Annotated in this window: 43 protein-coding genes, 2 tRNA genes and 2 pseudogenes (1 of these 47 running past the window's edge); 20 read left to right on the top strand and 27 right to left on the bottom strand. The window is 62.0% G+C overall.

Features of this window, described 5'->3' with window-relative positions:
• The 5 genes from rfbB to MMB49_RS00215 form a co-directional block, all read right to left on the bottom strand.
• Positions 1-196 carry the start of a dTDP-glucose 4,6-dehydratase gene (gene rfbB / locus MMB49_RS00235; protein WP_047271923.1) on the bottom strand. It extends 830 nt beyond the left edge of the window, so the window shows 196 of its 1,026 coding nt (coding positions 1-196); the start codon lies at positions 194-196; the stop codon falls past the left edge of the window.
• Positions 197-383: 187 nt separating this feature from the next.
• Entirely contained in the window at positions 384-485 is a 102-nt protein-coding gene (locus tag MMB49_RS00230; protein WP_229032584.1) for a hypothetical protein, read from the bottom strand.
• Positions 440-898 carry a sensor histidine kinase gene (locus tag MMB49_RS00225; RefSeq protein WP_229041926.1) on the bottom strand — a complete coding sequence of 153 codons (459 nt, stop codon included), beginning with the start codon at positions 896-898 and terminating at the stop codon, positions 440-442. The genes MMB49_RS00230 and MMB49_RS00225 overlap by 46 nt, the downstream gene beginning before the upstream one ends.
• A complete protein-coding gene (locus MMB49_RS00220) occupies positions 867-1,637 on the bottom strand; it encodes a LytR/AlgR family response regulator transcription factor (protein ID WP_229041929.1) in 771 nt (256 codons plus the stop codon). The genes MMB49_RS00225 and MMB49_RS00220 overlap by 32 nt, the downstream gene beginning before the upstream one ends.
• A 193-nt stretch (positions 1,638-1,830) precedes the next feature.
• Positions 1,831-2,211 (bottom strand): DUF3073 domain-containing protein, encoded by a 381-nt coding sequence (locus MMB49_RS00215; protein ID WP_265067857.1) that lies wholly within the window; start codon positions 2,209-2,211, stop codon positions 1,831-1,833.
• Between the two features lie 140 nt (positions 2,212-2,351).
• Here MMB49_RS00215 and trpS point away from each other — a divergent pair, with 140 nt between their 5' ends.
• On the top strand, positions 2,352-3,449 hold the full coding sequence (gene trpS, locus MMB49_RS00210) for a tryptophan--tRNA ligase (RefSeq protein WP_047271213.1): 1,098 nt from the start codon (positions 2,352-2,354) through the stop codon (positions 3,447-3,449).
• A gap of 475 nt (positions 3,450-3,924) precedes the next feature.
• Here trpS and MMB49_RS00205 read toward each other — a convergent pair whose 3' ends face one another.
• The gene (locus MMB49_RS00205; protein ID WP_047271211.1) at positions 3,925-4,944 is read right to left on the bottom strand and encodes a hypothetical protein; all 1,020 of its coding nucleotides are present in this window, start codon (positions 4,942-4,944) and stop codon (positions 3,925-3,927) included.
• A gap of 531 nt (positions 4,945-5,475) precedes the next feature.
• Between MMB49_RS00205 and MMB49_RS00200 the strand changes: the two are divergent.
• Positions 5,476-6,609, top strand: a pseudogene (locus MMB49_RS00200) (amidohydrolase family protein); the annotation flags it as partial.
• 72 nt (positions 6,610-6,681) lie between these two features.
• Here MMB49_RS00200 and MMB49_RS00195 read toward each other — a convergent pair.
• Entirely contained in the window at positions 6,682-8,661 is a 1,980-nt protein-coding gene (locus MMB49_RS00195) for a threonine/serine ThrE exporter family protein (protein ID WP_082247834.1), read from the bottom strand.
• Positions 8,662-9,092: 431 nt separating this feature from the next.
• On the opposite strand from MMB49_RS00195, the gene MMB49_RS00190 reads away from it, so the two are divergent.
• Together MMB49_RS00190 and MMB49_RS00185 are read left to right on the top strand one after the other, a co-directional pair.
• Positions 9,093-11,849: a phosphoenolpyruvate carboxylase gene (locus tag MMB49_RS00190; protein ID WP_014759670.1), complete on the top strand. Its 2,757-nt coding sequence runs from the start codon at positions 9,093-9,095 to the stop codon at positions 11,847-11,849.
• A 498-nt stretch (positions 11,850-12,347) separates the two neighbouring features.
• A pseudogene (locus tag MMB49_RS00185) lies at positions 12,348-13,633 on the top strand (OFA family MFS transporter).
• Between the two features lie 292 nt (positions 13,634-13,925).
• Here MMB49_RS00185 and MMB49_RS00180 read toward each other — a convergent pair.
• Positions 13,926-15,839, bottom strand: a complete 1,914-nt coding sequence (locus tag MMB49_RS00180; RefSeq protein ID WP_047271208.1) for an FAD-dependent oxidoreductase — start codon at positions 15,837-15,839, stop codon at positions 13,926-13,928.
• 341 nt (positions 15,840-16,180) lie between these two features.
• Complete coding sequence (gene ahpC / locus MMB49_RS00175) at positions 16,181-16,744, bottom strand: alkyl hydroperoxide reductase subunit C (protein ID WP_003817384.1); 564 nt, start codon at positions 16,742-16,744, stop codon at positions 16,181-16,183.
• A gap of 282 nt (positions 16,745-17,026) precedes the next feature.
• On the opposite strand from ahpC, the gene MMB49_RS00170 reads away from it, so the two are divergent.
• The 3 genes from MMB49_RS00170 (at position 17,027) to MMB49_RS00160 (ending at position 19,933) form a co-directional block, all read left to right on the top strand.
• Positions 17,027-17,710 carry a carbonic anhydrase gene (locus MMB49_RS00170; protein ID WP_047271207.1) on the top strand — a complete coding sequence of 228 codons (684 nt, stop codon included), beginning with the start codon at positions 17,027-17,029 and terminating at the stop codon, positions 17,708-17,710.
• A gap of 143 nt (positions 17,711-17,853) precedes the next feature.
• Positions 17,854-18,402: a LacI family DNA-binding transcriptional regulator gene (locus MMB49_RS00165; RefSeq protein ID WP_047271206.1), complete on the top strand. Its 549-nt coding sequence runs from the start codon at positions 17,854-17,856 to the stop codon at positions 18,400-18,402.
• Positions 18,403-18,610: 208 nt separating this feature from the next.
• The gene (locus MMB49_RS00160) at positions 18,611-19,933 is read left to right on the top strand and encodes a hemolysin family protein (protein WP_003815077.1); all 1,323 of its coding nucleotides are present in this window, start codon (positions 18,611-18,613) and stop codon (positions 19,931-19,933) included.
• A gap of 35 nt (positions 19,934-19,968) precedes the next feature.
• Here the strand turns inward: MMB49_RS00160 and MMB49_RS00155 are convergent, their stop codons facing one another.
• Complete coding sequence (locus MMB49_RS00155; RefSeq protein ID WP_047271205.1) at positions 19,969-21,042, bottom strand: drug/metabolite transporter permease; 1,074 nt, start codon at positions 21,040-21,042, stop codon at positions 19,969-19,971.
• A gap of 440 nt (positions 21,043-21,482) precedes the next feature.
• Between MMB49_RS00155 and MMB49_RS00150 the strand changes: the two genes are divergently transcribed.
• Complete coding sequence (locus tag MMB49_RS00150; protein WP_003815072.1) at positions 21,483-21,962, top strand: Dps family protein; 480 nt, start codon at positions 21,483-21,485, stop codon at positions 21,960-21,962.
• Between the two features lie 187 nt (positions 21,963-22,149).
• Here the strand turns inward: MMB49_RS00150 and MMB49_RS00145 are convergent, their stop codons facing one another.
• The 4 genes from MMB49_RS00145 to MMB49_RS00130 form a co-directional block, all read right to left on the bottom strand.
• A complete protein-coding gene (locus MMB49_RS00145) occupies positions 22,150-22,890 on the bottom strand; it encodes a SprT family zinc-dependent metalloprotease (protein ID WP_013389336.1) in 741 nt (246 codons plus the stop codon).
• Positions 22,891-23,175: 285 nt separating this feature from the next.
• A complete protein-coding gene (locus MMB49_RS00140; RefSeq protein WP_013389335.1) occupies positions 23,176-24,693 on the bottom strand; it encodes a PTS ascorbate transporter subunit IIC in 1,518 nt (505 codons plus the stop codon).
• Between the two features lie 65 nt (positions 24,694-24,758).
• On the bottom strand, positions 24,759-25,031 hold the full coding sequence (locus tag MMB49_RS00135; RefSeq protein WP_003817396.1) for a PTS sugar transporter subunit IIB: 273 nt from the start codon (positions 25,029-25,031) through the stop codon (positions 24,759-24,761).
• A gap of 123 nt (positions 25,032-25,154) precedes the next feature.
• The gene (locus MMB49_RS00130) at positions 25,155-25,604 is read right to left on the bottom strand and encodes a PTS sugar transporter subunit IIA (protein ID WP_047271203.1); all 450 of its coding nucleotides are present in this window, start codon (positions 25,602-25,604) and stop codon (positions 25,155-25,157) included.
• Between the two features lie 329 nt (positions 25,605-25,933).
• Here MMB49_RS00130 and MMB49_RS00125 point away from each other — a divergent pair, with 329 nt between their 5' ends.
• The gene (locus MMB49_RS00125; protein WP_047271202.1) at positions 25,934-26,986 is read left to right on the top strand and encodes a LacI family DNA-binding transcriptional regulator; all 1,053 of its coding nucleotides are present in this window, start codon (positions 25,934-25,936) and stop codon (positions 26,984-26,986) included.
• 471 nt (positions 26,987-27,457) lie between these two features.
• On the opposite strand, the gene MMB49_RS00120 is transcribed toward MMB49_RS00125, so the two are convergent.
• Complete coding sequence (locus tag MMB49_RS00120) at positions 27,458-29,794, bottom strand: beta-N-acetylhexosaminidase (RefSeq protein ID WP_047271200.1); 2,337 nt, start codon at positions 29,792-29,794, stop codon at positions 27,458-27,460.
• 292 nt (positions 29,795-30,086) lie between these two features.
• On the opposite strand from MMB49_RS00120, the gene MMB49_RS00115 reads away from it, so the two are divergent.
• From MMB49_RS00115 to MMB49_RS00105, 3 genes are all read left to right on the top strand, one after another.
• Positions 30,087-30,160: transfer RNA gene (locus tag MMB49_RS00115), tRNA-Ile, on the top strand.
• A 70-nt stretch (positions 30,161-30,230) separates the two neighbouring features.
• Positions 30,231-30,303 (top strand) — tRNA-Ala (locus MMB49_RS00110).
• Positions 30,304-30,615: 312 nt separating this feature from the next.
• The gene (locus MMB49_RS00105; RefSeq protein ID WP_229941025.1) at positions 30,616-34,062 is read left to right on the top strand and encodes a LamG-like jellyroll fold domain-containing protein; all 3,447 of its coding nucleotides are present in this window, start codon (positions 30,616-30,618) and stop codon (positions 34,060-34,062) included.
• 374 nt (positions 34,063-34,436) lie between these two features.
• Here the strand turns inward: MMB49_RS00105 and mscL are convergent, their stop codons facing one another.
• Positions 34,437-34,871 (bottom strand): large conductance mechanosensitive channel protein MscL, encoded by a 435-nt coding sequence (mscL, locus tag MMB49_RS00100; protein ID WP_013362847.1) that lies wholly within the window; start codon positions 34,869-34,871, stop codon positions 34,437-34,439.
• A gap of 146 nt (positions 34,872-35,017) precedes the next feature.
• Between mscL and MMB49_RS00095 the strand changes: the two genes are divergently transcribed.
• The 4 genes from MMB49_RS00095 (at position 35,018) to istB (ending at position 40,082) form a co-directional block, all read left to right on the top strand.
• Complete coding sequence (locus MMB49_RS00095; protein ID WP_047271195.1) at positions 35,018-35,725, top strand: FadR/GntR family transcriptional regulator; 708 nt, start codon at positions 35,018-35,020, stop codon at positions 35,723-35,725.
• 103 nt (positions 35,726-35,828) lie between these two features.
• Entirely contained in the window at positions 35,829-37,175 is a 1,347-nt protein-coding gene (gene gdhA, locus MMB49_RS00090) for an NADP-specific glutamate dehydrogenase (protein ID WP_003815054.1), read from the top strand.
• A gap of 631 nt (positions 37,176-37,806) precedes the next feature.
• On the top strand, positions 37,807-39,306 hold the full coding sequence (gene istA / locus MMB49_RS00085; protein ID WP_047271245.1) for an IS21 family transposase: 1,500 nt from the start codon (positions 37,807-37,809) through the stop codon (positions 39,304-39,306).
• Entirely contained in the window at positions 39,303-40,082 is a 780-nt protein-coding gene (gene istB, locus MMB49_RS00080; RefSeq protein WP_015439062.1) for an IS21-like element helper ATPase IstB, read from the top strand. Before istA ends, istB begins: the two co-directional genes overlap by 4 nt.
• A gap of 42 nt (positions 40,083-40,124) precedes the next feature.
• On the opposite strand, the gene MMB49_RS00075 is transcribed toward istB, so the two are convergent.
• A complete protein-coding gene (locus MMB49_RS00075; RefSeq protein ID WP_229941024.1) occupies positions 40,125-40,517 on the bottom strand; it encodes an LPTX anchor in 393 nt (130 codons plus the stop codon).
• A gap of 348 nt (positions 40,518-40,865) precedes the next feature.
• On the opposite strand from MMB49_RS00075, the gene MMB49_RS00070 reads away from it, so the two are divergent.
• Entirely contained in the window at positions 40,866-41,024 is a 159-nt protein-coding gene (locus MMB49_RS00070) for a substrate-binding domain-containing protein (RefSeq protein ID WP_003822210.1), read from the top strand.
• Between the two features lie 48 nt (positions 41,025-41,072).
• Here the strand turns inward: MMB49_RS00070 and MMB49_RS00065 are convergent, their stop codons facing one another.
• The gene (locus tag MMB49_RS00065; RefSeq protein ID WP_003819405.1) at positions 41,073-42,224 is read right to left on the bottom strand and encodes an alpha/beta hydrolase; all 1,152 of its coding nucleotides are present in this window, start codon (positions 42,222-42,224) and stop codon (positions 41,073-41,075) included.
• 468 nt (positions 42,225-42,692) lie between these two features.
• Here MMB49_RS00065 and MMB49_RS00060 point away from each other — a divergent pair, with 468 nt between their 5' ends.
• Both MMB49_RS00060 and MMB49_RS00055 read left to right on the top strand, forming a co-directional pair.
• The gene (locus MMB49_RS00060; RefSeq protein ID WP_047297648.1) at positions 42,693-43,721 is read left to right on the top strand and encodes a LacI family DNA-binding transcriptional regulator; all 1,029 of its coding nucleotides are present in this window, start codon (positions 42,693-42,695) and stop codon (positions 43,719-43,721) included.
• 261 nt (positions 43,722-43,982) lie between these two features.
• The gene (locus MMB49_RS00055; RefSeq protein ID WP_003815945.1) at positions 43,983-44,897 is read left to right on the top strand and encodes a family 43 glycosylhydrolase; all 915 of its coding nucleotides are present in this window, start codon (positions 43,983-43,985) and stop codon (positions 44,895-44,897) included.
• Between the two features lie 416 nt (positions 44,898-45,313).
• On the opposite strand, the gene MMB49_RS00050 is transcribed toward MMB49_RS00055, so the two are convergent.
• Both MMB49_RS00050 and MMB49_RS00045 read right to left on the bottom strand, forming a co-directional pair.
• Complete coding sequence (locus MMB49_RS00050; protein WP_013362839.1) at positions 45,314-45,724, bottom strand: hypothetical protein; 411 nt, start codon at positions 45,722-45,724, stop codon at positions 45,314-45,316.
• Positions 45,721-45,876 (bottom strand): hypothetical protein, encoded by a 156-nt coding sequence (locus tag MMB49_RS00045; RefSeq protein ID WP_155403136.1) that lies wholly within the window; start codon positions 45,874-45,876, stop codon positions 45,721-45,723. The genes MMB49_RS00050 and MMB49_RS00045 overlap by 4 nt, the downstream gene beginning before the upstream one ends.
• On the opposite strand from MMB49_RS00045, the gene MMB49_RS00040 reads away from it, so the two are divergent.
• Positions 45,875-46,129: an arabinofuranosidase gene (locus MMB49_RS00040; protein ID WP_041775303.1), complete on the top strand. Its 255-nt coding sequence runs from the start codon at positions 45,875-45,877 to the stop codon at positions 46,127-46,129. The two genes, MMB49_RS00045 and MMB49_RS00040, sit on opposite strands and share 2 nt — an antisense overlap.
• Before the next feature lie 364 nt (positions 46,130-46,493).
• Here the strand turns inward: MMB49_RS00040 and MMB49_RS00035 are convergent, their stop codons facing one another.
• The 7 genes from MMB49_RS00035 to dnaA all read right to left on the bottom strand — a co-directional run bounded on the left by MMB49_RS00035 (position 46,494) and on the right by dnaA (position 57,571).
• Positions 46,494-47,051 carry a DUF3566 domain-containing protein gene (locus MMB49_RS00035; protein ID WP_003819396.1) on the bottom strand — a complete coding sequence of 186 codons (558 nt, stop codon included), beginning with the start codon at positions 47,049-47,051 and terminating at the stop codon, positions 46,494-46,496.
• 59 nt (positions 47,052-47,110) lie between these two features.
• On the bottom strand, positions 47,111-49,843 hold the full coding sequence (gene gyrA / locus MMB49_RS00030; protein WP_047271183.1) for a DNA gyrase subunit A: 2,733 nt from the start codon (positions 49,841-49,843) through the stop codon (positions 47,111-47,113).
• Positions 49,844-49,974: 131 nt separating this feature from the next.
• Complete coding sequence (gene gyrB / locus MMB49_RS00025) at positions 49,975-52,137, bottom strand: DNA topoisomerase (ATP-hydrolyzing) subunit B (RefSeq protein WP_003815936.1); 2,163 nt, start codon at positions 52,135-52,137, stop codon at positions 49,975-49,977.
• Positions 52,138-52,287: 150 nt separating this feature from the next.
• Entirely contained in the window at positions 52,288-52,860 is a 573-nt protein-coding gene (locus tag MMB49_RS00020) for a DUF721 domain-containing protein (RefSeq protein WP_003815036.1), read from the bottom strand.
• Positions 52,857-54,170 carry a DNA replication/repair protein RecF gene (gene recF, locus MMB49_RS00015; RefSeq protein WP_047271181.1) on the bottom strand — a complete coding sequence of 438 codons (1,314 nt, stop codon included), beginning with the start codon at positions 54,168-54,170 and terminating at the stop codon, positions 52,857-52,859. Before recF ends, MMB49_RS00020 begins: the two co-directional genes overlap by 4 nt.
• 87 nt (positions 54,171-54,257) lie before the next feature.
• Positions 54,258-55,382: a DNA polymerase III subunit beta gene (dnaN, locus tag MMB49_RS00010; protein ID WP_003815931.1), complete on the bottom strand. Its 1,125-nt coding sequence runs from the start codon at positions 55,380-55,382 to the stop codon at positions 54,258-54,260.
• Positions 55,383-55,981: 599 nt separating this feature from the next.
• Positions 55,982-57,571 carry a chromosomal replication initiator protein DnaA gene (gene dnaA, locus MMB49_RS00005; RefSeq protein ID WP_047271179.1) on the bottom strand — a complete coding sequence of 530 codons (1,590 nt, stop codon included), beginning with the start codon at positions 57,569-57,571 and terminating at the stop codon, positions 55,982-55,984.
• Positions 57,572-57,671 lie beyond the last annotated feature (100 nt).

The raw sequence follows: 57,671 nt of genomic DNA, 5'->3' as shown, positions 1-57,671 counted from the left end.
CTACGACAAGATCGACCTGCGACGGCGGCAGGCCGGCGATGTTCTCCGGATTGCCGGCGTACGTCAGCTTGTCGAGCACGGTGATGTGCGCGTGTGGATGGTTCCGCGCCACGTATCGCACGAAGTTCGCGCCAATGAAGCCGCATCCGCCGGTCACTAGAATATTACGCGGCTCGAATACGCCGCTGCACGCCATGCTGTTCACCATTCCAGCATACCGTCGCATGCCAACGGCTGCGGCGTTCGGGTCCGGGCGCGGACGCTATCTTGCACGGATTCACCGGTAATGAGTCCAAGGAGAGGGCTTTGGCCCCAGCTTCCTCCCTCGCCGGCGGGCAGCACACGCATCGACAATCCGCTCTCATGAGCCCGCACCGCCGTCATCAGGACTGCGGCAGCAGAATCTCCGTGGTGGAGGCGCCGTCCTCGGAGTTGCGACTCAGGTAGCCGCCCGCAGCCTCGATGATCTGGTCGATGTGGACCAACCCGAAACCGTGCCCCTCGTCTGATTTGGTGGTGCGGAAGCGCCACCGACCTTGCGCTGCTTGCCGCCCGAGGAAGCGTTGGTGAACGAGATGTACAGCTGCGTGCCCTTCATGTCCATATACACGCGAATCATGCGATCGGCTTCAGGCAACCCGTCGTTGGCCTCGATCGCGTTGTCGAACAGGTTGCCGAGGACGCAGCACAAATCGAGTTCCGAAATGCGCAGCTTGATCGGAATATGGGTATGGGCGTCCACGCGCACGTCGATGCCATGCGCCTGTGCAAGCGACATCTTGCTGCTCAGAATCACGTCGGCCATCGCATTGCCGGACTTGATCGGGGTATCCAACGCCTTCATCGTCTGAAGGTGATTACGGTAGTCATGCCGCCACATGCGCATCTGACGGTACATGTTCTCGACCTCGCGGTAATGCGTGTCGACCAGCTCGCGCTGATATGACGCGATGGCCCTGTCGGCCTTGCCTCGCCCACGAAACCACATCGTGCCCCTCCTTTGCGTTCTGCCCCGTCCAGCCGGGGACGGCTTTCCGGCACCCTGCCGGCCGTGAGCCGGCCATGCGTAGTCTTGTCTGGTCTATGATTGTCCGATTCAACGGCTCGTACGCCCCACGAGGCAGTGGCAGCGTCGTCCCGTCGGTCAATTGCACGGACGACCTGCCCACGCAGCGGATTCGCCGCAGGTTCACGATCATCGCGCGTCCCACCTGGCAGAATCCGTCGCCGAGCTCGGCCTCGAACTCGCCCAGCGGGCGTTTCACCGTATAATCCCGGTCGGCGTGCACCGTCACATAATTACGGCGCACGTCAAGATAGCGGATGTCGGCCAGCGGAATACGCATCAGCCCTTCCGCGCATTGCAGATCAAGGCACCTGGAATCGCGGCGCATGCGCGCGACCGCCTTGTCGAGCACGTCGAACAGCTTGGCCGCATCCACCGGTTTCATCAGATAATTGAGCGCTTCAACGTCGTATCCTTCGGCGATGAAATCCGAATACCCAGTGACGAACACGATCTGCATCGTGCCGCCCGCCTTGCGCACGGCCTTCGCCAACGCCACGCCGTCCATCGAGCCCATTTCGACGTCCAGCAGCAGAATATCGACGTCACGCCGCCGCCCATAGCGCGTCAGAAACCGCTCTGCCGACGGGAATACGTCTATCTGGCTCCAGCTGCCGAGCGGCCGCCCATGATGCGGTCAGCGAGCGCACGTACTGGGCGTCAGCATCGCTGTCATCGCATATCGCAACGGAATCGTCATCATGACATACGAAATCGCGTCAATGCGACCCTACCACCGGGCCAGCAGCGACGAAATCCGAAAATCATGCCTTCTTGGGCTTGAGCGCGGCCGGCATGGGCATGGGAATCGGCTTGCGCGGCATCAGCTTGGGCTTCGGAGCCTGAGATTCAGGCGCCTTCACGGCCGGCATTTCGCCACTGGCCGCCTTCGCCGCAGCCTCGGCAGCCCACTTGGCGTACTCGTCAAGGTCATCCTCAGCGACGGATCCCTGCGTATTGTCCACGGCGGCGTTCGCATCATGAGAATACGAAGCCTCGATATCGGCAAACGGATCGGGCGACCCCTCGCCCGGCTCCTGCGTGCTCAGCTCCTTGGCGAGCTCATCGTAATCGGTATCGGTGGTCAGGTACTTGAGCTTCCGGGCTATTTTCTGCTGTTTTGCTTTCTGACGTCCGCGGCCCATGTGACCCCCTGGCATGTAAATGTAACTATCAATTCATCACATAAGAGAGTACCACTTGTTATGAGAGAAATGGTTGTCTGCTTAGACTTTTACGATAAAAGCGATATTTTCGGCGTTTTGAAGCAAGCAAAGGGCGACTTATGACGGACCAAGAACAGCAGCAACTGACCGCAGCGGGCAACGAGATGAGCGCCAGCTTCCTGGCCGCGAAGAAGCGTTCGGACGCCACGCTCGCCAAACTTGAGGCCGAGCCGGGCAAGTTCACGATGCTCACCGGCGACCGCCCGACCGGCCGCCTGCACCTCGGCCACTACTTCGGCTCCATCAAGGAGCGCGTGGCCATGCAGAACCGCGGCGTGAACACCAACATCATCATCGCCGACTACCAGGTCATCACCGACCGCGACACCACTGAGCACATCCAGGACAACGTGCTGAACCTCGTGCTCGACTACATGGCCGCCGGCATCGACCCGACCAAGACCATGATGTTCACCCACTCCGCCGTGCCGGCCGAGAACCAGCTGCTGCTGCCGTTCCTCTCCCTCGTCACCGAGGCCGAGCTGCACCGCAACCCCACCGTGAAGTCCGAGATGGAGGCCTCCGGCCACGCGCTGACCGGCCTGTTGCTCACCTACCCCGTGCATCAGGCGTGCGACATCCTCTTCTGCAAGGCCAATGTCGTGCCGATCGGCAAGGACAACTTGCCGCACGTGGAGATCACCCGCACCATCGCCCGCCGCTTCAACGAGCGCTACGCCAAGAAGAACCCGGTGTTCCCCGAGCCCGCCGCGATCCTTTCCGACGCACCGGAGATACCGGGCCTCGACGGTCGCAAGATGAGCAAGTCGTACGGCAACTCCATCATGCTGGGCACCACCGCCGCGGAGACCGCCAAGCTCATCAAGAAGAGCCCGACCGATTCCGAGCGCAAGATCACCTTCGACCCCATCGCCCGCCCTCAGGTGTCCGCGCTGCTGACCACCGCCGGACTGGTGACCGGCCGCGACCCGAAGGACATTGCCGCCGAAATCGGCGATGCGGGCGCCGGCGCGCTCAAGGCGTACGTGATTGAGTCCGTGAACGAGTTCCTCGCCCCGCATCGCGAGCGCCGCGCAGAGCTCGCCAAGGACATGGACTCCATCCGCGACATCCTGCACGATGGCAACGCCCGCGCCAACGCCATCGCCGAGGAGACCCTTGACCAGGTGCGCGAGGCCATGGGCATGAAGTACTGATTTTCCGGCAGTCGAACGCAACGATTGCATCAGGCCACCTTCGTCACTCCGCCCCGAGGCACGCGACGAAGGTGGCCTTCCCATAACGGTGTCGCCCTTCGGGACAGAAAGCCGTCTGCACGCCCCTGCCCCAACCCGTCGAACTCGCCGAGATAAGGCTATCTGCGTTTCGAGGGGTTGATTTGGACCGCGCCGAATATCTATCTACGTTTCGAGGGGTTGGTGCCAAAGTATAAACGCACCTCAAACCGCATGACCCCAATGGCATTTCACCGGCAATACTCCGGGTATCGCGTTTCGGCAACCCCCTGAAACGCAGATAGATGCCCAGAGGACACCCAATCAACCCCTTGAGACGCAGATAGCGTCACAGAAGACGCCATCCGGTCAAGGCGCAGCCAGCTACAGCCCTCCGCTTCTCTTTCCAACGCAATCACATCAGCGCAATCGTGCGATTCCGCACCCCTGCCTTCGATCACGCGATACCGTCAAGGTCATCCGCGTCAGGAAAATCGGCATTGGCGTTCGGGACTCGCGGCAGCAATGGTTCAAACCCTATCCGCTCGTACAGTGGCTTGCGTCTCATCGCTCTGGCATCGCACACCTGTTGGATGGTCTTCCGCGCAGTGACGGGCACGGGAATTCCAGTGACCTCCTGGATCTTATCCGCGATCCGTCTGGCTAAAGCTTCCTCACTCCATTCATCACCGAGGTCAAGCTTGGTGACTTGGATATACCGCCACTTCTCGTCTTCGATTGCCTGCCGCCGGCGTGCATCTTCCAGCCATTGACCGGCGTGATGCCCTCCGTCGAACTCAATGCAGATCTTGTATTCCGGGTAAGCGAGGTCAAGATATACGGCCCGGTTCAGACGCTTCACTCCAATCTTGTAATTGACGCAGGGCGCGTCTATCCCGTATTTGAGGGGAACGAGTCGGGTGCGCGTTTCCATCGACGAATCCGTCCCCTCCTGAATCACACGCAACGCACGCCGGCAATTGGCATATCCGCGAAACATATTCGGCCGGCGGCCCGTCTCTTCAAAGACCGCTTCCGTGAATTCCCGCGCCGAATCCAGATACGCCGTCAGCTCCTCAATGGTCGTCCTGCGCAGACGCCCATCCCGGCGCATCATTGACTCCGCCAGTACGATCAGCTCTTCGAGATTCAGCCATCCGGCGAACATCGCCCATGTGCAGGCCGGAGACACGCACAAGCATTGCTCGACCATGACGACATCAACAGGGAAGGACCATGTCACTTCGTTTATGCCGACAAGATTGCGCCTTTCATTGGCACTCGGGACGACAACTGTAATACCGTTCAACATGGCGCGTCCTTTTGGCAGGCGCGGTATTTCAATCGCCTGAAGCTCCAGGGCCGTGGTCAAGGCGTATGGCGGCTGCCACCTGCTGCGCTGCCGGAATTCAGCGCACTGCTTCATACGCTGGTGCTTCAACTCCGTCAATTGCATCAGTGCGATTGATCCGCCCATGGTCGGCCGCTCCTTTGTGACTCGAATATTGCCGTGGAGCCGAGTGTAGGGAACCGGGCAGTTCCCCGTCTACCGCGCCTCAAAAAATGTGGACAAATGTGGATGAATGTGCGCAACGCGGTGGATAACTCACCTCGGCTCGGCGGAGACCGCGCATGAGGAAATCGCCGGCCGCCTTCTTTCGCACGACTGTACACACCGGCGGATTCTGTTCACAGAAGACTTGCATGTACACTGGGAAGACGATTTAAACGTGACGCCGAAGGTGACGCCACACAATTAGGGGGGTACGGTGAAGGGGATTGGTGTAACTGGCCAAGCAACCGAGGCGCGAACGGATATGTACGATGTTTCTGCCACATGCGCCCATGACCTTCTGATCTGATGCAGGATGGCAGGTACAGGCAATTATGACGATAATCACCAACGCGCGGTTCCCGGGCAGCGCCCGCCGCGTAGACATCGCGATCAAGGGCGGCGCGATTGCGGCAATCACGCCCGCCGGCTCCCGGATCTCGGCGACGGCAACCGGCGGCGCGGCGACTGGGCCTGACCGTGGGGGAGTCCGGTCTTGTGGGCGAGCTCGAATGGTTCGACGCCTACTGCAAGCTCGACAATGCGCCCGGAGCGGCGGAGGAGACGCTCGAACTGATTCGCAAGGCCGAGGCGGATGCCGCCCGCAAAGGCGTGGTCGGCATCCGCGACTATGAGATGGCGGAAAACGTCGACACGTGGACCCGCCGGTTCTCCGCGGCGTCTCCCCGCCCGCGCGACGCTAACGATTCCGCTTGGACAGGCATCGATTGGGATGGCTCATTCACCCACGGCATCCGAGGATTGCGCGTGGAGGCGGGCGTGTATCCCGAACGGCTGGAGGATGCGATTGAAGCCGGCTGGAAGACGGGCGTCGAGCTGCCCGGCAGCGATGGACTGGGCCACGTCGGCGCGATGAAGATGATCTCGGACGGCTCGCTGAACACCCGTTCGGCGTTCTGCTCGATGCCGTATTCCGATATATTCCCCGACTTTTACGGCACGCTCAGTTACGCACCCGACCAGATCGAGACGTATTTCCACGTGGCGACATGCCATGGGTTCGCCATCGCGTGCCATGCCATCGGCGATGAGGCGAACACCATCGTGCTCAACGCGGCGGCAAGCACACACGCCCACGGTTCCATCGAGCACGCCCAGATGCTGAAGCCGGCGGATATTCCCCGATTCGCGAAGCTCGGGCTGACCGCCAGCATCCAGCCACAGCACGCCATGGACGATCGCGATGTCATCACGCGGTTCTGGGCGAATCCGGGTGGAATCCCTTACGCATTCAAGGCACTGCACGATGCCGGCGTCAGGCTGCGCATGGGGTCGGATGCGCCGGTTGCGCCGCTCGACCCGTGGATGGCGATATCGGCCGCTGTGTTCGGCACGGAAAGCTCAGACCGCGAACCGTTCCAGCCGGAGCAATGCCTGGATGCGCGCACCGCGCTGGCGGCTTCCACAGCCGTCGGCCGCGACCGCCCTGAGCCCGGAGATCCAGCCGACCTGGTGCTCTTGGACCGCGACCCGTATGCTGTCTCCACGCCGGAGGAGATGCGGGCGATGCCGGTGGCGGCGACCATGCTCGCAGGCCGTTGGACGTACTCCTCTTTGCACGGCGAATGATTCCCGACAAGGAACGCATGAGGATTCCTCACACGAATCCCATCGGGAACCGTCCGCCGCGCAGGCAAGGCGTCAGACGTCATACCGCCATGACTTATCGGTGATCACGCGGGCCATCGCCAAACCTATCGGCAGGCAGATAATCACCATGAACGCTCGGAACGCCCAGTCCAGCGCGTGCAGCGTATCGAACTGTCCGAGGTAGAACATCGCCCGGTACATATACAGACCGGGCACCATGATGACGATGGACGGCACAGTCAGGCATATGCGCGGATAGCCCAGATGCGGCGGCAGCAGGCCGTTGTGCACGGCGGTGCGCCATCCGGCAGCGAGCAGACCGGCCAGCAGCGCGCCGATGAACGCCCCGGCCTCGGCCGGCACCCCGAAATCGACCAGCGTCAGTCGCAGCGTGTCGGTGATCATGCCGATGGTGGCGGCGACCAGGCACATGCGCTGCGGCGAATTGAACATGATCGAGAAGCCCCACACGCCGAGGAAGGCGGTGACGGCCCGCAGCCCCGTGTTCACCCACGGATTGAGCCCCAGCGGCTCGAACCCGGTCGGGTTCAGATGCACGATCATGGCCACTCCCCAGCCTGCCAGCGTGGCCATCAGGATGATGCACAGCACGTATGCCACTCGTTGGATGCCGGACGGGAAGTCGATCTTCGCCATATCGAGGCCGCCCGTTATCAGCGGGAAGCCAGGGATGACGAACAGCATCGCGCCGATGTACGCGGTGTCATGCGTCAGCGCGATCGGGTCGAGCAGGCCGATCAGGCGCAGAGTGCCCGTGCAGGCGAGCGCAGCCAGGGCCACGCACACGAACGTCACGAAGAACTGGTTGAGATGGCGGGCGAACAGTTTGCGGCGCAGCCAGTGGCCCAGTCCGGCGCCGACGAACGCGCCGATCATGTCGTAGGGGCCGCCGCCGAGCAGGAACACGAAGGATGCGCAGGCGACTGCGGAGGCGAAGCCGGCGAACGCCGGGGAATAGAGCGGCTTACGGCTCTCGATCAGGTCGAGCCGCTCATGCGCCTGCCGCACGGTGATGGGCTTGCGCCCTTCGCCCGCGGAACGGCCCACGTGGTCGAAATGCTCGGCGTACTCGCCGGTCAGCGGCTTGTGGGCGCGGGTTTTCCGGCGTTTCGCGCCCAGCAGCGCCTCCGCCGACATCGATGTCCCGAATTCGTTCAGGTTCTGGTCTTCCGCACTGCTGGCGCTTGCGCCCGCGCCCGCGCCTGTGCCACCCGCCGCGGCGGCCGCGTCGAGATCCGGCGTCTCCACGAAATCATGCTTTCCGGAGCGCTGCTGCATCAACCGGTCATGCAGCAGCTTGGCCTCGCGATCCTCTTCCAGGGCGGCCTCGGATTCGGAGCGCAGCTCGTCGTCCGTCGAACCTTCCGCGGTGATGTCGGCCGCGGCCGCGCGGACCATGGAGACGGGCACGGTGACCTCGGCCGCCTCCAGGGCGTCGAGCACCGGGTCGTCGGAGGCCTCGCCGCTGAGCTCCTTCTGTGCCTTCTTCTCGGCGCGCAGTTTCTTGGCCAGCTGCGCGGAGACCTCGGACATGTCGCTTTGCTCAAGGTTCTGCACCACACCTTCGGACACGTCGCCCGCGCGATGGTACATGGAATCGAGTCCGAGGTTCACGCTGAACCAGTCGGTGTAATGCTCCAGCAGCCAGATGCGCTCGGTGTTGACGCCGGTGGTGGGCAGGTCGATGACCTCGGTGATGCGGTTGGCGTCATCGGTGCAGGTGGCCTCGATGTCCGTCAGGTTCACGTCGGCGCGCACGTGCACGCCCAGGGGGTACGCGATGCGGTGCATCATCTCGCGCACGCGGAAGCTTCCGGTTCCAGCACCCAGGTCCAGTGCGCCGACACGCACGACGACGCTGGTCTTGGCGGCGAGGCCGGCCTCGGAGATCGGCTTGTCCCAGTCGCGTCGAATGTCTTCCATGTCAAGGGGAACGGAGTGGGTGTGGAAATGACTCACCGCCGTCGCCGCGTCCTGATGGGGCGCGTCGCCGTTCTTGTGCTGTTGCATGTTCTTCTCTATCCGTATCATGCCGTTGTTTTTGCCGCCCTATGGGTGTGCTCGGGCGTGTTTTCAAGATGGTTACAGTAGTCATTCTTACTCCGCGCCGTGAACTCATGGGGTATGACCGAAACCGGCGTTCGCATGATGGACTACCTTCGACAAGATTATGGACGATACGTCGACGAGGATATTCAGGACGACATTCTCGGGCCACCCAACAGCGTGAAGATATGGTGAAGATTACATATTTACCAGTAATCCTTCAGAGAAAAATTGGACTTCGTAATACAACTTGCGATTTCAGGGCAATAGAATGGGCACACAGCTTTTGGCGCAACCGGCTGTGGGCTCGCAACTGACGGCCAACACAACCGCGGAGGAGCCGCGGAGGACCGACTGACCGAGCAACCGGACCCAAAAGACAAAGGAGGTTATGAATGACCGATACTGATCAACAGATCACGCCCGCCGACGCGACCATCGTGTCGACCGGCACCGGGACCAAGGGCCCCGAAGAGCGGGAGCTGCCTGAGTCGCTCAGCAACGACATGAGCCTGTGCCTGCGCATTCTGCGCGACGTACTGGGCGAATATGACCCGCAGCTGCTGGCGACGTTCGACACCGTGCGCAACTACGCGGTGAAGGCAAGCGCCGAGCATTTCGCCGGAGCGACGGCGGATCCGCACCCCGATGAGGATGGTCTGGCAAAGGCCGTCGCCACCATCGATGCGATGAATCTGCACGACGCCCAGCTGCTCGCCCGCGCATTCGCCACATATTTCCACCTCGCCAACCTGAGTGAGGAGAACTACCGCGTTTCCGTGCTGCACCAGCGCGAGAACCAGGTGGAAGACGACGAAGCCGTTGACCCGGTGAACGAACTGACCACCGCCTACCATCAGCTGCTGACCGAAATGGGGCCGGCCAAAGCCAAGGCGTTGCTGGAGAAGCTCGAATTCCACCCGGTGTTCACGGCGCATCCGACCGAAGCGCGCCGCAAGGCAGTCGAAGGCAAGATCCGCCGCATCGCGGAGCTGCTGGAAGAGAACAAGCGCCTCGGCGGCTCCGACAAGAAGGAGAACGTCCGCCGCCTCTACAACGAGATCGACGCGCTGTTCCGCACGTCCCCGATCGCGCTGAAGAAGCCGACGCCGGTCGAGGAGGCCGATACCATCCTCGACATCTTCGACAACACGCTGTTCACCACGATTCCCAAGGTCTACCACCGTTTCAACGACTGGCTGCTGGGCGACAAGGCCGGTCTCGAACAGCCGCAGTGCCCGGCGTTCTTCCATCCGGGAAGCTGGATCGGCTCCGACCGCGACGGCAACCCGAACGTCACCGCCAAGGTCAGCCGTCAGGTCGCCCGCAAGTTCAGCGACCATGTGATCGGCGCCCTTGAGGAGGCCACCCGCACGGTCGGCCGCAACCTGACCATGGAGTCCGAGACGACCCCGGCCAGCGCCGAGCTGAAGAGTCTGTGGAGCCACCAGAAGGAGATGAGCGAGCGCCTGACCGACAAGGCCGCACTGATCTCCACCAAGGAGCTGCACCGCGCCGTCATGCTGGTGATGGCCGATCGCCTGCGCTACACCATCGAGCGCGACGCCGACCTCATGTACCACAGCTGCGACGATTTCATCGCCGACCTGCAGGTCGTGCAGCGTTCCCTGGCCGAAGCCGGCGCCAAGCGTTCGGCGTATGGCCCGCTGCAGGATCTGATCTGGCAGGCGCAGACCTTCGGCTTCCACATGGTCGAGATGGAGTTCCGTCAGCACTCCGTGGTGCACGCCCGCGCGCTGGAGGACATCCGCGAGCACGGCCTGCACGGCGAGCGTGGCGAACTGCAGCCGATGACGCACGAGGTGCTCGACACCTTCCGCGCCCTCGGTGCCATCCAGAAGCGCAACGGCATCAAGGCCGCCCGCCGCTACATCATCTCGTTCACGAAGAGCGCCCAGAACGTGCGCGACGTGTACGAGCTGAACCGTCTGGCGTTTTCGCACCCGGAGGATGTGCCGGTCATCGACGTCATCCCGCTGTTCGAGCAGCTTGAGGACTTGCAGAACTGCGTGAACGTGCTGGAAGAGATCGTCAAGATTCCCGAGGTGCAGGCTCGTCTGAAGGCCACCGGCAACAAGATGGAGGTCATGCTCGGCTACTCGGATTCGTCCAAGGACGCCGGCCCGACCACCGCTACGCTGGCGCTGCATTCCGCCGAATCGCGCATCGTCGCTTGGGCCGCGAAGCATGACATCGACCTGACGCTGTTCCACGGCCGTGGTGGCGCCGTCGGTCGAGGCGGTGGCCCCGCCAACCGCGCGGTACTCGCCCAGCCGAAGGGCTCCGTCAACTGCCGCTTCAAACTCACCGAGCAGGGCGAGGTCATTTTCGCCCGCTACGGCAACCCGGTGCTGGCCATCCGCCATCTGGAATCCGTCGCCGCCGCGACGCTGCTGCAGTCCGCTCCGAGCGTCGAGAAGACGAACACGGAGATGACCGAGAAGTACGCCCAGATGACCGAGGTTCTGGACAACGCCTCGCATGAGCGCTTCCTCGACCTGCTGAACACGCCGGACTTCGCCCCGTGGTTCTCGATCGTCACGCCGCTTACCGAGGTCGGCCTGCTGCCAATCGGCTCCCGCCCGGCCAAGCGTGGTTTGGGCGCGAAGTCGCTCGACGACCTGCGCACGATTCCGTGGGTGTTCTCCTGGGCTCAGGCGCGCATCAACCTCGCCGCATGGTATGGCCTTGGTTCGGCCTGCGAGAAGTTCGGCGACCTTGACACGCTGCGCGAGGCGTACGAGGAGTGGCCGCTGTTCTCCACGTTCATCGACAACATCGAGATGTCGCTGGCCAAGACCGATGAGCGCATCGCCAAGATGTACTTGGCGCTCGGCGATGACGAGAACCTGTCGAAGAAGGTGCTCGACGAGATGAAGCTCACCACCAAGTGGGTGCTCAAGATCGTCAACGACGAATGGCCGCTGCAGCACCGTCACGTGCTCGGTCAGGCCATCCGCATCCGCTCCCCTTACGTGGACGCGCTGTCCGTCACTCAGGTGCTTGCGTTGCGTTCGCTGCGCAAGAAGGTGGACAAGGAAGAGCTCAGCAAGAGCCAGCAGGCGGGATTCATCTATCTGATCCTGTGCACCGTCTCCGGTGTCGCCGCCGGCCTGCAGAACACGGGCTGACGTTTTGGCCGGTGTTGGGCCGCATGCGCGGCCAACACCGCTTGGAAAGCCCGGTGGGCTTTCCAAGACCAAAACGTAGCGGTGGGCTTTGCGCAATAGCTTTGCGCGCGCAAAGTTCACCGCAGCACGGAGCCTCCGCGACGAGCGGAGGCTCCGTTTTATATCAGCACATATCGTGAAAGCCCTGCCCTACACGGGTGGGGCTTTCACGTCCCCCCCCCTATCAATCACATTGATACGATTTCATAATCATTTCCGATGTGAATAAGTTCACGGATCAAGACCGCAATCATCGGCAATCCCACCAGCGAAGTGGCGTTATAGTAGCGCTGTCGGCGTCGACAAGAGCTGGAACGCTGATAGAATGCACACCAATGATGTTCAGTGATTGTTCGCATGTTCACGAACAGTCCTGCATGATGTGCCTTGAGTGAGCGATGCGGTTCTTGTTCAGGCCGGCAGGTCATCGTACAGCCAGTTACGAAAGGATCCTACCGAATGGCAAGGTTTACCGAGAATCGTTGGACCAGCGCAATCATCCCCGCATTGCTGATTCATATCCCAATCGGTACCGTCTACTGCTGGAGCGTGTTCAAGCAGCTCATCGCCGACAGGCTCAACGCCAGCCCGGCCTCCGTGGAATGGGGCTTCTCGCTCGCCATCTTCTTCCTCGGCATGTCAGCCGCATTCGCCGGCCCCATGGTGGAGAAGAACATCAAGAAATCCGCACTCGTCTCCATGGTCTGCTTCGTGGTCGGCTTCGCCGGCACGGGCGTGAGCATCGCTCTGAACTTCCTGCCGGGTGTGTTCATCTGCTACGGCGCGATCATGGGCATCGGCCTGGGCGTCGGCTACCTGACCCCGGTCAAGAACCTGATGCTCTGGTTCTCCGATAACAAGGGCCTCGCCACCGGCATCGCCGTCGCCGGCTTCGGCCTGGCCAAGGCCATCGCCAGCCCGTTGTGGAGTACCTGATCGGCACGGTGGGGCTGGTCAACATGTTCTTCATCCTCGCCGTGATTTATGCGGTGATGATGTTCTTCGGTTTCCTGCTCATCAAGCGTCCGGCCGACTGGGTCTACGATCCCGTGACCTCGCATGTAAGCCGCGCGGAGATTCTCAGGAAGCCCGTGTTTTGGGGCATCTGGATCGCCTTCTACATCAATATCACCTGCGGCCTGGCGCTTATCAGCCAGGAGAAGGACATCCTGCACGATGTGCTCAAGGCCTTCCCGCAGTATGCCGGCCTGAGCCCCGCCAAGTTCGCCGCCGCCATCGCCGGCATCATCGGTCTGGTGCTCGCCGTGGATTCCGTGTTCAACACGGCCGGCCGCGTGGGCTTCTCCACGCTCTCCGACCACCTGAAGCGCCGCGAGACCGTTTATCAGGTGATCTTCATCATGTCGATCGCGGTATGCCTGCTGCAGATCTTCACCAACAGCATCAACAATGCGCTGTTGTGGGCCGTGCTGGCCATGCTGTTCCTCATCAACGCTGGCTACGGCGGCGGTTTCTCGACGCTGCCGGTGCTGCTCGACCAGCACTTCGGCACCAAGACCGTCTCCACCACGCACGGTCTCGCGCTGAGCGCCTGGGCGTTCGCCGGCCTGTCCGGCAACCAGCTGGCCTCGTTCGTGGTCACGCACACGCCCGATCAGGCCCATCGCTACGCCGCGCTGATTCCGGTGCTCACCGGCCTGTTCGCCCTGGCTCTGATCAGCATCAGCCTGGTCAAGTATCTCGGCGGCAGGAACGGCGAGGGCAAGAGATCCATCGGGGCCTGAACCGTAACGCAAGGCGGAGGGCTTCAGATACTGAAAGTAAATCACTTCCTGAATCGCCCCGGACAGTATTCGTCCAAGAACGAGGCAACTGCCCACATCCGCGACAATATCTCATAGTTGACTGATCCGGGGGGCCTGCGCCTAGCGGGCCCCCTTATTGATGCCGTGTGGCGCGTCGAAAGCACCATGTCCGCCGGCCACGGTCAACGGAGTTCTAACATGTTAACGGAGTATTCTAACATGTAAGAATTATTGAAAGGGAATGAAAGGACAGCGCCGGGCACAGCGCCCACTATGCGCCGAGCAATGTCAACATCTGCGGGACACTCTTCTTGCCGAATTCGACCTTCTGCTCGCCGCCGGGCTGGTTGATGACGATGCAGGGGACGCTCATCGCGCCATACTGGTCCTTGAGCTCGGGGAAGTGCGCGACGTCGTAGGCTTCGGCACGCACGTTCGGGTTCAGCGCCGCGATGCGCTGCGCGGCCAGTACGGTTTCCGGACACATCGTGCAGGTGAGCGAGACGAGGATCATCACGTCGATCGGCGTGTCAATGGCCTCGGCGCGAGCCTTGAGGTCATCGTCCAGAGGCTGGCCCGGACCCGCGGCGTTGTACAGGCCGAGCACGAACGAATTGAACTCGTGACCGGACGGTACACCGTGGAAGGCCAAGCCGGTGAACAGCAACGTACCGGCGTCGGAATTCTCGGCCGGCACGCACATGCGCACGACAGGCCGCGCAGACGGCAGCACCCCTGCTACGTCGAACTGCGCGCGACCGGAATCATCCAACGAACCATATACCGGCAGTTCGGCGCCATCCGGCAAGGTGACGGCCAACGGCTCGCCGACCGTCAACGACGTTGGCGCGCTGGAACCGTCCTCAGCGGTGATCACGCCCGCCGCATCGACCGCGACCGAATTCAGTTTGCCGTTCGACAGCGCCACCATCTCGCCGATGAATCCCTGCAACTCCGTCGACAATGGCGTATCGTCCAGTTCGAGGACGAGCGTGACCGGGCGGGTCATACGGCCAAAGACCACGCCGAGCTGCTGCTTGATGGCGGCGGAGAAGAGCTCGCCGGGCTTTTTGGCGGCGGCCGTCGCGGCGGCGGTATCGGCGCTGAGCTTGGCAGGAGCCGGGGCGGGCGTGGTGCCGGCAGCGGCAGCACTGTTGACGGCAGCCGCGGTCTGCGCTTCGGCCTGCTCATATGCGGATGCGGTCGGACGAGGCGGCACAAGACCGGTTTTCTCGCTCATCTGCTTGGCGTACCGCTCCAGTTCCACTGCGGCGATGGCACCGTCGGCGGTGGCGGTGACGACCTGACGCAGGTTCTTGACGCGCAGGTCACCGGCCGCGTACACGCCCGGCACCGAGGTCTCGAGGTATCCGCGCGTGACCACGTAGCCGTGGTCGTCCAGTTCGACGACACCGCGCACGAGCTCGGTGGCCGGCACGTATCCGGCGAACACGAAGACACCAAACGTGCCGTCGTCGGATGGCTTCCACGATTCCGTCTCACCAGTTCGGCGGTCGAGGATCGTCGCCTCGCGCAGCCCGCCCTGGCCGGCGGTGACGCCTTTGAGCTCGACGTTGTAGCGCACGTCGATTTTCGGGTTGTTCTTGGCTTCGGCAGCCACCGCCGCGTCGCAGGTGAAGTCCGGTTCGCGGACGAGCACCGTGACTTTGGAGGCGTATTTGGTCAGGAACACGGATTCCTCTGCCGCGGCGAAACCGCCGCCGACGACCAGCACCTCCCTGCCGGTGAAGAATTCGCCGTCGCATGTGGCGCAGTAGGCCACGCCGCGGCCAGCGTACTCGCCCTCGCCGGCGAAACCAAGCTTGCGCGGGCTTGCACCGGTGGCAATCAGGATGCCGAACGTCTTCAGGTCGCCACGTGACGTGTGCACGGTCTTGATGTCACCGTTCACGTCAAGGCCGGTAGCTTCGGCTGAGAGGAATTCCGCGCCGAAATCCTTGGCCTGGTTGCGCATGGTCTGCGTGAGCGCACGACCGGACGTACGGCCGACGCCGGGATAGTTGACGACTTCGTCGGTGATGGTGATCTGCCCGCCGAAATCATCCTTTTCGAGAATCAGCACGCGATAGCGGGCGCGAGCGAGGTACAGGCCGGCGGTGAGTCCCGCAGGGCCGCCACCGATGACAACAACGTCATACAGATCGCTTCGGTTGATCTGGGTCATGATATGGAACTCCTTACATATGCATATGCCCCTGCCGGCGGGGGCTCCCGCGAAGCGGGTGGGGTAGTTCGCCTATCACCGCGACCACCCCCAGTCGGCTGTCGCCGCCAGCCCCCACCAGCGGGGGCGGAGAGGCCACTCGCCTTACATCGCTACCCGCCAGCGGGGGCGAGAGAGTTGGCGATCCCCAGCCAACTCTGACCGCTACCGACAGCCCTCCAGCCCCTGCAATCAGGGACGGCCTCCAGCCGCAGCCTGTTGTGCTTGCCTGTCGGCTCGCCTTCGCCTACAAACAGCTCTGCTGTTTGCTTGACAACTCAGCCCGTCAGTGAGGCGGGAAATCAGAGGAGACCGACGAGGTCGAGGCTCGGCTCGATGGTCTCCTCGCCGGGGGTCCACTTGGCCGGGCACACCTGGTCGCCGTGCTCGTAGACGAACTGCGAGGCCTGCACGCGGCGCAGCAGCTCGTCGGCATTACGGCCGACGTTGGAGGAGATGACCTCGTAGGCCACGACCTTGCCCTCCGGGTTCACGATGAAGTCACCGCGCTCGGCCACGCCGTCGGCCTCGTTGTAGGTGTCGAGGTCCTTCGCGAGCAGTGCGGTGGGGTCGGCAAGCATCGGGTACTGGATCTTCGCGATCTTTTCGTTGGCGTCGTGCCAAGCCTTGTGCACGAAGTGGGTGTCGCAGGAGACCGAGTAGATCTCGCAGCCGATCTTCTTGAAGTCCTCGTACTTGGCAGCGAGATCCTCCAGCTCGGTCGGGCACACGAACGTGAAGTCCGCCGGGTAGAAGAAGAACACCGACCAGTGACCGAGCACGTCCGCCTTGGTCACCTCATGGAATTCGTTGTTCTGAAAAGCCTGCACCGTAAAATCGGTGAGTTCATGCTGAAGCAGTGTCATCATCGTTCCTTTCCACGCAATCCGGTCATTGCGTCTCCCCATCGTAACGTCAAGCGGCTTTCGCCGATACGGACGCACGAGGGTTTCTTCATGACAATCATCACAGTTTGCGCTCACAAACCGGTAAAAACAGCCGCGCCCGATCCGCGGTTTCGCTATGAGCAGAGGTGATGAACGTTCCTTGGATATTTCATACTTATCAAACAGGTTTCCGCTATGCTCACACATACAGGCACATACACGCCGACCCGACGCGAACCTGGGACTCGGAACGGAGATGTCATGGCAGAGGAAGACCCGGATCAGGAATCCACCGCGAACTCGACGCTTAGCCGCATGCTGGCGGGAAACCGGCGATTCGCCGAAGGGCACAGCGAGCACCCGTGGCAGGACATGCAGACCCGCGAATCACTGATCGACCGGCAGAACCCCGACGCGGCGGTATTGTCATGCTCCGATTCGCGCGTTCCGCCGGAAATCATCTTCGACGCGGGGCTCGGGGACCTGTTCACGATCCGCACGGCCGGGCAGATCATCGACGACGCGGTATTGGCATCGCTGGAATATGCCGTGGATCATCTGCACGTCAGCCTGCTCATGGTCATGGGTCATGAGAGCTGCGGGGCGGTGGCGCTGGGCGCCGAACAACTTGACGCGCTGATCGTCGACAGCACGAGCGACCCAGAGAGCTCTTTGGAGTCCACTGATGCGATGGCCGAATTGGATGAGCGCATCGCCAGCTCGGATTCGATTGTGCTGCGCTCGGTCGGCATGTCGGTGTGGCAGGCGCGGGAGGCCGAGTTGGATACGAGCGAGGACTTCGAACGCGTACATGTGGCGCGTACCATCGAAGAGCTGGTCACGCGCAGCGAAATCATTCAGGACGCGCTGGCGCATGATCGACTGATGATCGTAGGCGCCCGCTACCAGCTGTCCACCGGCAAGGTCGAGGTACTGAGCTTCTGACGGGAGCGTGACTTATCGCCGCATTTCGCGTCACTGTGTGCGGGTAGCGTCACGCTGTGCGGCCCCGCACACAGTGACGCATCAGTAAAACCCTTATTTTCCAATGGTTATACAATATGCGTCACGCTGCAAGGGCGCACACAGTGACGCACCCCGCACAGCGTGACGCATTCGAGACGCCGCATCCGCAACGGCAACGCGCCACCCGTTTCGACGTGGCGCGTCCCGCAGGCGTCTCCACCGCCGTCGTCAGCTACGTGCTCAACGGCAGTCCCAAGATAATCTCACCGGACACCGCGCAGCGGGTGTTCGACGCGGCGCAGCGGCTCGACTACCACCCCAACTCCGTCGCCCGAGCCCTCAAGACTGGCACCACGCACACACTCGGCGTCATCGTGCCCGACTTCTCGAACCCATACTTCGCCGAATTCACCGACCAGCTCGAAGCCGCTGCATCCAAACGCGAACGGGCGCTGATCATCAACCTGTCGCGAGGCGACCCGCAAGGCGAGCGCCGCCGCATCAACGAACTCGTCGAGCGCAACGTCGACGCGATGTTCGTCTCCTCCGCGCAGACCGATGCCGAGCTCGCCCGCTGCGCGGTCAACGCGGCGCTCGACCCCGCGCACACGCCCGACGTGCAGCTCCTCGCCGCCGAACTCGTCACTAGGCAGTCCTGCGGATGCAAGTGACCGGCCGGCAAGTCGCAGCGAACGGTTCTCAATAAGAAAGGTGCGAGGATTTCTCACATTTGCGCACAAGCGCACAAAACCATAAAGGGCGGCATCTCGGGACTTTGTCGATTTTGATGTTCGTTTCGGGCGTGGGCAGGCTCACACCTTTCTTACTGAGAATGATTCGCTGCGACAATTGACGTGCCACCCCCCTACAGTAGAGTCCATGTCACTTGGTTTAAACATCCTTCTGATCTTCATATTCCTAGTGCTCGGATCCATCTTCTCCGGCACCGAATTGGCCTTGGTCTCCCTGCGCGGATCCCAGATCGATCAAATGGAACAGGAGGACGCCCGTGGCGCACGTGTGGCGGCAATCGCACGCGACCCCAACAAGTTCCTGTCCACCGTGCAGATCGGCGTGACGCTCTCCGGCTTCCTGTCCGCATCGTTCGGCGAATCGTCGATTTCGCCGTTCATCGTGCCCGTCGTGAAAAGCTGGGGCGTGCCGGCGAACATCGCCGCACCGCTGACCACCATCGTGCTGACGCTGATCATCTCGTACTGCTCGATAGTCATCTCCGAAATGGTGCCGAAGCGCATCGCCATGCAGCGCACCGAACAGATCGCCCGCGCCGTAGTGCCCGCGATCGACGTGTTCGCCAAGGTCTGCAAGCCGATCATCTGGCTCATCGGCAAGAACACGAACGGTATCGTGCGCCTGCTCGGCTTCGACCCGAACGAGACCGAAAGCGAGGTCTCCGACGAGGAGCTGCGCGTGCTCGTCAACACGAACACGTCGCTGAGCAAAGACGAGCGCACGATCCTCGACGACGTGTTCGACGCGTCCGAGACCATCGTCGCCGAGGTCATGCGTCCGCGCGCCGATGTCGTGTTCCTCGACGGTTCGCAGAGCATCAAGGACGCGGCGGCGTACGTGCGCGAGATGCCGTACTCCCGCTATCCGGTGACCGGCAGGGATTTCGATGACGTGATCGGCTTCGTGCATGTGCGCGACCTGCTGGACGTGCGCGACCCCAACGCGACGACCGTGGCCGACGTGACGCGAGAAGGCATTTCGCTGCCCGGCACGTCCAAGCTGCTGCCAAGCCTCGAACTGCTGCGCAAGCGCGGCATCCACTTGGCCGTGGTCATCGACGAGTACGGCGGCACCGACGGCATCGTGACGCTGGAGGACATGACCGAAGAGCTCGTCGGCGACATCCGCGACGAATACGACCTGCCCAGCGAACCGGGCGGCGAGCGCAAGGAGCAGCCCGCATTCGTGAGCGGCGTCGCCACCATCGACGCGAGCATGACCATCGAGGACTTCGCCGATCTGACCGGCATCGAACTGGAGGACGGCCCGTACGAGACCGTCGCCGGCTATTTCCTCGCACACACCGGCAAGATGGGTGCCGAGGGCGATGTGCTGCACTCCGACGACGGGTACGACATGACCGTCACCAAGGTCGACGGCCGCCGTATCGAAACCATCGAGGTGCGTAAGGCCGGCGCCCCTGACCACGCGCCGGTTTCCGCCGAATAGCGCGGCGCGGGCGGGAGGTCGCCGGCCATTGCCGATCATCGGCGCTGCGAGGAAATCCACCAGTTGATGATCGAACCGGCTGCGACCAGCAGAGCGCCGCACCAGAACGGCAACGTCAAAGACAACCCCAGCAATACCGCGCTGGCTGCCGTGGACAGCACGGGCGTGGCGTAAGAGGCCATCGCAAGCGTGCTCATGCTGCCGCGCAAGATTCCATAGCCCCAGCAGGCGTATCCGCCAGCGATGACCGCCGCGGCCGCCACCACAGCCAAGTAGCCCCAAACTGACGGCGCGGCAGACGGCCAACCTTGGCCGGAAGCGAAGTGGATGATCCACAGCGCCACGGCCACAAAGGGGAAGAATACGGACGTACCGTCGAATCCCTTGGACAGCGCGGGCGTGAACACCGCATACACCGACCATGCAAGCGCACCCGCAAATGCCAGCAGATACGGCAGTGGATTCGCCGCGACATGCCCTGCGGCGAGCGCCCAGTCCAAGCCGCTGTTGCCGCCGACCGCCAGTATCACGCCGGCGGTGGCGACGACAGCGCCAGGCAATACGCGGAGCACAGCGCGGCCACGAGAATGGCGGGGCGGCTTGCCTGCGCTGCAGTTTGTGCCGCACTGGACCGAGTCATCTTGAGCCTGCGCGTCGCTGGGCGCTGCGGGTTCCCGTCCTATCCCCTCGTTCCGCACCGAACGCTTCTCGCCGCTCGGTACGAATGCCGCCGCCAGCAACACCATCATTGTAGGCCACAGGTAGTTCACCAGACTGACCTCCACCGATGAGGCCGCCGAAGACGCCAGCCCGATCGACAAGGAAATCGACGACTCATAGAACACGAACAGCAGGCCGCCGACGATCAGATACGTTCGCGGATACTTGCGCAACGGTGCTGGCCGGCGAAAAACCAGCAGCAACACCGCGCCGCAGGTGTATATCAACGCCGATCCCAGCGTCGCGCCGAACGCATCGGCGACCACGCGAACCAGCCCGGTCATCAGACTCCACAGCAGAATCGCCATCAGACCAATCATGGTAGCCTGCACGGATGGGCTGGGGCTCCGGCCGGCCTGGCCAGCCACATCGCGACGCGAATCGACCATATCTGCACGCTCCTTTTCGCCGCGGGGTCCGGCTGTTTACTCCAGTGTGTCCGCCGGCACCGACGCGGATGACGGCGAGTGGCGACTGACCGCGTTGACTGACGCGAATTGACCTGCCGTATTGTACCTGCTGAATGTGCAGCTACGTCCAGTCACGCCGTCTGCCGTGTTTCGTGTTACCCCGCTGCACATGCCTTGCCCAGTCGCACCACCGCATGTCCCATCTCTCAGCCCAGTCCGTGCCACACCAGCGTAAAAACGGCCCGAAATCGCATTGTGTGGCACACTGATTCCACCCGACCTGTACCGCTGATGAACATCAACCTACGTTTCTGTTACGTCGCTCACTGTGAGCGATAACTATGCTGGCGGCTGACACATCGCGCAGGCTTCATCGATAAACTGGAGGGTGACTGATATCCCAGAAGGAAGGAACGAATATGACACTTGCATTCGTTGTGCCGGGACTGGACGAAGCCGCCTCCGAGAAGGCCATTGCCATTCTGCAGAACCGACTGAGCCAGGAGCAGGAGGCCGCGCTGGTCCTGAAGCACGCTCACTGGAACGTGACCGGGCCGAACTTCATCGCCGTGCACGAGATGCTCGACCCTGAGGTCGAGGCAGTGCTCGCGCAGGCCGATGAGACCGCCGAACGCATCGCCACGCTGGGCGGCACGCCTGACGGCCGCGCCGATGCCATCACCCGCAACCGCACCTGGAAGCCGTTCGACGTCGACGGTCGCGCCGGCACCGAGAAGTACCTTGAGGCCCTGATCGAGTATTACGACGCGTTCATCGCCGATGACCGCAAGGCCATCGCCGAGCTGGACGAGCTGGACGTGATCAGCTCCAACATCATCCAGGACCACGTGCAGGAGCTTGAGAAGTTCCAGTGGTTCATGCGTTCGCATCTGGCGTGACGCGATAGATCGCGGCAGACAGCAGGCAGCATGCATGGCGGGTGAATGCCCGCTCCCATGCACACCGGCATGGTCTGACGCAAAAGATGCACATCAATGATGGCGACGGTTCAGTGGCAATGCTGAGCCGCCGCCATCATTTGTCTTGCTGCCGCGACATGTCGGCCGGCATGTTTCACGATATGTTTCACAGCAGTACGCGCTTGTTGAGTTCACGGCGCAGCTCACGCCAGCTCGGCAGATAAGCGCTCATCCGCCGCTGAAAATCAGCCCCGTGACCATTGGCCCACAGATGGGTCATTTCATGGACGAGAACGTACTCCAAAAATCGAGGCTCCATCAGACCAAGCTGAAGATTCAGCCGGATACGCCCGGTTTTCGGCGTGCATGACCCCCAGCGCGACGTCATGACCCGCAAGGTGACATGGCTCGGCGAACGCCCGACGATGGGCGCCCACTTGCGCAACAGCCCCGGAAGCGCGGCATCGATCGCGGCCGCGGCGGCATGTTTGCGCTCATCGGTCCACATGGCCGAACGGTCGAACATGGGGAGCTGCGGCTGATCGCCGCCCCGGCGGCCATCGACACCGGCATGCTCTCCATCACCGGCGGGAGCGCTGGGGAGGGGCGTCAACGTCTCGGCCTGCCGCAATGACATCCGTCGGGCCTCGGCCATACGCCGCTGCTGTTGCACGATCCACGAGTGCCGTTCATGAGCGAAACCAATGATCTGACGCTGGCTCATGCGCATCGGCGCCGACACCTCGACGGTTCCCAGAGGCGGCTTGATACGCAGATAGAGGTTCTTGATGCGCTTGCGCGTCACATGCAATTGCAGGCCGTCCACCTCAAGCACGGTCGACGCGGCGGCGGTTGAGGCGGACGCGGGTGCTTTTCGGGCATGACGACGCTGATTGGGCAATGGCATACGAGCCATTGTCGCAGACGCTGCCCCCAGTCAGCATGAGGCAAGGAATACAACGCCCCCGCTGGCGGGGGCCGCCGCGCAGCGACTGGGGGTGGTCTGACCAGCCACTGCACAGAACCACCCTCAGTCTCGCTGCGCTCAACAGCTCCCGCTAGCGGGAGCACAATACTGCGCACTCCGCGAAACCACCCGCGATCTCACACCTTCCCACACACAAAAACGGGAGCGCGAGGGCACTCGCACCCTCACGCTCCCGCATAATCGCTCAGCGGCGGCGGAACAGTATCACGCTTCCGCAGCGGCCTTCTTGGCGGCGCGAGCAGCGGCCTTGGCGGCCTTCTCCTCGGCCTTCACCTGCTCGATGTACTCGGCGTGCTTGGCACCCGGAGTCCAGCCGGTGTTGACGACCTTGACCTGCCAGATCCACGCGGCGGCGAAGAGCACCGCGGCAAAGATCAGCAGGCAGATGGCGCCACCGACAGGACCGAGGTGAGCCATGTTGCCGGTAATCGTACCGAACCAGCAGAAGTCGGCGTCACCGAAGGTGGAGTTGGCCAGACCGAAGCTGCCCATCACGGTCATCAGCGCGGCCGGCAGGAAGGTAATCAGCAGGCCGTTGATGAACGAGCCGACAACGGCACCGATACGACCACCCGTGGCGTTGCCGAACACACCAGCACCACCACCATCGAAGAAGTGAGGCACCATACCGGGCAGGATCAGCGCGACACCCCAGACCGGGCCGAGCCACACGGCGATGATCGCCAGAGCCACCAGGCCACCGACGAAGGAGCCGAGGAAGCCGATCAGTGAAGCATTGGCGCCGTACGGGAACACGATCGGGATGTCCAGCGCCGGGCGGGCGCCGGGCACGACCTTGTTCGCAATGCCCTGGAAGGCGGGGACGAGTTCACCGAGGATGATACGAACACCGTAGAGGATGATGCTCACGCCGATGCCGAACTGCAGGGCCTGCGCGAACGCGGCCATGAAGAACGAACCGTAGTTGTCGGGGTTGGTGGAGAAGATCTTGAACGCTTCCTTGGCCGGCAGCACGATGGCGGCCCACACGGAGAAGACCAGGTACAGCACGACCATGAGCAGCGTGGTGGAGACCATGGAGTCACGCAGGAAGCTCAGGCCCTTCGGGAAGTTGATGTCTTCAGTGGACTTCGACTTCTTGCCCACGCCGGCGCCGACAGCACCGGAGACAATGTAGCCGAGGGTGTTGAAGTGGCCGATCGACAGCTTGTCGCTACCGGTCACCCTGTTCATGAACGGCTGCGCGAACGCCGGCATGACCACCATGATCACGCCCATGAGGATGGCGCCGATGATCACGATGAGCAGCTGGTGGTCCGTGCCGAATCCCACGGACAGCACCACGGCCAGCATGGTGGACATGAACACCATGTGGTGGCCGGTCAGGAAGATGTATTTCAGCGGGGTGAACCGCGCGAGCAGCAGCATCACGATGAAGCTGAGCACGATGATGTACGCCGAGGAGGCGCCGTACTGGCTGGACGCCTGCGCGGTGATGACCTCATTGGTGGGCACGACGCCGTGCGCGCCGGTGGACTTGAGCACCAGGTCGCCGAACGGGGCCAAAGCCGAGGTGACGACGGTAGCGCCGGCACCCAGGATCAGGTAGCCCATGGCCGCCTTCAGGGCGCCCGACACGACCTGCCCGGCGCTGCGCTTCAGTGCGATCAGGCCGATGGCCGCGATGATGCCAATCAGATACGCCGGCACATTCAGTATTTCCTGGCTGATGAAATTCAGCACTTGAACGACAACGTTCATGGATTCCTTCTTTTCTTGTTATGGTTTCTGGCCGGCATCTCACGCAGGCCGTAACGGGGAGCGGCTCAGTCGGCGTACTTCTCCAGCACCGACTTAATCTCGTCGGTGTCCATGAAGTTCGTGATGACTTCGACGGGCGTGGTGGTGCCTTCCAGCTCGGGCGCGAGCTCGGCGGAGGTGAGCACCAGATCGTTCATGTTGGCGGTGCCCTTGGCGCTGCCCGCATCGGAGGTGGTGACATTGACATCGACGCCAAGGTCGGCCGCGACCGATTCGACATTGACCTTCAACAGCACCGATGTGCCGATGCCGTTGCCGCATACGCAGAGGATGTTCATGATTCCCTCGTTTCTTTCGTTGGAATGACTGCCGCGCAGCCATTGGGTTTCAGTTATTGGATTCAGTCATGGAAGTGTGGGTGTGCCGCTCGCCGGCGGCCCGGCCCGGGTTGCGCCGCCCTGCTATTGATGCAGGATGTCGCGGATGGCTTCCGGCGTGGGGGCCGCGGCGAGCGCCGCGGTCTTCTTGGGATTGATCAGGGACGAGGCGATAGCGGACATCACGGTGATGTGCTCGTTCTCGTCATGACCGGCCAGACCGATGACCAGCGATACCGGGTCGTTGGCCTTGTTGCCGAACTTCACCGGCGTGGACAGGCGCACCCAGCTCAGGCCGGTCTTCAGCACGGCCTCGGACGGGCGGGAGTGCGCGAGCGCGAGACCCGGGGCGATGACGATGTACGGGCCCATTTTCTCGACCGTCTCGATCATCTGATCCGTATACGCGTCGGTGGTGAAACCAGCCGCCACCAGTCCTTTGCCGGCAAGCCGGATGGCATCTTTCCAATCGGTGGCGGGAACGTCGAGCAGAAACGCGCTGTCCGGCAGGAACCCGTCAATATCGGCGACCATAGCATCTCCTCCGTGCTGAGCCATCCACCGCTGGATGGGTTGGTGATTTGCTGACACCATCGCGAGCAAATCGTTTCTTTCATCCGTCACTATACACCATAAAATCCGCTTAGTAAACCCGGAAACCGATTTCTCAATTATGTAATGAAATGGTATGATCTATACAGAAACCATTACGTCTGTCCACTGGAAACATTGGCAATAATCACGCCCATACGGCATCGCGGCGACCAATGAGCGCAATGTGCGTTCATGTATCCTATATACAACGGGCAGCGACGCGGTGCCCGGCAGAAGTAATCGAAGCAGACAATCCGAGGTGATGAACGATGAGCTCAACGAGTTCCATCACCGACGTCGCCGCATTGGCGCGCGTATCCAAAGCCACTGTCTCCCGCGTTCTTTCAGGGCGCCGCACCAAAGACGACAACATCGCGAAACGCGTGCGGGACGCGGCGGAACAGCTCAACTATCAGGCCAACTCCGCCGCCAGCGCACTGCGCAGCGACACGACCAATACCATCGGCCTCATCATGCCCGGCCCGACCGACCCTCTGGTAGCCCGACTGCTCGCGGAGTTGGAGCCCGAAGTCAACCGCTCGGGACGCCAGCTGCTGCTGGGCCTCGGCGACGACCAGCGAACCCAGACGGAACGCATCGAAGCCATGCTCGCCCGCCGGGTCGACGGGCTGGTGGTCATGCCGCCGCAAGACGCCAATACCGCAGCGTTCCTGGATGACTACGTCGGCATGACCTCGCTGGTTCAGGCGTTCGGCCACTCCACGTCCTTCCACGTGAACTGGGTTGGCGTCGACGAAAGCGCCTCCATGAAGCTGATGCTTTCGCACCTTGCAGAGTACAACGCCAACTCCATCGCATTCCTCAGCGGCAACGTCAACTCCGACAGCGCCGCCGAGCTGTTCGCCACGTTGCAGACGTCAACGAGGGTCATGAACCTGATGACCGAACCGGGTTGGACCACGTTCGGCGACAATTCCGCGAAGCGCGGGTATCACGACGTTATGAGACTGTTCGGGGACAAGGGCAACCGCCCGAACGCGCTCATCTGCGCCACCGACGATGTGGCGATCGGAGCGCTGATGGCGCTGAACCAACTGGGAATCCGCGTGCCGGACGAGGTCAAGGTCATTGGGTCGGGCGACTCCCCCGCGGCGGCCATCGCCGACCCGCCGCTCTCGTCGATTCTCCCGCCGTGCCGGCTCATCGCCCATGAAGCGCTGCGACTCATCAGCGTCAGTGCCAGCAGCAAACACTGGCTTCCGGCGCACACCGCGTATCCGCCGCAGCTAGTGCAACGCGAATCGACCAGCGGGCCGCGATTCGGCTCCAGCGACATGGCGCTGCCCGACGACGAGAGCTGAAAACTCGATGTCGGTGCCCTGAGCGGCACGAATATTGCGCGAAAGGCGTGGATTACACGGCTATCTGCATTCCGAAGGGGTGATTTCGACTTCCCGAACATCTATCTACGTTTCAAGGGGTTGGTAACCAAGTAGGAACACTGCTAGAACCGCGTCATTCCAATAAGTGAATGGCTCATATACCTCGGATGCCTCTGTGCCGCAACCCCTTGAGATGCAGATAGATGTTCCAACGACCGAAAATCACCCCCTTGAAGCGCAAATACCCGGCAAGCTCGCCTGTCAGGACCTGAAAAACGCCACTGCACGAGGCGGCGACGCCTTGCGGCACAACGAAATGCCGGATCTCACATATGAGACCCGGCATGGATCGCATGTTCGCGCCGTCTCAGCCAGCGAGCGCCGGCACGGCAACAACGACCGGCTCATGCCACTACCGCGCGACGCCCCGCCTCTGATGTGCGCTTGGGCTTATGAACGCAGGGCGTCGGCACAGCGCCACACGATGGAGGCGATGCGGGCCAATTCCGATTCCGCGCTGACAGAACGCCACAAGTCGCAGTAGGTCTCGAACCAGCGCTCCAGACCACGTGCCACTCGAATCGAGACATCCTGCACGGCTTCCGGCCCTGCGGAAGAGCCTGCGTCCGGTTCGATCAACCCGGCCGACGCGCGGGCGATATCGCCGGCATCGACCGTGATGACGTCATGCCGCCGCGCAAGGCACAAGCCGACCAAGTTGAACCAGCGCTGCCCCTCGATGGCGGCCAGCATAGCCGGCACATCACGCCGAGCCGCACCCAAACGCGATGCGCGGCCGGCGGCGGCGCCGAGTCGCATGGCGTCGCACAGCAGCGCCTCGTTCGCCTCGGCCGCGCGGACGATATGCGGCGACAGCCCTTGCAGCATCGTGCGCCGAGCCTCATCAAGATCGGTACTGCCCAGCAGTCGGGCATCCCACTCCCGCCCATATTCCCCGCTGAACCCATGCACGCCGAGATGCATCGCCGATGCGGCATCGCGATTCATCCGTCCGTCGCCTTCATCCAGCTCGCAGTACCAGACCATGTCATCCCAGCCGAACGCCACACGACAGGCGGCATCTCGCAGTGCCTCGACTATGCCGCCCGAACGGTCGCCATATTCGACCTCGGCCACGCGACGGCACATCTCGGCACACGACCCATCGCCGCCGGCCGGCGCGCCCGCAATCGCGTCGGCCGCGCCACCGGTGTAATCGTCGCTCTCCGAGCTCAACGGGAGCGGCGCCGGGGAATCCCCGTCCGCGGCGGCCTTGTTCTCGCGGACGGCATCGGCAGCGGCATCGGCATAACCGGCAGCAGAGCCTTCTTCGCCGTCGCCGCACCCGGCCTCACCCTGGATATGAGCCATCGGATTCCACGCGCACTGCGCGCCGAATATCATGCCGGAAACCGCCATGCGCGGGTCGTTGACATGCCCGTAATCACCCCAGTCGGTCACCAGGTACCCGACCGCACCGTACTTCACGCCGTAGCGCGCGAGTCGGGAGATGTTGTTCCACGAGTCGTCGAGGCGCGGCAGCAGCGCATTCCAGCACCATACCGCCGAGCACACGTACTGCGGGGCCCCGGCCTGCGCGACGAGGCGTACCTTGTCTTCACCGATGCCCGGCGCGTACAGCCAGTTGAGCAGCGTGACGTTATCCGGCAACAGGCCGAGAATCTGCGGCATCTCCACAGCGATGTCGCCCCAGAACATCGGCTCGCGGCCACGCTCAGACAAGTGACGGCACAGCTGCGATACGAAGTCGGCGTACATCGTGGCCACGCCGCGGCGTTCGGCTTCGGGCTTGGAACGGCCGCGACCCAAATCGAACGTCTCATCGCCGCAGATGTTGAACTTGCGTGTGCGGAACAGCTGCATGTAAGCATCGATCAGCTTGAACGAGAACGCGAGGGACTCCGGTTCGGTGATGTTGAGCGTGTGGTGACGCTGCCGCTCCACGAAACCGTACCGACGGTCGGCGTCCTCGGGAAACTCGCCGAGATGGCGCAGCTCGCGCGTGCGCATCGCCATGTACTGGTGTCCGAAAGTCGAGACCGACGGCACCAGCTCGATGCCGAGCCGCGCGCAGTATTCGTCGAACGTGATGATGTCGGCGGGCTTGAGCGGGCTGGTGCCGCGCCAAGTCTCGCTCAGATCGTCGAACATGAACGTGTGCTCGATGTATAGCTGAAGCTGGTTGTACTTGTACAGGCACAGCCGGTCGGCCCATGTTTTCAGCCAGTCGAGCGTGGGGACGCGGCCGCGCGTGGCGTCGAGATAGTAGCCGCGGACCTTGTACGCCGGTTTGTCCGCGATGACGAGTCGAGGCAGCGCCGGCGCGCACTGACGGATGATCTGGCGAAGGGTCTGCACGCCGTTGCGCACGCCTTCCGTATCGCCGCCGACGACGTCTATGCCGGAGCGTGCGATGGTCAGGCGGTATTCCTGCGGCTCCAGGGATGAGGGGTCGAGTCTCAGTGTGATGAACGACTTCCAGCATGAAGCGTGTGGCGGAACCGGGTGCGCAATCGCGGCATTTGGCGCGGGCAGTCCGGCCACCATGACATCGCTGGCGATGTCCCAGCGCAGGCCCGTCGCCGCTTCGATATCATCGGCAAGCTGGGTCGGGAAAACGCCGGCGATGTCATCGATGTCGCGATCTTCCGAGATGCGGCCTACGAGCGGCAACGCGACGGGTACCGGAGCTCCGGCATCATCCGAATCGGCGGCATCCCCGTTCAATGTCACGGATTGCGGTTCCGGAATGAGATCGAATGACATGTCTTCATCGCCACAACAGTATCGATACTGCACTGTACACCCTTTCGTCGCAGGAAGTCGGTCTGGCCGCCGATGCGCCAGACATCACCATAGCCATCACCTACAGTAACCCATGTCCCTTATCGGCGCACCCGCGATTGTCGGCGCACCCGCGATTGTCGGCGCAGGAAGCCATGTGAAGACACACAACGACGAGAACGACACGCCGAAAGCCACAAAAAACCGACTGGATTTGACACATACGGCAATTCTGGTATTCTAGTTCATCGTGCGCTTTTGAAGTGTATGGATCGGGCCCGTAGCTCAGGTGGTTAGAGCGCATCCCTGATAAGGATGAGGTCGGAGGTTCAAGTCCTCCCGGGCCCACAGGAAAATTGCAGCGGCTACTTCAGCCGCTCTTTTTTTCTCACTGACAACGCCGCAACGGCGGAATCACGGGGCTATAGCGCAGCTGGTAGCGCATCTGCTTTGCAAGCAGAGGGTCGCCGGTTCGAACCCGGCTAGCTCCACTCTCAGAACCCTTGGAATCAAGCTGATTCTGAGGGTTTTTCTATTTGCACTTTCTGCTCGTTTCCATCTCGAATCAGCCAAAATCGTCAGGGCTAATGGCACGCGGATGGCACAGAGCCGGCTCTCACCGGTTCAGCGCCCCGCCATTACTTGCATCACGGAATCGCATTGATAGAATTGAGCAGACCTTCACACAGAGGCAAGGCTCACCCCAATGATCACATGGCAGTGATCCCCGAAACAGAAGCAGAGAGCATGTAATGACGCATATCACATCACACCGTCGGAGCGGCAAGCTCTGGCGCTCAATCATGGCGGCCATCGCCACAGCAGCGATGGCGCTGTCGCCGGGAGCCGCAGCCTATGCGGCCGACGCCGACGCCACCGCACCAGCAACCACCGCGTCCGCAAACCTTCGAGGCGCATGGAACTTCGAGAACACCGCGGCCGGCGACCGCGAAGCGGCCAACAACGGCGGCTCCAGCAGCGCAACGGCCCAACTCATCGGCGACGACATCTCCATCATCGCCGACCCCGCCGGCGTATTCGGCAACGTACTGCACTTCGGCGCGGGCGCGTCCAGCTACATGAAAATCAACCAGTACGTCAACACCGGAGCCGGCAACGCGTCATTCGCGATGTGGTACCGGTACGATACGACGCTCGACCCGACAGGCGACAAGCCTGCGGTGCTGTTGCAGCAGGATGGCGCCGGCCGCTCCCTGCTTACGCTGCGCCCGTCCAACCAGTACCACACGTATGTCAACGCGACCGACGTTCTCAGCAACAATACGGTGGCACGCGGCGGATGGCAGCATATCGCCGTTTCCTTCGACCAGACGAGCCACAAGGTCAAGTTCTATGTCAACGGCGCGCTCGACAGCGAAAAGAACATGGGAACCTCGGCCGTCAACGCCGTCACCGCGCTGCTGGTCGGCTCGCACAAGAACATCGGCACCATGGACCCGCATTCGATGAAGGGCGACGTGGACGACATCCGCGTATATGATGCCACGCTCACCGACGACCAGGCAGCTGCGATTTACGCCGAGCAGGGCACGGCCCTTGTCAGAAAACAACTCGGCACACTGGTCTCGCAGGCCGACGCGCTGCTGGCCGCGGGAGAGGTCGACGCCGCGTCGGCGCAGGCGCAAGCACTCGCCACGGCAAAACGCAACGCGGTCAACGCCATGAACAACACCTCCGGCAGCGCCGCCGCGCGGATGACGGCGATGAATGCCGCGGGCACGGCGCTCCAGACGGCCATCACCGCGTATCAGGCGCATGTACCGATCACGCTCACGGCCGACCCCAGCACCGTGGAGCGCACGGTCGACAGCGCTTCCATCTTCGGCGTCAATCATCGGTACGCCTTCAACGGGTACGGCAGTTTCGACCCCGATACGATGCGTGTGAAAGACGACTTCACCGCACTGTACAAGCAGGTCGGATTCGGCTCGATTCGCTACCCCGGAGGCACGATTTCCAACCTGTTCAACTGGAAGACCACCATCGGTCCGCGCGCCCAACGGCTCAAGCAGATGCACGGCTTCTACAACAACCCCGGTCAGGGCGGCATCGAACCGAATTTCGGCATCGGTGAAATCGCGACGTTCGCGGACGAGGTCGATTCAGAAATCGTCTATGTGTACAGCCTCGGCCGCGGCAACGCACAGGACGCGGCGGATCTGATCGAATATCTGAACGCGCAGGTCGGCACCAATCCCAACGGCGGCATCGACTGGGCGAAGGTGCGCGCAGACAACGGACACCCGCAGCCGTACAACGTGCGCTATTTCGAAATCGGCAACGAAATGAACCAGGCGTGGGCCAACTCCGACGGCACCGCCTCGCAGGGCTACTGGACCACCGCGGTGAGCGGCGGCAGCGAGCAGGCGTACACGGAGGGCGGCACAGCGAGCTTCACCAAGCAGTACGCCGTGAGCCTGGAGGATTGGAACAAGGCAGCGTCGGTCAGCGACGGCAAGGCCGGTCTGACCCGTTACATGCGCTACGCCAACGTCAACCCGAAAATGAACGGCGACAATGGCGCGATCGTCGACGACCCGTCGTTCGTGGCCGTCAACAAGGGCAGCGTCAGCGTATGGGTCGGCAACGATCAGTCGAACGAACAGTGGCGCATCGTGGACGACTTGGAGACCGCCGGTGCCGGCGACAAAGTCGTGCAGGTCGATTACAGCACGGGCGCGCTGAGGTTCGGAGACGGCGTGCATGGTGCGATTCCGGCCAAAGGACAGCAGGTTTATGTCAGCTACACCGTTGACCGCGACGGGTTCGTCAAGATATCGAAGGCCATCAAGAACACCACCGACCAGATCAACACGGCCGAACAGCGCACGGACGGCACACGGCACACGGCGAACGTGTACACCAGCTACGAGTCCACAGGGTTCATCACCCGCATGGCGAACCTGAACGCGAACCAGTGGTACGACGGCATGACCATCCACCCTTATTCCGGCACCCCCACGGGAGCCACCGCGGGCGCATGGTACGACGACGCGATGAAGAAGGCCGAGACGGCGGGCGTCAACCGCGTCAAGGAGTATGTGAGACTCATGCCGGCAGGCAAGGTGCCGGTCATCAGCGAATACGGCATTTTCCGCGATACCAGCGCGCTGGTCCGGTCGCAATCGCACGCGCTGTACATCGCCAAGGTCGCGCTGGAATATGTTCGGCTTGGCAGCCCCTATATTCAGAAGCACTGCCTGATCGACTGGTACAGCAGCGGCGCCGACTCGCTCGGCCCGACCCAGCAGGCGGTTATTCAGGCCGTGCCGGAAGACGGCGCAAGCACGGTGACGGGCGAGGGGCGGTTTGGGTTCTTCCTGACGCCGAGCGCGTATGCCCTGCAGATGCTCGGCAATGGCATCGGCGACAGCGTGCTGACTTCGACGCTCGGCTCGACGCCCACGTTGGGCAATGGCGCAACGGCTCTGTCAGCTTTGGTTTCCAAGGATGATGATGGCAATCTGCGCGTGATCATCGTCAATCTGGATCGCGCGCTCGGACGCACGCTGAAGTTGAATTTCGGGCAGGATCTGTCTGGCCGAGTCGCGGATGTGCAGACCATGGACGCAGCAATCAACGCAGAGAACACGTTGGAAAACCAAGATAATGTGACTCCCGTTGACAGCAGCGTCACGTTCGATGCGGCGACGCCGACGGTCACCGTCACGCCGCATTCGTTGACGACGCTGAAGATTCGGCCGCGTGCTGCCGGAACGATCAATGCGGCACCCGTCATCACCGCCAGTGACCGGACCATTACGGTCGGCGACGCTTTTGATCCGCTTGACGGCGTGACCGCGCACGACGCGGAGGATGGCGACATGCCGCTCGCTGCGGCGAATGTGACCGCCGATGATGTGGATCCCGATACTCCGGGAACCTATCACGTCACTATCACCGTCACCGACAGTCAGGGAGCCACTACCTCCAAGACCTTTACGGTCGTCGTGCAGGCGAAGGAAGGCGGGGAGACTCCGGAGCCTGAGCCTGATCCCTCGCCGGGCCCCGAGCCCACGCCGGAACCTGCACCCAAGCCGGCACCAGACGAGAAGACGGATCAAGCAGCCCACCAGAAGCCGGATGACAAGACAAATGGGCAACAGGCAGACAACGGCAAAACAAAGTTGTCGCATACTGGTGTCAGCGTCCTGGTCGCGCTGACCTGTACCGCAATGCTCGCCATCGGAGGCGGTCTCATCGCCACATTCCGTCGTAAGCGGAGCTGACGGAGCGCGTGCCCCGCGGTCGAAGGTCGCATGGTCGGCCACCCCTGGCCGCGGGGCACATAACCCGTTGTTGCGTCCCTAAGTGCGCGCCGCCTATGAGAACGGAATCAGGTGCGATTCGCGACATCAGAGCGTCACGCTGTGCGGGTACCGTCACCGTGCGCGCCCGCACACGGTGACGCATTCTTCAAGAATCCAGTGATTGCAATGGTTCCGGAATGCCGTCACGCTGTGCGCCCCCGCACACGGTGACGGTACCCGCGCAGCGTGACGCATTATCCCCGGAAAACAGCGAGTTCGCCGACTAGGAGCATGCGATTGCCGGCGCCCAGTCGGCTCGCCGATAGCCCCGCCAGCGGTGGTGCGAGTTCTAGTTAGGCTTTGGCCAGTTGGTCGCGGATTTCGGTGAGCAGCGCGATTGTCTGCTGCTCGGCGGTGGGCTCGGGTTCCTTGACTTCGTCGGCGTCCTCGGCCTCACTTTCCTTGAGCTTCGCCTTCGCCAGCAGCGCATCGGACATGTCACGGAACTTGTTGATCGGCACCAGGATGAAGAAGTAGACGGCGACGGCGATGATGAGGAAATTGAGCAATGCGCCCAGAATCGCACCGACCGACACGGTCGCCCCGTTGAACGTGAACGCAAGCAGACCGTCCATGTTCGGCTTGCCGAAGATCATGGCGATCAGCGGATTGATGAGATGGTTGACGATCGCATTGACGACGGCGGTGACCGCACCGCCCATGACGACGCCGACCGCCATGTCAATCATATTGCCGCGGGAAATGAACTTCTTGAAACCATCAATCATGACGCCTCCTATGGTGAGAGGATTTGCGGGCGCAGGCTCGTGTCCGCGCCCGGATGCGCGGATTGCAACCCGCGCATCGTCACCTCCCAGACTATCGCATCATTCTCGTGGCATTCCGCGGCCGCCCCGCTTCAGGCACGGGTCACGTGGCCGCCGAATTGGGCGCGCATCGTGGAGACCACACGCAGGATGTCGTCGGCGTCGCCGCGCGAAGCCTGCCGGGAGTAAAGCGCCGCCGCGGTGGACGGCGTGGGGACGCCGAGTTCCAGCGCCGGTTCGACGTCTCGCGAACCGTGGCACGCGAAGTCGCGAAAAGCCTCGAAACAGCCAAAGTCGTCACCGTCCGTCGACGCATCGGGCTCGTCTCCCAACCGGTCGAGGAGTGGGACGCGCTCAGCACCCAGGTCATCCATTGGAAGCTGCACTCCACACACCGTAAGGAGCAGCTGCGCACCCTCACCGAACTGCACCTCGCCATCGAGCCGGCCGCAGCGACCTCGGCCGACCGATACGCGCCGATCGACGTGAAATCGCGGCTCCCCCTGCTCGCAGCGGAGCTCCGGCACACCGGCGAGAACGGCAGGCTCGACGAATTCCACAAGCTCGACATCGAATTCCACTCACTGATCTTGCGCAACAGTGGCAACGAAATGTTCGCTTCCCTATCCACCATCATCGCCACCGTGCTCTCCGGACGCGTCGAACTGCACATGTACCCGCAAAAGCCCAAGCCGGAAGCCCTCGACGCACACGACGCCGTCGCCCAAGCGATCTGGCAGAGCAGTCCGGACAACGCGCGCCAGGCCATGCACCGCATCGTCGACGAAGTCGCCGAAACGCTGCAGCTCAGCTGACGCACACATCCGCGCCACATCCTGAGCAATTTCTTGTCGCCCCTTGACACCGCACCTACAATAAAACCGTCTTATTGATAACCCAACCATTAAGGGGAGAATTATGCTCACTGACGAGTACGTGAAGCGCGTCTACGCTCAGGTCGAACAGCGCGACGGCGACCAGCCGGAGTTCCTTCAGGCTGTACGCGAGGTGTTCGAGACCATCCAGCCGGTAGTCGAGAAGCACCCGGAGTACGAGAAGGCAGGCGTGCTGGAGCGCATCGTCGAGCCGGAGCGCGTGGTGAAGTTCCGCGTGGCCTGGACCGATGATGAGGGCAAGGTGCAGGTGAACCGTGGTTACCGCGTGCAGTTCAACTCCGCCATCGGACCGTACAAGGGCGGCCTGCGCTTCCACCCGACCGTCAACGAGGGCGTCATCAAGTTCCTCGGCTTCGAGCAGATCCTCAAGAACTCTCTGACCACGCTGCCCATGGGCGGCGGCAAGGGCGGCTCCGACTTCAACCCGAAGGGCCGTTCCGACGCTGAAGTGATGCGTTTCTGCCAGGCGTTCATGACCGAGCTGTGCCGCCACATCGGCCAGTTCACCGACGTTCCCGCCGGCGACATCAACGTGGGTGGCCGCGAGATCGGCTACCTGTTCGGCCAGTACAAGCGCATCCGCGACGAGTACTCCGGCGTCCTGACCGGCAAGGGTCTGGAGTTCGGCGGCTCGCTCGCCCGCACCGAGGCCACCGGCTACGGCGTGTGCTACTACACCCAGGAAGCCCTGCGCGTGCTGAAGAACGACTCCTTCGAGGGCAAGACCGTCGTGGTCTCCGGCTCCGGCAACGTGGCGATCTACGCCGTGCAGAAGGCCGAGGAGCTGGGCGCCAAGGTCGTCACCGTCTCCGACTCCAACGGCTATGTCTACGATCCGAACGGCATCGACGTGGCCGTGGTCAAACAGATCAAGGAAGTCGAGCGCGGCCGCATCAAGGAGTACGCCGAGCGCGTGCCGTCCGCCGAGTACCACGAGGGTTGCTCCGGCGTGTGGACCGTGCCGTGTGACATCGCGTTGCCGTGCGCCACCCAGAACGAAGTCAACGGCGAGTCCGCCGAAGCTCTGGTGAAGAACGGCTGCAAGGTCGTCGTCGAAGGCGCGAACATGCCGTCCACCCCGGAGGCCATCGAGGTCTACCAGAAGAACGGTCTACTGTACGGCCCCGCCAAGGCGGCGAACGCCGGTGGCGTCGCCGTTTCCGGCCTGGAGATGAGCCAGAACAGCTACCGTCTGTCGTGGTCCTTCGAAGAGGTCGACGCCAAGCTCAAGAACATCATGGAGACCATCGTCGCCGACTCCCTGGCCGCCGCCAAGGAGTACGGCCACGAGGGTGACCTGATGCTCGGCGCCAACGCCGCCGGCTTCGTCAAGGTCGCCAACGCCATGGTCGCGCAGGGCATCCTGTGATCGCGTAGGCGCGTAACGTTTGGCGCGCATTCGCGGATAGCGCGAAGGCCCGCCGAAACCAGTATTCGCATTGGTTTCGGCGGACCTTCTGTATCCTGCAGCAGGTTTGGCCACCCCAGTCGCTTCGCGACAGCTCCCCGCCAACGGTGGCGGCGCGCGATCACCGGGTCGCCATCATGTCGATTGCCCCCGCATCCGGAGAAAGTCCCATCCCGCAGGCCAGAAACGGGACCTTTACGGGATGAGGCACGGGATGCCACCAACCCCGCGCTCTCAAAACTCGCAGATACAAGGCTAAATCCAACAAAAACGGCCCGTATCTGCGAGTTTTGAGAGCGCGATTCCCGCAACAACGAAAAATACGGCCGGGAAGGCGGCTCTCGCCTTACTCGGCGCGGCGGCGCAGCAGCACCACGCCGGCACCGGCGGCCAGCAGCAGGACCGCGGCCACGGCGAATGTTTATGTTCAATGGTTTTAAGACCGGTTGAGCGTTTGGTTTTTAGTCCGAAAGAGCGGTAGGAATTAGTCCATTTCATCGTTGATGGAAAACAAGTGACACCGGTCTGTCGTTATCGATTAGTTTCCCGAGTTGAAAAAACAACCATTGACGGTTCTCGGGAAAGGAAAGGAATGACCATACCGGTGTCGGTTCAACAACGTATCAGGCTCCTTGACCAGCAGGGAACGCCATGGCGAGCCATCGCCCGTGATTTGAACGTGTCCAGGGACACGGTCAGGAAATACGCCTTGATGGAGGATTGCTCGCCCAAACCCAAACCATCGACCACGCGGCCGAGGAAACTCGACGGGTTCACGCCCGTGATCGACGAGTGGTTGCAAGCGGACCGGTTCATGCCCCGCAAGCAGCGCCATACCGCCAAACGCGTGTACGACAGACTCGTCACGGAGAAAGGGTTCACCGGCTCGTATTCCGCGGTGCAGCGTTACGTGAAGCAATGGCGTCAAGAACATCGTCCCGCCTGTGACGGGTTCATGGAGCTGGAATGGCGGCCCGGGGTCATGCAGGTCGATTTCGGCGAGGCCGTGGTGGTGCTGGCGGGCGTGAAAACCAAGGTGCATTGCCTGGTGGCGTCGTTTCCGTATTCGAACAAGCGTTACGTGGTCGCGTTGCCTGGCGAGAACGCGCAATGCGTGTGCGAGGGATTGGTCGAGATCTTCGAGCATATCGGCCTGGTTCCGATGGTGTTGGTGATGGATAACGCCACAGGGGCCGCGCACCGGACCGCTTGGGACAAGATCACGATCGTCGGGCTCTTCCAGTTGTTCCTGGAGCATTACCGGATCGAGGCCAGGTTCTGCAATCCCAGGAGCGGTTGGGAGAAAGGCAGCGTGGAGAACGCGGTCGGGTTCCTGCGCCGCAACCTCATGGTCCCGTTGTTGAACGTCGAGTCCTATGCGCAGTTAAGCAAGCATCTGCTGTCGCGGTGTGACGAACTCGGCAACGACAAGCATTACCGGGCTGATGAAAGCGTGAACGACTTGTTCGAAGAGGACCGGGCGGGCATGCGGCCATTGCCGCGCGTGCGCTTCGACGCGGTCGATTGGCAGGAACGGCGCGCCGACAAGGAAGGTGTCATACAGGTCGGTTCGTATCGTTACCTCGCGGGCCCGGCCTGGCGTAGCTGGCCGCTATTGGTGGGATTGCGCGCGTTCGACGTGGAGATCCGTACCCGCGACGGCCGCAAGGTGGCCTCGCTGCCCAGGGCTTATGGCGAGCAGGCCGGTACGGTGCGTAGCCCGTCGTCGCTGCTGCCGGCATTGGCGCGCAAGCCACGCGCGTGGGGCGAATCACCCGTGCGCGGTGATTTTCCCGAGGGCCTGAGAACCCTGATCGACGCGCAGGACTCCGCCCGGCGCAAGGCCACGTTCCGCTTGTTGGAGCGCGTGGGTGCCGCTTGCGGTTTCGACGTGGCCTGCAAAGCCGCGGAACACATCATCGGCCAGGGCAGACCGATCGACGAGGCAGCCCTGAGCATCATGGCCAGACGGATAGCGTCCGGCGAGGCGCCGGCCGATGTTCCCGCGCCCGACCTGAGCGTGTACGACGACTTCATGAAAACAGGCGATGGCGATACGCTCAAGGAGCGGGAAGGAGGGAAGGACCGATGAGCCGGATCCAGAACCCCGCGCCGGACGCCACCCGACGCCGCGCGTCCACGAACAGGAAAATGGAAACGATCATGCGATTGGCGCGCCGACTGCCGTTGACCAGGCAAGTGCTCGCCGACCAGCTCGAAACCGCGACCCCGTCGCAAATGGAGTTCATGGACCAATGGATGAACGCGGAGATCGAGTCCAGGGAACGATCGAAACGATCCCGGCTGCTCAAGCAGGCCGGTTTCCCGGCCGTCAAGACATTGGACGGCTATGACTGGGAGAACATTCGTTTTCCGGTGGATTGGGGCAGGCGGTCGCTTGAATCATTGGAGTTCGCGAGCCGTCCGGAGGATGTGGTCATGTTCGGACCTCCCGGCACGGGCAAAACCCATCTGGCGATGGCGTTGGGAAGGAAGGCCTGCCTGGAAGGCATGACGGTACGGTTCTTCACCGCCGCTGGCCTGGTCATGCGCTTGTTGCACGCCAGCACGGAAGGCAAACTCGACAGGGAAATCGCGTCCATCGGCAAGGCCCGCCTGTTGATCATCGACGAGTTGGGCTACGTGCCGATCGACGAGGAAGGCAGCCGGTTGTTGTTCCAGGTCATCACCAACGCGTACGAGATGCAATCCATCGTTTACACCACGAACATCGAGTTCAGCGGGTGGGGCCGGGTGTTCGGGGATCCGAACATGGCCGCGGCGATCATCGACCGGACCGTGCATCACGGCAGGATGCTCAGGTTCGAGGGCGAGTCCTATCGCAGGACTCATGCTCTTATGCAATGAAACAATAAAACACGAGCAATGACAGGCCAGTTCCGAACTGGACTAAAACCTACCGCTTTTTCGGAAGGAAAACTCACGCCACACTGGCCTATAACAACTTGACAAAACACAGGCGAACGCCATCGTCGAGGCACCCGTCTTGCTCAGGCCGCTCGGCTCGGTGGCATCCACCTTGCCGTTCGGGCTCGGCTTGACCGCCGGCTTCTGCGGCTCGGCAAGCGCGTCAGCCACCTGGGCGGGAGTCGCGCCTTCGTCGGCGGCGACCTTCTTCGCAGCGTCGAGGGCGGCCTCGAACTCGTCCGAGCCGGACTTGTAATCCGGCTCGGCGAGCTTGCCGGCCTCCGCGATCACCTCGTTCAGAGCTGTCTTGTCGGCGGACTTGACAGTCACCTCGAAGGACTTCGCGAAGTCCGTGCCCTTGAGCGCCACCGTCACCGTGACCTTGCCGGCCGCAGCGAACGGCTTCGCCAGATCAACAGGCTTACCGGCTAGGCGCGTCTTTATGGCGTGGTTAGTCCACGGAAATATTAATGTTCAGCCGATATTATCGGCGTTGTGAAATGAAAGTAGGAAGTGTGTTGTGATTAGTGATGCCGAGTTTGACCGTTGGGGCGAAGCCGCCGAGCGTGGCGATTACGGTGGAAGTAAGCTCGGGGTTTGCTTAAAACAAACGGATTTATAAGCCCTCTCATTGTAGCAAGGGGCTGCCCGTCATCTAACCCAAACCGCCATAAGGAAATCCAATGGCAGAAATGGCTTTTTACCGCCAGCCACGGCGCGCGGATGCTGAGGGAGTCGAACCCGCAGATCACCACTGTCGATCAGCACATGGAGATGCGCGGCAAGGTGATGGCCGACATCGTCATCAAAAAGATTCACGGCATCGACTCGCCGCGTACGGTGATGTTGCCGACCGAGCTGGTGGTGCGGCAGTCGGCGTGACCTGCGCAGGCTCGCAGCTGGACGCCGGCCGCGAGCCGTTGCGGGACCTCAGGATTTTGCGTCGGGGCCGACATCGGGATTCACGCCACCGACATGACTGCCGGCCGCCGCGACTGCGTCCAACGCGGTGCGCAGATGCGCAGGCGGAATCACCCTCCGCCACGCCATCAGAGAGGCCCAGTCGGCCACGATCCTGAAATACCTACGCCGCGCGGCCGGCCGCGACAGGCTCAGATCATGCAGGCCGCCGCGAATCGTCGCCAGCGTCACCACATCGCCGAGGTTGAGCGCCGCCTGGCGAATCGCCGTGATGTCCAGCACGGAATCCGCCTCGCGCATCGCCTCATCCCATGTGGGCTGCAGCATGGTCCGGTCGGACGTGCACACCAGCACGGGAATGCGGATGTCGAGCCGGCGCGACACCTCGGCCTGCGCATTGTAGATCGCCCGCATCCACCCGGCGCGAGGAAAGAAACGCTGCGGGTCCACCAGCGGATGGCGCAGATAATCCCAGTCGCCGCCGGTCTCGCAATCGATGCAGCGGCCGTAGAACCCCGGATCGCGCATCGGCATCACCGTTTTGCCGCCGCCCAGCTGGAACGCCTGAACCACGGGCGTCGACAGTATACGGAACATGCGGTTGCCTTGCAATTCCAGCCAAGGCGAGTCCAGCGCGACCGCCTCGACGTGATGCGGCCGCTGCGAATTCAGCCACAGCACCGAGCTCAGCCCGCCCTGCGAATGGGCGACCAGCAGGATGCGCACCTGCTCGCCCTGCTCGGCGACGACCAGGTCGCGTAGGGCGTTGAATTCCGCCGCATAATCGTGCAGATCCTCGATATATCCAGGGGTCTGGCCATCCCGCAACGACCGCCCGAACTTGCGCAGGTCGACGGCGTAGAAGGGAATGCCGAGCGATTCCCAGAACTCGGATTCGTGACGGCGGTAGAAATAGTCGTTCCACCCGTGCACGTACATCACCGCGAGCCGGTGCCCGCGCAGCGCGAACCGCTGACGCCTCCATCGCGCGCTCATGGGCAGCTTCGAGGGGTCCCGGCGCACGAATGTGGCGACGATATCGCCTTCGTCATCATGGCCGAGATGGATCGTCGCCTGCTGGTAGCCGTCCATTACGCAGTCGGGCTGCCAGTCGTCCACGGTGGGGCGCGCGGCGAGTTGGATATGCAGCGGATCAGTCATGATTTCAATGTACTCGCGTCGCGGGAACCGACAGGACGACTATGCCCCGCATTATCCGAACGCGAACGCGAAATACAACAGATTGCGCGGCCATGTCGGAATGCGTCGACACAGGCGAGCCACGGATGGCGAGCCACACGGCGGTCGGGCGGCGGACCGCGACTGCGGAGAGGCTCCGCATGCCACGGCCGGCACAACGACAGACACCCCTTGTGACCGTTTACATCATCTGCGTATACTCGAACCTGTACGCGGTCGTCCGACGACGGCCGCACACGTAAAGGAACAATGATGTCAGCAACTATTCACGCGCCGAACAAGGTAGCATCAACGAGCGGCAAACCGACCCGGCGTCTGGCGAACCACACTCGGACGAAGTCGTCTGCACGCTCCAACGAAACACCGGTAGACCAGAACAGCGATAAGCAACCGGCGAATATCCAGCAACACGAAGCAAACACCGATGCCATGGATTCCATGGACGACGCACCGAAAAAGCCGACCATCCGCGACGTCGCCCGTCTCGCGGGAGTATCGTACGGAACGGTCTCCCGGTATCTGAACGGCAACACCCACGTCTCGCAGGACGCAGCCGAACGCATCGCAGCAGCCATCACCAAATCACAGTACACGCCGAACAACGCCGCACGCTCACTCGCGCAACGCCGCACGCTCACCGTCGCGCTGATCATCCAGGTCGAATCGAACGAGACCATCGCGCAGGCCAGTATGTCAAGGGCGATGGCCGGCGCCAACCAGGTCCTCGGCGACGCGGGCTACCAGATGGTCACGCTGATCGCCAACAGCGAGGACTCCACGCGCCGCATCGCGCAGCTGGTGCAAAGCGACTTTTCGGACGGGTACCTGCTGTTCTCACTGAGCGAGGACAGCATGCTCGCCAACACGTTCGCATCGGTCAAGCGGCCGGTGGTCCTCTCGGAAGTCAGCAAATGCGAGAACCTGCCGTTCCCGGCCGTGGACTTCACCAACACCGAGGGGCAGCGCGACATCACGCGCTACCTGCTCGACCAGGGGAGGACCAAGCTGGTGTACGTGTGCGGCCCCGGATACTCACCATCGTCGAACAACCGCTTCGACGGCTTCAAGGCGGCTATGGGTGACCGGTTCAACGAGCGCCACGTCTACTACGCGGACGACTGGGAGGGCACCAGCGGCGAAATGGCCGTGGTCGAGTTCCAACCCATGCTTGACGAGCTGGACGGATTCGTGTGCGCCAACGACAGCATCGCGCTGGGCGTCATCAACCAGTTGAACCGGTTCGGGTATCGGGTGCCGGACGACATCGCGGTCACGGGATTCGACGATTCGCCAATCGCCCTGCTGGCGAACCCGAAGCTGACCACCGTGCGGCAGGATTCGCAGCTGCACGGCGAGACGATGTCGCGGCTGTTGCTGTCCATGCTGCAAGGCGACATCGTGGAGCCGCATTACGTGCAGCTGCTGCCGACGACCATCGCGGAGCGCCAATCGGCGTGATCTAGGAAGAACCACGCTCTCAAAACTCGCAGATACAGGGCGAAAATAACGAATAGTCCCTTGTATCTGCGAGTTCTGAGAGCCTCATATTGCAACGCACGACCCCACGCGGCCGCTGCCGGAGCGCCACCGCCGGGCGCACTCCGATTCTTCCGTATGTCGGCAAGGTTTTCACGATACAATGGTTCAGTCTGTAACCGGTCACAAGCAGTTGCGGACACGACAGATAATCAACAGCAGATCATCACGAAAGGGGAAATCATGGCTGATAGATTCGGAGCTTTTCTGCCTCACGACACCTCGGGCGACGTTGCCCAGCTGCACGGCATCGGTCTGCAAAAATTCGGCGACACCTGGTATGCATATGGCGAGAACAAGGTAAACGGCAATTTGTTCCAGGGCGTGTGCTGTTATACAACCACCGATTTCATCGCATGGCGCAGCCACGGCATCGTACTTGATGTGCAAGAAGACGGCTCCGCCCTCGCCGCCGACCGTATCGGCGAGCGGCCGAAGGTGCTGCATTGCCCCGCCACCGGCAAATATGTCATGTATATTCATGCCGAAACGCCCGACTACGGATACGCGCACATCGGCGTCGCCGTGGCCGACGCGCCGACCGGCCCGTTCGCATTCCAGACCACCATCACGTGGCGCGGCTACCTGAGCCGTGACATCGGCGTCTTCCAGGACGAGGACGGCAGCGGCTACATCATGAGCGAGGACCGCGACCATGGCACGCACATTTACCGTCTCGCCGACGACTACCTCACCATCGTCGAGGACGTCGCCTGCGAGCGTGCCACCGACTACCCATACGGCCTGGAATCGCCGACCATCATCAAGAAGGACGGCCTGTACTACTGGTTCGGCTCGCAACTGACCAGCTGGGACACCAACGACAACAAGTACTCCACCGCCACCGACCTGCACGGCCCGTGGAGCGAGTGGAAGCTGTTCGCGCCGGAAGGTGCGAAGACCTACGATTCGCAGGTCGATATCGTGGTGCCGCTGGACGACGACCCGTACAACAGCGAGCACTTCCTGTTCATCGGCGACCGCTGGCAGGAGCATGACCTCGGCAACTCGCCGATCGTACAGATGCCGATTTCCATCGCCGACGGCGTGGCGTCGCTGACGTGGAGCGACACCTATGAGGGCACCACCCACCGCTGATTTTCGCGGGTTTTCGCGGATCACGGATTTAGCCGGCGTGGTCCGGCATTGAGAAACGGGCCTGTGGCATGATTTGCCGCAGGCTTGTTTCGTGTCTTTCGACGTTCCCCGGACGGCAGCGACATCGTGACGGCACAACGGCGTGACGGCGCAGCAACGCAACAGCAGCAGGTACGGCCGGTTTGCGTTCCTATGTGCGCGCCGAAACGACAAGTGCGCGAACATAAGAACGCAAATGGCTCTGTTTGCGTTCTTAAGTGCGCACGATCGTCGTTTCGGCGCGCACTTAGGAACGCAAACCGGCCACGCCAGCCACCGAGGCACCGGTCTTGGACAGATGTTCTGCTGACCGGCAGGCTTCTGCGCACCAGGCTTCTTTCCTGGTTCGGTCTTGTCGGACATGACCTTGACGACCTTCAGACCATCGGCGGAGAACGTGTCGCCGACCGTGTACTCGGTCTTGGCGGGCTTCGCGGCCACCTTGATCGATTCGACGGTCGCCGGCTTCGGCTTCTCGGCCAGGGCGTTCTGTGCGGCGGTGAGGTTTTCAGTGCGGTGGCCACTTCGTCGACGGTTGCGTTCTTGTTGGCGGAGACCTCCTTGGCGGCGGGCTGACCGTCGAGCTCCACGTATGCGGAGGCGGTTTCACCCTCGGCGACGGTCGGCGTGAACGCGGTGGTCTTCAGCGTCGGCTTGGAGTCGGAGCGAACGAGCACCACATCGTCGATGTAGCCGTTGGCGTCATCGGCGAGGCCCATGTCGGAGAAGCTCAGCCACAGAGCGCCTTCAGGCGCGGCGTCGGCGGGCACGGTGAACGTGGTGGTCACGTACTGCGGCTCACCGCCTTCGTGTCGGCGGTGGTCGATGCGGTGGCGAGTTCGTCCGTGTACTGTGCCCATGCGGAACCGGTGCCGCTGCCGGCCTTACGGCTCTTCACGGTCGCGGTGGCCACTTGGGACCAAAAGACTCGCGAAGGCATGATTCTGCTCGTCAACCGTGACGAGCACAACGCCCATGATGTGACAATCGACCTGACATCGTTGCCTAGGCTGGGGGAGTGGCTGTCCGTCACCAGCTCGCAGATGCTGCCCAGCGACGATATCTACCGCACCAATACGGCTGACGAGCCGGACGGCGTCACCTTGCAGCCGCTATCCGCCGCGCTTGATGAGGGTCGGATGACTGTTTCGTTACCACCGGTCACATGGGCTTCGGTGAGATTCACGGCCTGATTATCGCGAGCTCACGCTCTCAAAACTCGCAGATACAGGGCCGAATTCAACAAAAATGGTCTGTATCTGCGAGTTTTGAGAGCGTGATTTTCCTATCAACAACATAATGGGGGCTCCCGAGCATCGGGAACTACCCATTATTCGTCGTCATGTGCTGACAACCCGCGCCGGCAACGCGGTCATGTGGCGCTGTCGCCAATCAGCGGCAACGCCACGAACCTTGGCCTCCTTGAAGGCCTGAGCGGACGGCTTCCATGAAGCGGCGGTGTAGTCTTTTCCTGCGCCGGCGATGATGAGATATAAAAACCCCGCGGGCGTTGCCTCCGCGGGGTTCGTAACGGGATGTATCAGGGATTCGATTGGATCAGTCGTCGCCCAGAGTGATATGTATGCCGCCGACCAGCGCGCTGATCACGTTGTACAGCAGCGCGATGATGGTGGCGAGGAGCGTCACCAGCACGACGCCGACGATCGCCAGAATGGTGACCACCGACAGTACCGTGGACAGGCTGAACACGCTGGACAGGTTCAGGCTGTCGGCGGCCAGACCGGTGGACGAGACGATATTGTTCAGCTGGTCGAACACGCCGACCGCGTCAAGCAGCAGCCAGACCAGGGCGGCGGCAAGCACTTCGATGATCGCGCCGGCGATTGACAGCATGAACGTCACCTTCGCCACGGACCATGCGTTCACATGGGTCAGCGACAGGTTCATGCGGCGGGCGCGCGGCGTCGAACGGCGCGGTGAACGCAGGGACGCACGCGTTTTGTTGGCGCGCGGCTCGCTCTCCGACTGCGGCTGGTTGGAAATAGAGCGCGCGACCCGAGGGGCGCTTTCGCGGACACCTTCGTGCGGTTCTGCATTGTCATGCGGACCGGGCACGAACATGTCGGTCCGTCCGGGTTCGAGGTTGTCACTCATCGTTGCTCCTTGTCGTTCCCCGATGACTCTTAGCCGAGGCTACCAGTTTTCTGAGACGATTATGCCTCGTCATCAGTGTTGTTCACATTCTCGTCAGATGCCGCGCCCGAATCACTGCCGGATGCGACGCTATCCGTGGTATCCGGAGTGTTTTCGGCCGTATCGGGAGACGTGGTCGCGGATGCGGCCGCAGCCGTATCATCCGTCGTCTCGACTTCGTCTTCGCCGGTTTCCTCGTTGCGGGCGATGGAGATAATCTCGTCGCCCTTGTCGGGCTTAGCGAGCGTCACGCCCTGCGTGGTGCGGCCGGTGCGCTTGACCTCGGTGACGTTGGAACGGATCACTTTGCCGGACTTCATGATCGCCATGACCTGATCGTCTTCGCTTACGATCAGGGCACCGACCAGCGATCCGCGACCTTCGGCGAGCTGTACCGCCTTGACGCCGAAGCCGTTACGCCCCTGCAGCCGGTATTCGCTGATCGCGGTGCGCTTGGCGAAGCCCTCATTGGTGACCACGAGCAGGTCCTGCTTGGAGTCCTCCGGAACCACGTCCATGGCGAGCAGTTCGTCATCCCCGCGGAACTTCATGCCCTGCACGCCGGCGGTCTGGCGTCCCATCGGACGCAGCTGGTCGTTGTCCGCCGCGAACTTGAGGCTCATGCCCTGCTTGGAGACGAGGATGATGTCGTCTGCGGCGTTGCACAGCGCGGCGCCGATCAGCTCGTCCGTGGGCTCGCCGGTCTCCTCGTCGGCCGCGAGACGAACCGCGATGAGTCCGCCCTGACGCGGCGAATCGTACTCGGCCAGCGCGGTCTTCTTGACCTTGCCGGTGCGGGTGGCAAGCACCAGATACTTGGCGACCTCGTAGTTCGGAATCGACAGCACGGTCTGAATCGTCTCGTCGGGACCGAACTGCAGCAGGTTCGCCACGTGCTGGCCCTTGGAATCGCGCGAGCCTTCGGGCAGCTCGTACGCCTTGATGCGGTAGACGCGGCCCTTGTTGGTGAAGAACAGCAGCCAGTTATGCGTGGACGTGAGGAAGAAGTGATCCACCACGTCATCCTCACGCAGCTTGGCGCCCTTGATGCCCTTGCCGCCGCGATGCTGTGCGCGATATTCGTTGGCCTTGGTGCGCTTGATGAAGCCGGAGTGCGTGACGGTGACCACCACGTTCTCCTCGGCGATCAGGTCTTCGACGTTCATCTCGCCCGAGTAGGGGAGGATCTTCGTGCGACGTTCGTCACCGTATTTCGCGACGATCTCGTCGAGCTCGTCGCCGACGATCGTACGCTGGCGTTCCGGCTTGGCGAGGATGTCGTTGTAGTCGGCAATCTTGCGCATGAGTTCCTCATGCTCGTCGATGATCTTCTGGCGTTCCATGTTGGCCAGTCGAACCAGCTGCATGGAAAGGATGGCGTCGGCCTGCACCTGATCGATGTCAAGGAACTCCATCAGCTTCGGCCGGGCGTCCTCGCGGCCCTGGCTGGAGCGGATGAGGCGGATGACCTCGTCGATGGCGTCCATGGCCTTGAGCAGGCCCTGCAGGATGTGGTCGCGTTCCTCGGCCTCGCGCTTGAGGTAACGGGTACGGCGTTCGATGACTTCGAGCTGGTGGTTCACCCAATGGCGGATGAAGGCGTCGAGGCTCAGCGTGCGCGGCACGCCGTCGACCAGCGCGAGCATGTTCGCGCCGAACGTCTGCTGCAGCTGGGAGTGCTTGTACAGGTTGTTGAGCACGACCTTCGGCACGGCGTCGCGCTTGAGCACGAGCACGAGTCGCTGGCCGGTACGGCCCGACGTCTCGTCGCGCATGTCGGCGATGCCCTGGATCTTGCCGTCGCGCACGCCTTCTCGGATGGAAGCGGCCAGACGGTCGGGATTCACCTGATACGGCAGCTCGGTGACCACCAGGCACATACGGCCCTTGATCTCCTCGGTGTTGACCACCGCGCGCATCGTAATCAGGCCGCGGCCGGTGCGGTACGCCTGCTCGATGCCCTTGTGGCCGAGGATCGTGGCGCCGGTCGGGAAGTCCGGTCCCTTGATGATGCCGATGAGTGCGTTCAGCAGCTCTTCATGGCTCGCTTCGGGATGATCGAGCGTCCAATGCACGCCTTCCGCCAGCTCGCGCATGTTGTGCGGCGGAATGTTGGTCGCCATGCCGACGGCGATGCCGGACGAGCCGTTGGCCAGCAGGTTCGGGAAGCGCGCGGGCAACACGGTGGGTTCCTGCGTACGGCCATCGTAGTTGGGCACGAAGTCGACGGTGTCCTTGTCGATGTCTCGCACCATTTCCATCGCAAGCGGCATCATGCGGCACTCGGTGTAACGCATGGCTGCGGGCGGGTCGTCACCGGCCGAGCCGAAGTTGCCCTGCCCGTCGACCAGCGTGTATCGCATCGACCACGGCTGGGCCATGCGCACCAGCGAATCGTAGATCGCGGCGTCGCCGTGTGGGTGGTAGTTGCCCATCACGTCGGCGACGGGTCGGGCGCACTTGGAATAGCCGCGATCAGGACGGTAGCCGCCGTCATACATCGCGTACACGATGCGGCGGTGCACCGGCTTCATGCCGTCGCGCACATCCGGAAGGGCTCGTTCGACGATGACGGAGATGGCATAGTCGAGGTACGACTGACGCATCTCCTTCTGGATGTCGGTGTGGGCCACACGATTGTCGTCGAGGACCAACTGTTCGTTGGCCTGAGGGCTGATGGGCTCCATCGAGTGTTCGGCACGCTCGTCGTTCTGCTCCGGCAGGTCGGTGCCGTTGCTGTTTTCGTCTGCCACTTGGTTGTCCTTTGGTTAAAATCTGTTCGACCGTATGTTGGGCGTCGTTTCTGTCGCTGTCATCGGGTGGATCGGGACCACCCCCCCAGTCAGCTGCGCTGACCCCCGCCGGCGGGGCTTGGATTAGAGCCTTAAGCGTCGATGAAACGCACATCCTTGGCATTGCGTTGGATGAAAAGACGGCGCGGTTCCACGTCGTCGCCCATCAGCATCGAGAAGGTCTCGTCCGCTGCCGCGGCATCCTCGATGTGAATCTGCTTCAGGATGCGGTGCTCAGGATCCATGGTGGTCTCCCACAGCTCCTGGTAGGTCATCTCGCCCAGACCCTTGTAGCGCTGGATGCCTTCGCCCTTGGGCAGCTGCCGGCCTGCGGCCTTGCCCTGGGCGAGTTTCTCGTCGCGTTCGCGGTCGGTGTACACGTAATCATGATCGCCGCGCGTCCACTTGAGACGGTACAGCGGAGGCATGGCCACATACACGTATCCTGCGGTGATCATCGGTCGCATGTAACGGAAGAACAGCGTCAGGTTCAGCGTGGCGATATGGGCACCGTCCACATCTGCATCGGCCATGATGATGACCTTGTGGTAGCGCACCTTGCTCACGTCGAATTCCTCGCCATAGCCGCCACCGACCGCGGTGATCAGCGACTCGATGGTGTCGGACTTCATCATGCGGTCGATGGAGGCGCGTTCGGTGTTGAGAATCTTGCCTCGAAGCGGCAGGATGGCCTGCGTTTCCGGGTTTCGCCCTTGAATGGCGGAGCCGCCTGCCGAATCACCCTCGACGATGAACAGCTCGCACTCTTCGGGGTTGCTGGACTGGCAGTCCTTGAGCTTGTCGGGCATGCCGGCCGACTCGAAAATCGACTTGCGCCGGGTGTTCTCACGGGCTTTCTTCGCCGCGATGCGGGCGCGGGAGGCTTCGATGGCCTTCTGGATGATGTTCTTGGCCTCTGCGGGGTGCGCGTCGAACCAGTCGCCGAGCTTGTCGGTCATCACGCGCTGCACGAAGGTCTTCGCCTCGGAGTTGCCGAGCTTGGTCTTCGTCTGCCCTTCGAACTGAGGAGTGGTCAGCTTGACGGACACGACGGCGGTCAGGCCTTCGCGCACATCGTCGCCGGAGAGGTTGTCATCCTTCTCCTTGAGGATGTTCTTGTCTCGCGCATACCGGTTCACCAGCGAGGTCAGCGCTGCACGGAAGCCTTCTTCGTGCGTGCCGCCTTCTGTGGTGGAGATCGTGTTCGCGAACGTGTGCACAGCCTCGGAATACGCGGTGGTCCACTGCATCGCGACCTCGGCCGAGATGCCGATCTTGAGGTCTTCGGCCTCGAAATCGATGACATCCTCCTCGACGGGAGTGGCCTTGCGGGACTTGACCAGGTACGAGACATAATCCTTGATGCCGTTCATGTACTGGTAAGTCACGCTCTGGTGCTTCGGCTCGGTGGAATCGTCATCGCCGGCCACTTCGTCGCCGGCCAGATCCGGCTCGCGCAGGTCGGTGAGTGAAATCTTCAGTCCCTTGTTCAGGAACGCCATCTGCTGGAAGCGGGAGCGCAGCGTCTCGAAGTCGTATACCGTGCTTTCGAAGATCGCCGCATCGGGCCAGAACGTCACGGAAGTGCCGGTCGACTCATCCTCGGCCATCGGGGCGCCCTTGGCGAGGCGGGCCGTCGGATGTTGGTTGACGTATGTCTGGGTCCAGTGGAATCCCTGGCGCCGCACTTCGATATCGACTCGCGTCGACAGCGCGTTGACCACGGAGATGCCGACACCGTGAAGGCCGCCGGACACCGCGTATCCGCCGCCGCCGAATTTACCGCCGGCGTGCAGCTTGGTCATCACGGTCTCGACGCCGGAGACGCCTTCGCCGGGAACTTCGTCGACCGGGATGCCTCGACCGTCGTCAACGACGCGGATGCCGTTGTCCGGCAGGATCGTCACTTCGATATGCGTGGCGTAGCCGGCCAGTGCCTCGTCGACGGAGTTGTCGACGATCTCGTAGACCAGGTGGTGCAGACCGCGCGGGCCGGTGGAGCCGATGTACATGCCCGGGCGGATGCGCACCGCCTCAAGGCCTTCCAGCACCTTCAGGTCGCTGGCATCATAATGGTCGGGCGATAAGGTGTCGTCAAGCTGGGCGTCATCGAGCTCGTCCTGGGCGATGGCTTCATCGACCTCGCGGTCATGCTGCTCGGCGCTGCTCGCCGTCAGACCGCTGCCCGGAGCCTGCTCAGGCATGCCGGACTCGTCACGGGATTCATGTTCGGAATCCGATTCAAGAACTGCCACTAACGGTTTCCTTCCTGCATATTCTTTCGTCATGAAAGGTTGTTCTGCGGGCGATACGCTCTAAAACGCGAATAACGGGGGTTTCTAAGCGCTGAACCTATTATCCGCCAATCCTACCCGTCTACGGGGACTTTGGCTCTCTGAGCGAATTTAGCGCCTCTTCATCCTTGAGCCGCGAAATGTCGCGGCACGGGGGCCTGTTACCTGGATCTTGTGGACGTCCAACCCCTGCAGGCGCTCCTTGATGGTACGTTCCAGCTGCGGAATCAGGTAGGTGAGCTGGGTGGCCCAAGCCGCGGAATCAGCACGGATGGTCATGACTCCGTCGCGCAGCCCGATGACCTGCGAATGCTGGGCGATGACCGGTCCGACCACCTGATCCCAGTGATTGCGCAGCTGCGCGATTTTCAGATACGGTATCCAATGACCGTTATTCGCAATCAGCGCCGTTACGCTGCCCAAGGTGCTCGGGTCGCGGCCCGGCTTGCCGAAGTTCTCCCATGCGGCCTCGGCGTCAATCATCCGCTGACGCCTTCCTCCCGCCATCTTGGCGATGTGCTCGAACACCGTGGCGGGCAGTTTGCGCTGGTCGAGATGCAGGGTCGCGCAAATCGGCTCGTGCGAATCGTGCACATTGCCCGGCTTGACCGCGCTGCCCGGCTTGTCGGGCCTGCTCGGTGCCCCCGGCCCGCCCGGCGTATTCGGCTTGCGGGGTTCGGTCATTGTTCGCCGGCCCTCTCGGCATCCGCTTCGTCGCGCCGTTTGAGATCGGCCACTGCGATGCGGTTCACCGGTATCTCGCCGGATTCTGCCGACTCATTCGCCGGCAGTATCGGAATATCGCTTTCCGCGGCCGCGGTGATCAGTACCTGATCCTGAGCCGCGGCAAAACGCAGGATCTCGGTGCGGCGCGATTCGTCGAGCTGAGCGAACACATCGTCGAGAATCACCACCGGCCTGGTGTCGAAATACTCGCAAAGGGCCCGGTATTGTGCCATCTTCAATGCCAGGGCCAACGTCCACATCTCGCCGTTGGAGGCGAATTCCCTAGCCGGCATGCCATTGAGCGTCACCAACAGGTCATCTCGTTGCGGGCCGATCAGATTGACGCCGCGAGACACCTCGCCGGGATAGATGCGCTGGAAATGCTGGCTTATCAACGGTTCGGGCGCCTGTGTTCCAAGGATCTCGTCGAATGACGGCACGTATTCGACCGCTGCCTGCTCACCACCATCCTGCGCGGCATCCTGAATTTCCGCATTGGACGGCAAGTCGCCCGCCACACCGGCCAATCTGGCATACAGCGGGCCGAACAACTTGTTCAGTTCCGCGATGATGCGCTGCCTGTCGCGGCTGAGCGCGACTCCCGCCTCGATGAACTGTCCGGTCCAGATCTCCAGCCCGCTGAGCGCGGCGTCAATCGGGGATCCTGCACGCTGCCATTGACCGAGCTGTTTGAGCAGTGCCGCCCGTTGCTTGGCGACGTGCGTGAATGATTGCAACCGGTTCGCATATCCGGGAATCAGCAGCGAGGCGACCTGGTTGATGAACGAGCGGCGCACGGCGGGGTCGCCCGCCACAAGCTGCTGATCCTCCGGGGTGAAGCTCACGGTCGGCAGCGTGCCGAGAATCTCCCGCAGATACCGCGACTGCCCGCCGTTGATGCGGGCGCGGTTGGCGCCGCGTGCCGCAATCGTGGCCTCAAGGGTGGTGGTCTGTGTCTGCCGGACCGGTTTCATGTCCGAGATATCCACGGCATCAGCGCTGGTATTGACGCCATCATCAGCGGGCTCCGGATCCGTCACGGATTCGATATTGGCCCGGATCGTCGCTGCATGTTCGCCGCGCTGCACCAGCGGAACCGAGCTGGATGTGCGATGGCTCAGGCCCGTGGACAGCACTTCTATCGCTTCGACGATGTTGGTTTTCCCAAGCCCGTTCGCCCCCTGCAGGATGTTGATGCCCGGCGTGAGGTCGAGCACGCAATGGTTCCATGACCGGTAATGGTCAAGCGCAAGACGCGAAATGTACAAGACGGGCTCCTGTCATGTCATCGCCGGCACCGTGTGTTTCGGCGGTGCCGGCGATTCGATTCGGATTCCAGTGTTCAGCCGTCGGGCTCAGCTGTTGAAACGCATCGGGACGAGCAGATAGCGGTAATCCATCGATTCGTCGCTGTCCGCCTCCTGCTGGCCGTTGAATTCGACGGGCTTGACGGCCGTGGTCATCTTCATGCGCACGAACGGCTCAGTGATGGCGCTCAGGCCTTCGATCAGGTAGGACGGGTTGAACGCGACGGTGATGTCTTCGCCGTCCATGTCGATGTCCAGCATTTCCTGCGCCTGGGCTTCGTCCACGGCGCCGGCGGACAGGGTGACTTCCTGGCCGGAGAACACCATGCGGATCGGGGCGTTGCGTTCGGCGACCAGCGCGACGCGCTTGATGGCGGCGATCAGCAGCTGCTTGTCAATGACGGCCTGAATCGGGTATTCGTCGGCGAACAGGCGGTCGACCGCAGGGAATTCGCCGTCGATCAGCTGGGACGTCGAGACGCGTCCGGCGTTCTCGAAACCGAGCAGCGTGGGGTTGTCGGCGTCGAAATCGATGACGACGTTCTGGTGATCGTCAAGTGCGCGGGCGACGTCGCGCAGCAGGGATCCGCGCACCAGTGTGGTCGTAGAGGTGTCGATGTTCTGCGGCGTCCAGGTGAACGTGGCGCGGGACAGGCGGAAACGGTCGGTCGAGGTCATGGTGACTTTGTCGCCGTCGAACTGCATGCGCACGCCGGTCAGCACCGGGCGGTTCTCCTCGCGGGAGACCGCGACGCTGGCCTGGGTTACGGCCTGGATGAACGTGGGTGCGTCAACCTGGCCGAGCTTTGCCGGCACGACCGGCAGATCCGGGTATTCGGCATCGGGCATGAGCTGCATGGTGAACGTGGACTTGCCCGAGTTGATGGTCATGGTGGAGCCGTCAGTCGACAGGTAGGTCTTTTCGGCAGGCAGTGACTTGGTGATGTCGGCGAGGAGTTTGCCGAGTACCAGTGCGGTTCCGGGTTCGTCGATACCGGCTTCGATGTGGTGACGTGCGGAAATCTCGTAATTGAACGCGGACAGTTGAAGGGTGCCGTCGATGGCTTCGAGCTGGATACCTGCAAGGATGGGGCTCGCCGGTCGGGCGTCGATGACGCGGGTCGTCCAGGCTACGGCGTCGGCGAGAGCCGCGGAATCGATTTCTACTTTCATGGGTTCCCTCATTTCACGATGTGCTTGGCAACATTCTAGCGGGTCATGTTCGGATTGTTTTTCTCATGCGCGAAGTGAGTTATCATCACGACGGTTATCGAAAGAGAAATAAGATAGTCGTAGTAATAAGCCCTGTGGATAGTGTGGATAACTGCGCGAATCCTTGTGTTTATATGGGCTGAGTAACCCACAGATTATGTGGATAACTTTCCGGACAAAATGTGCATAAGTACCGAGTTATCCACATTTTCGGCGAACTGTTTTGATTGTCCACATTTTCTGTGGATTAATCCACTGCTCATCCACAAAAAATGTGTAGTAGTCCACAAGTTATCCGCAGGCTCTACCCACATTTGTGAATAAGCATGTGGATAACTTTTCCTTCAAGCAGCAGATCGTTCGGCGTGTTGCGCCTGTTTTATTGTACAGATTAAATATGTATGTCTATATTATTTGAGTCTGATAGGTCCTGTCGACGGTGATGAATCAGGCCTTCATCCAGCAGAATCACGCACAGCGACGAAAAAAGGCGTTTTTTGGTGTCTCAGCGCGATCGTGCCAGACGGGACCATTGCACAGCCGAGAGAAAACGACTGTCGTCACTCATTGCCGCGCTGCTTGAGGCGCGCGGTCAGCTCGGTCACGTAGTTGTAAATTTCAGGCTTTTCCTGCATATCATCGCTGACGCGGGTATACGCGTGCATGACCGTGGTGTGATCGCGGCCGCCGAACACTTCGCCGATATCGACCAGGCTCATGCTGGTCATCTCACGGGCAAGATACATGGCGACCTGACGGGCCAGCGCGATGTTTTTCGTTCGCGCGCGCCCGACGATGTCGTCGAATGTCAGATGGAAGTACTTCGCCGTCTGCCCGATGATGTCGGTCGGCTTGATTTCCACGTCGGTGGTGAAGAAGTCCTGCAGCGTCTGCTCGGCAAGCGCGCGGGTCACCGGCTGACTGCTCAGCGATGCCACCGCGCTCACGCGAATCAGGGCGCCTTCCAGCTCGCGGATGTTCTCGGTGAAGCGCTCCGCGATCAGATTCAGCACGTCATTCGGTGTCGAAGTGCCGTTCATCGAAGCCATCATGCGCAAAATAGCGATGCGGGTCTCAAGATCAGGCGGCTTGACATCGACGGTGAGTCCGGAGTCGAAACGCGAGATGAGTCGTGCCTCGAAGCCCTTGAGGTTCTTGGGCGCGACATCGGACGCGATGACGATACGCTTGTTGGCCTGATGCAGCGCGTTGAACGTGTGGAAGAACTGTTCGAGGGTCGCTTCCTTGCCGCCGAGGAACTGGATGTCGTCGATGAGCAACACGTCGACCTCGCGGTATCGGCGGTTGAATTCTGCGATGCGGTTCTGGCTCTGGGCCGGGGTCTGCAGTGCCTCGATGAATTCGTTGGTGAATTCCTCGCTGTTGACGTATCGAACCTTGAGCGTGGGATCCTTGACCAATGCATAGTTGCCGATGGCGTTGAGCAGGTGGGTCTTGCCCAGTCCCGATCCGCCGTAGATACACAACGGGTTGAATTCCTGCCCGGTTCCCTCGGCGACCGCAAGCGCGACAGTGCGTGCGAAACGGTTGGAATCACCGGGAACGAACGTGTCGAACGTCGAGTTTTTGTTCAGATGGGTTTCCGGATCGCGCATCACCTTCTGCTGCCGTACCGGAAAACTCGGCTCGCCGGGTATTCGAGGAGCCGTGGCGCCTGGTTGCTGATTCGCCTCCGTCATTTCCGCGGAAATCGAATCGATGGAGGAGATTGCCTGCATGCTGTTGGGCATGTAGGATTCCTGAGCCAGATCGGCGACGGTCGGCGACGGATTCGCAGGGAACGGTTCGCTCGGTTTCGCCGCAGTATCGGGATGCCGGTATTCCGGCGGCTGCGGTTCCGGTTGGGACACCTGAGGAGCCACGATTTTGAACGCCGGGAACATGTCGTTTCCGGATATGATTTTCAAAGCGTTGAGCAGCGGCGCATTGAGTTCATTCTGCAACGCTTGCTGCGTGGCCATGTTGCTTACGCACAATACGATGGTCGTGCCATATACCGCTTCCGGTACGACTCCTTCAAGCCAGCTCTTGTCGCGCGGCGACAGCGTGGGATTCTGCTTGAGCAGACGCAGCGTGTCCGACCATATCCGCGTGGCTTGCCCGGCTGGACCGAGAAGGTCATCCGACATTGTGACCTCCTTCAGGTATGTGTGCCGGTGCGCACCGCAGCGGATACGCTACGGTAGCTATAATAAGTACAACAACAACAGGATATATGTACTCCACTTT

The sequence above is a fragment of the Bifidobacterium sp. SKU genome, from assembly GCF_026016405.1.
In the GTDB taxonomy this organism is placed as follows: Bacteria; Actinomycetota; Actinomycetes; order Actinomycetales; family Bifidobacteriaceae; genus Bifidobacterium; species Bifidobacterium bifidum.
The sequence above is the reverse complement of the archived record's forward strand: the minus strand, read 5'-3'. Positions and strand labels throughout refer to the sequence as shown.

What these genes read in the sequence shown, in the direction of transcription:
- MMB49_RS00225 (WP_229041926.1), bottom strand. Translation starts at nt 898, where the DNA reads ATGTACCGTCAGATGCGCATGTGGCGGCATGACTACCGTAATCACCTT.
- MMB49_RS00215 (WP_265067857.1), bottom strand. Translation starts at nt 2,211, where the DNA reads ATGGGCCGCGGACGTCAGAAAGCAAAACAGCAGAAAATAGCCCGGAAG.
- trpS (WP_047271213.1), top strand. Translation starts at nt 2,352, where the DNA reads ATGACGGACCAAGAACAGCAGCAACTGACCGCAGCGGGCAACGAGATG.
- MMB49_RS00205 (WP_047271211.1), bottom strand. Translation starts at nt 4,944, where the DNA reads ATGGGCGGATCAATCGCACTGATGCAATTGACGGAGTTGAAGCACCAG.
- MMB49_RS00195 (WP_082247834.1), bottom strand. Translation starts at nt 8,661, where the DNA reads ATGCAACAGCACAAGAACGGCGACGCGCCCCATCAGGACGCGGCGACG.
- MMB49_RS00190 (WP_014759670.1), top strand. Translation starts at nt 9,093, where the DNA reads ATGACCGATACTGATCAACAGATCACGCCCGCCGACGCGACCATCGTG.
- MMB49_RS00180 (WP_047271208.1), bottom strand. Translation starts at nt 15,839, where the DNA reads ATGACCCAGATCAACCGAAGCGATCTGTATGACGTTGTTGTCATCGGT.
- ahpC (WP_003817384.1), bottom strand. Translation starts at nt 16,744, where the DNA reads ATGACACTGCTTCAGCATGAACTCACCGATTTTACGGTGCAGGCTTTT.
- MMB49_RS00170 (WP_047271207.1), top strand. Translation starts at nt 17,027, where the DNA reads ATGGCAGAGGAAGACCCGGATCAGGAATCCACCGCGAACTCGACGCTT.
- MMB49_RS00160 (WP_003815077.1), top strand. Translation starts at nt 18,611, where the DNA reads ATGTCACTTGGTTTAAACATCCTTCTGATCTTCATATTCCTAGTGCTC.
- MMB49_RS00155 (WP_047271205.1), bottom strand. Translation starts at nt 21,042, where the DNA reads ATGGTCGATTCGCGTCGCGATGTGGCTGGCCAGGCCGGCCGGAGCCCC.
- MMB49_RS00150 (WP_003815072.1), top strand. Translation starts at nt 21,483, where the DNA reads ATGACACTTGCATTCGTTGTGCCGGGACTGGACGAAGCCGCCTCCGAG.
- MMB49_RS00145 (WP_013389336.1), bottom strand. Translation starts at nt 22,890, where the DNA reads ATGCCATTGCCCAATCAGCGTCGTCATGCCCGAAAAGCACCCGCGTCC.
- MMB49_RS00140 (WP_013389335.1), bottom strand. Translation starts at nt 24,693, where the DNA reads ATGAACGTTGTCGTTCAAGTGCTGAATTTCATCAGCCAGGAAATACTG.
- MMB49_RS00135 (WP_003817396.1), bottom strand. Translation starts at nt 25,031, where the DNA reads ATGAACATCCTCTGCGTATGCGGCAACGGCATCGGCACATCGGTGCTG.
- MMB49_RS00130 (WP_047271203.1), bottom strand. Translation starts at nt 25,604, where the DNA reads ATGGTCGCCGATATTGACGGGTTCCTGCCGGACAGCGCGTTTCTGCTC.
- MMB49_RS00125 (WP_047271202.1), top strand. Translation starts at nt 25,934, where the DNA reads ATGAGCTCAACGAGTTCCATCACCGACGTCGCCGCATTGGCGCGCGTA.
- MMB49_RS00120 (WP_047271200.1), bottom strand. Translation starts at nt 29,794, where the DNA reads ATGTCATTCGATCTCATTCCGGAACCGCAATCCGTGACATTGAACGGG.
- MMB49_RS00105 (WP_229941025.1), top strand. Translation starts at nt 30,616, where the DNA reads ATGGCGGCCATCGCCACAGCAGCGATGGCGCTGTCGCCGGGAGCCGCA.
- mscL (WP_013362847.1), bottom strand. Translation starts at nt 34,871, where the DNA reads ATGATTGATGGTTTCAAGAAGTTCATTTCCCGCGGCAATATGATTGAC.
- gdhA (WP_003815054.1), top strand. Translation starts at nt 35,829, where the DNA reads ATGCTCACTGACGAGTACGTGAAGCGCGTCTACGCTCAGGTCGAACAG.
- istA (WP_047271245.1), top strand. Translation starts at nt 37,807, where the DNA reads ATGACCATACCGGTGTCGGTTCAACAACGTATCAGGCTCCTTGACCAG.
- istB (WP_015439062.1), top strand. Translation starts at nt 39,303, where the DNA reads ATGAGCCGGATCCAGAACCCCGCGCCGGACGCCACCCGACGCCGCGCG.
- MMB49_RS00070 (WP_003822210.1), top strand. Translation starts at nt 40,866, where the DNA reads ATGCTGAGGGAGTCGAACCCGCAGATCACCACTGTCGATCAGCACATG.
- MMB49_RS00065 (WP_003819405.1), bottom strand. Translation starts at nt 42,224, where the DNA reads ATGACTGATCCGCTGCATATCCAACTCGCCGCGCGCCCCACCGTGGAC.
- MMB49_RS00060 (WP_047297648.1), top strand. Translation starts at nt 42,693, where the DNA reads ATGGATTCCATGGACGACGCACCGAAAAAGCCGACCATCCGCGACGTC.
- MMB49_RS00055 (WP_003815945.1), top strand. Translation starts at nt 43,983, where the DNA reads ATGGCTGATAGATTCGGAGCTTTTCTGCCTCACGACACCTCGGGCGAC.
- MMB49_RS00040 (WP_041775303.1), top strand. Translation starts at nt 45,875, where the DNA reads ATGATTCTGCTCGTCAACCGTGACGAGCACAACGCCCATGATGTGACA.
- MMB49_RS00045 (WP_155403136.1), bottom strand. Translation starts at nt 45,876, where the DNA reads ATGCCTTCGCGAGTCTTTTGGTCCCAAGTGGCCACCGCGACCGTGAAG.
- MMB49_RS00035 (WP_003819396.1), bottom strand. Translation starts at nt 47,051, where the DNA reads ATGAGTGACAACCTCGAACCCGGACGGACCGACATGTTCGTGCCCGGT.
- MMB49_RS00020 (WP_003815036.1), bottom strand. Translation starts at nt 52,860, where the DNA reads ATGACCGAACCCCGCAAGCCGAATACGCCGGGCGGGCCGGGGGCACCG.
- dnaN (WP_003815931.1), bottom strand. Translation starts at nt 55,382, where the DNA reads ATGAAAGTAGAAATCGATTCCGCGGCTCTCGCCGACGCCGTAGCCTGG.
- dnaA (WP_047271179.1), bottom strand. Translation starts at nt 57,571, where the DNA reads ATGTCGGATGACCTTCTCGGTCCAGCCGGGCAAGCCACGCGGATATGG.